The 56,281-nt window shown below is 71.6% G+C and carries 54 protein-coding genes and 1 pseudogene (1 of these 55 cut by a window edge); 22 read left to right on the top strand and 33 right to left on the bottom strand.

Annotated elements, in window-relative coordinates:
• Positions 1-88: 88 nt before the first annotated feature.
• Positions 89-769: a CDP-alcohol phosphatidyltransferase family protein gene (locus tag ACWEFB_RS32665; RefSeq protein WP_452291639.1), complete on the bottom strand. Its 681-nt coding sequence runs from the start codon at positions 767-769 to the stop codon at positions 89-91.
• 44 nt (positions 770-813) lie between these two features.
• Positions 814-1,731 carry a methylenetetrahydrofolate reductase [NAD(P)H] gene (metF, locus tag ACWEFB_RS32670; protein WP_452291641.1) on the bottom strand — a complete coding sequence of 306 codons (918 nt, stop codon included), beginning with the start codon at positions 1,729-1,731 and terminating at the stop codon, positions 814-816.
• Between the two features lie 284 nt (positions 1,732-2,015).
• Between metF and ACWEFB_RS32675 the strand changes: the two genes are divergently transcribed.
• Positions 2,016-3,098, top strand: a complete 1,083-nt coding sequence (locus ACWEFB_RS32675) for a polyprenyl synthetase family protein (RefSeq protein WP_452291643.1) — start codon at positions 2,016-2,018, stop codon at positions 3,096-3,098.
• Positions 3,099-3,259: 161 nt separating this feature from the next.
• Positions 3,260-4,834 (top strand): annotated as a pseudogene (mptB, locus tag ACWEFB_RS32680) (polyprenol phosphomannose-dependent alpha 1,6 mannosyltransferase MptB); the annotation flags it as partial.
• Between the two features lie 235 nt (positions 4,835-5,069).
• Here mptB and ACWEFB_RS32685 read toward each other — a convergent pair.
• The 3 genes from ACWEFB_RS32685 to ACWEFB_RS32695 are packed head-to-tail and all read right to left on the bottom strand — an operon-like array spanning position 5,070 to position 6,201.
• Positions 5,070-5,462 carry a lycopene cyclase domain-containing protein gene (locus ACWEFB_RS32685; RefSeq protein ID WP_452291645.1) on the bottom strand — a complete coding sequence of 131 codons (393 nt, stop codon included), beginning with the start codon at positions 5,460-5,462 and terminating at the stop codon, positions 5,070-5,072.
• Between the two features lie 34 nt (positions 5,463-5,496).
• Complete coding sequence (locus ACWEFB_RS32690; RefSeq protein ID WP_326556729.1) at positions 5,497-5,826, bottom strand: lycopene cyclase domain-containing protein; 330 nt, start codon at positions 5,824-5,826, stop codon at positions 5,497-5,499.
• Between the two features lie 15 nt (positions 5,827-5,841).
• Positions 5,842-6,201: an Rv2175c family DNA-binding protein gene (locus tag ACWEFB_RS32695; RefSeq protein WP_452291648.1), complete on the bottom strand. Its 360-nt coding sequence runs from the start codon at positions 6,199-6,201 to the stop codon at positions 5,842-5,844.
• A gap of 203 nt (positions 6,202-6,404) precedes the next feature.
• On the opposite strand from ACWEFB_RS32695, the gene pknB reads away from it, so the two are divergent.
• On the top strand, positions 6,405-8,378 hold the full coding sequence (gene pknB / locus ACWEFB_RS32700) for a Stk1 family PASTA domain-containing Ser/Thr kinase (protein ID WP_452291650.1): 1,974 nt from the start codon (positions 6,405-6,407) through the stop codon (positions 8,376-8,378).
• A 54-nt stretch (positions 8,379-8,432) separates the two neighbouring features.
• Positions 8,433-9,296 (top strand): deoxyribonuclease IV, encoded by an 864-nt coding sequence (locus tag ACWEFB_RS32705; protein ID WP_452291652.1) that lies wholly within the window; start codon positions 8,433-8,435, stop codon positions 9,294-9,296.
• A 198-nt stretch (positions 9,297-9,494) separates the two neighbouring features.
• Here the strand turns inward: ACWEFB_RS32705 and ACWEFB_RS32710 are convergent, their stop codons facing one another.
• The 5 genes from ACWEFB_RS32710 to tuf form a co-directional block, all read right to left on the bottom strand.
• Complete coding sequence (locus ACWEFB_RS32710) at positions 9,495-10,529, bottom strand: threonine aldolase family protein (protein WP_452291654.1); 1,035 nt, start codon at positions 10,527-10,529, stop codon at positions 9,495-9,497.
• A complete protein-coding gene (locus ACWEFB_RS32715; protein ID WP_452291656.1) occupies positions 10,522-11,928 on the bottom strand; it encodes a class II 3-deoxy-7-phosphoheptulonate synthase in 1,407 nt (468 codons plus the stop codon). The genes ACWEFB_RS32710 and ACWEFB_RS32715 overlap by 8 nt, the downstream gene beginning before the upstream one ends.
• A 117-nt stretch (positions 11,929-12,045) precedes the next feature.
• A complete protein-coding gene (locus tag ACWEFB_RS32720; RefSeq protein WP_452291658.1) occupies positions 12,046-12,540 on the bottom strand; it encodes a hypothetical protein in 495 nt (164 codons plus the stop codon).
• A 137-nt stretch (positions 12,541-12,677) separates the two neighbouring features.
• Positions 12,678-14,222, bottom strand: a complete 1,545-nt coding sequence (locus tag ACWEFB_RS32725) for a hypothetical protein (protein WP_452291660.1) — start codon at positions 14,220-14,222, stop codon at positions 12,678-12,680.
• Positions 14,223-14,378: 156 nt separating this feature from the next.
• Positions 14,379-15,566 (bottom strand): elongation factor Tu, encoded by a 1,188-nt coding sequence (gene tuf / locus ACWEFB_RS32730; protein ID WP_452291662.1) that lies wholly within the window; start codon positions 15,564-15,566, stop codon positions 14,379-14,381.
• A 470-nt stretch (positions 15,567-16,036) separates the two neighbouring features.
• On the opposite strand from tuf, the gene ACWEFB_RS32735 reads away from it, so the two are divergent.
• Positions 16,037-16,543 (top strand): RICIN domain-containing protein, encoded by a 507-nt coding sequence (locus ACWEFB_RS32735; RefSeq protein ID WP_452291664.1) that lies wholly within the window; start codon positions 16,037-16,039, stop codon positions 16,541-16,543.
• A 303-nt stretch (positions 16,544-16,846) separates the two neighbouring features.
• Here ACWEFB_RS32735 and ACWEFB_RS32740 read toward each other — a convergent pair whose 3' ends face one another.
• The 4 genes from ACWEFB_RS32740 to ACWEFB_RS32755 are packed head-to-tail and all read right to left on the bottom strand — an operon-like array spanning position 16,847 to position 17,823.
• Positions 16,847-17,122 carry a hypothetical protein gene (locus tag ACWEFB_RS32740; protein WP_452291666.1) on the bottom strand — a complete coding sequence of 92 codons (276 nt, stop codon included), beginning with the start codon at positions 17,120-17,122 and terminating at the stop codon, positions 16,847-16,849.
• A gap of 25 nt (positions 17,123-17,147) precedes the next feature.
• Complete coding sequence (locus ACWEFB_RS32745; RefSeq protein ID WP_452291668.1) at positions 17,148-17,354, bottom strand: hypothetical protein; 207 nt, start codon at positions 17,352-17,354, stop codon at positions 17,148-17,150.
• The gene (locus ACWEFB_RS32750) at positions 17,351-17,629 is read right to left on the bottom strand and encodes a hypothetical protein (protein ID WP_452291670.1); all 279 of its coding nucleotides are present in this window, start codon (positions 17,627-17,629) and stop codon (positions 17,351-17,353) included. The genes ACWEFB_RS32745 and ACWEFB_RS32750 overlap by 4 nt, the downstream gene beginning before the upstream one ends.
• Positions 17,626-17,823, bottom strand: coding sequence for a hypothetical protein (locus ACWEFB_RS32755; protein ID WP_452291672.1), 198 nt, complete (start codon positions 17,821-17,823; stop codon positions 17,626-17,628). The genes ACWEFB_RS32750 and ACWEFB_RS32755 overlap by 4 nt, the downstream gene beginning before the upstream one ends.
• A gap of 263 nt (positions 17,824-18,086) precedes the next feature.
• Here ACWEFB_RS32755 and ACWEFB_RS32760 point away from each other — a divergent pair, with 263 nt between their 5' ends.
• The gene (locus ACWEFB_RS32760; RefSeq protein ID WP_452291734.1) at positions 18,087-18,956 is read left to right on the top strand and encodes a helix-turn-helix domain-containing protein; all 870 of its coding nucleotides are present in this window, start codon (positions 18,087-18,089) and stop codon (positions 18,954-18,956) included.
• A complete protein-coding gene (locus tag ACWEFB_RS32765) occupies positions 18,949-19,146 on the top strand; it encodes a DUF397 domain-containing protein (RefSeq protein WP_452291674.1) in 198 nt (65 codons plus the stop codon). The genes ACWEFB_RS32760 and ACWEFB_RS32765 overlap by 8 nt, the downstream gene beginning before the upstream one ends.
• A gap of 349 nt (positions 19,147-19,495) precedes the next feature.
• Here the strand turns inward: ACWEFB_RS32765 and ACWEFB_RS32770 are convergent, their stop codons facing one another.
• Positions 19,496-21,145, bottom strand: a complete 1,650-nt coding sequence (locus ACWEFB_RS32770; protein ID WP_452291676.1) for a glycosyl hydrolase family 18 protein — start codon at positions 21,143-21,145, stop codon at positions 19,496-19,498.
• A 142-nt stretch (positions 21,146-21,287) separates the two neighbouring features.
• On the opposite strand from ACWEFB_RS32770, the gene ACWEFB_RS32775 reads away from it, so the two are divergent.
• The 3 genes from ACWEFB_RS32775 (at position 21,288) to ACWEFB_RS32785 (ending at position 23,283) form a co-directional block, all read left to right on the top strand.
• Positions 21,288-21,776, top strand: coding sequence for a glutathione peroxidase (locus ACWEFB_RS32775; protein ID WP_452291678.1), 489 nt, complete (start codon positions 21,288-21,290; stop codon positions 21,774-21,776).
• Positions 21,777-21,973: 197 nt separating this feature from the next.
• The gene (locus ACWEFB_RS32780; protein WP_452291680.1) at positions 21,974-22,789 is read left to right on the top strand and encodes an alpha/beta fold hydrolase; all 816 of its coding nucleotides are present in this window, start codon (positions 21,974-21,976) and stop codon (positions 22,787-22,789) included.
• A 44-nt stretch (positions 22,790-22,833) separates the two neighbouring features.
• Positions 22,834-23,283, top strand: a complete 450-nt coding sequence (locus ACWEFB_RS32785; RefSeq protein ID WP_452291682.1) for a hypothetical protein — start codon at positions 22,834-22,836, stop codon at positions 23,281-23,283.
• Here the strand turns inward: ACWEFB_RS32785 and ACWEFB_RS32790 are convergent.
• Complete coding sequence (locus ACWEFB_RS32790) at positions 23,270-24,103, bottom strand: alpha/beta fold hydrolase (protein ID WP_452291684.1); 834 nt, start codon at positions 24,101-24,103, stop codon at positions 23,270-23,272. The genes ACWEFB_RS32785 and ACWEFB_RS32790 overlap by 14 nt on opposite strands.
• 189 nt (positions 24,104-24,292) lie before the next feature.
• Between ACWEFB_RS32790 and ACWEFB_RS32795 the strand changes: the two genes are divergently transcribed.
• Both ACWEFB_RS32795 and ACWEFB_RS32800 read left to right on the top strand, forming a co-directional pair.
• On the top strand, positions 24,293-25,222 hold the full coding sequence (locus ACWEFB_RS32795; RefSeq protein ID WP_452291686.1) for a DUF4397 domain-containing protein: 930 nt from the start codon (positions 24,293-24,295) through the stop codon (positions 25,220-25,222).
• A 98-nt stretch (positions 25,223-25,320) separates the two neighbouring features.
• Positions 25,321-26,124: a class F sortase gene (locus ACWEFB_RS32800; RefSeq protein WP_452291688.1), complete on the top strand. Its 804-nt coding sequence runs from the start codon at positions 25,321-25,323 to the stop codon at positions 26,122-26,124.
• 29 nt (positions 26,125-26,153) lie between these two features.
• On the opposite strand, the gene ACWEFB_RS32805 is transcribed toward ACWEFB_RS32800, so the two are convergent.
• The 4 genes from ACWEFB_RS32805 to ACWEFB_RS32820 all read right to left on the bottom strand — a co-directional run bounded on the left by ACWEFB_RS32805 (position 26,154) and on the right by ACWEFB_RS32820 (position 29,214).
• On the bottom strand, positions 26,154-26,504 hold the full coding sequence (locus ACWEFB_RS32805) for a DUF2203 domain-containing protein (protein ID WP_326556700.1): 351 nt from the start codon (positions 26,502-26,504) through the stop codon (positions 26,154-26,156).
• Positions 26,505-26,555: 51 nt separating this feature from the next.
• The gene (gene proC / locus ACWEFB_RS32810) at positions 26,556-27,374 is read right to left on the bottom strand and encodes a pyrroline-5-carboxylate reductase (RefSeq protein WP_452291690.1); all 819 of its coding nucleotides are present in this window, start codon (positions 27,372-27,374) and stop codon (positions 26,556-26,558) included.
• 104 nt (positions 27,375-27,478) lie between these two features.
• Positions 27,479-28,507 carry a 6-phosphofructokinase gene (locus ACWEFB_RS32815; RefSeq protein WP_326556698.1) on the bottom strand — a complete coding sequence of 343 codons (1,029 nt, stop codon included), beginning with the start codon at positions 28,505-28,507 and terminating at the stop codon, positions 27,479-27,481.
• 212 nt (positions 28,508-28,719) lie between these two features.
• Complete coding sequence (locus ACWEFB_RS32820) at positions 28,720-29,214, bottom strand: polyadenylate-specific 3'-exoribonuclease AS (RefSeq protein ID WP_326563211.1); 495 nt, start codon at positions 29,212-29,214, stop codon at positions 28,720-28,722.
• Between the two features lie 419 nt (positions 29,215-29,633).
• Here ACWEFB_RS32820 and ACWEFB_RS32825 point away from each other — a divergent pair, with 419 nt between their 5' ends.
• On the top strand, positions 29,634-30,326 hold the full coding sequence (locus ACWEFB_RS32825) for a Crp/Fnr family transcriptional regulator (protein WP_326556697.1): 693 nt from the start codon (positions 29,634-29,636) through the stop codon (positions 30,324-30,326).
• A gap of 104 nt (positions 30,327-30,430) precedes the next feature.
• On the opposite strand, the gene ACWEFB_RS32830 is transcribed toward ACWEFB_RS32825, so the two are convergent.
• Positions 30,431-30,625, bottom strand: coding sequence for a hypothetical protein (locus tag ACWEFB_RS32830; RefSeq protein ID WP_326556696.1), 195 nt, complete (start codon positions 30,623-30,625; stop codon positions 30,431-30,433).
• A gap of 340 nt (positions 30,626-30,965) precedes the next feature.
• On the opposite strand from ACWEFB_RS32830, the gene ACWEFB_RS32835 reads away from it, so the two are divergent.
• The 3 genes from ACWEFB_RS32835 (at position 30,966) to ACWEFB_RS32845 (ending at position 37,396) form a co-directional block, all read left to right on the top strand.
• Positions 30,966-34,628, top strand: coding sequence for an adenylate/guanylate cyclase domain-containing protein (locus ACWEFB_RS32835; protein ID WP_452291737.1), 3,663 nt, complete (start codon positions 30,966-30,968; stop codon positions 34,626-34,628).
• 334 nt (positions 34,629-34,962) lie between these two features.
• Positions 34,963-35,808 carry a DUF308 domain-containing protein gene (locus ACWEFB_RS32840; RefSeq protein ID WP_452291693.1) on the top strand — a complete coding sequence of 282 codons (846 nt, stop codon included), beginning with the start codon at positions 34,963-34,965 and terminating at the stop codon, positions 35,806-35,808.
• 172 nt (positions 35,809-35,980) lie between these two features.
• Complete coding sequence (locus ACWEFB_RS32845; protein WP_452291695.1) at positions 35,981-37,396, top strand: alpha,alpha-trehalose-phosphate synthase (UDP-forming); 1,416 nt, start codon at positions 35,981-35,983, stop codon at positions 37,394-37,396.
• Positions 37,397-37,624: 228 nt separating this feature from the next.
• Here the strand turns inward: ACWEFB_RS32845 and ACWEFB_RS32850 are convergent, their stop codons facing one another.
• The 6 genes from ACWEFB_RS32850 to ACWEFB_RS32875 all read right to left on the bottom strand — a co-directional run bounded on the left by ACWEFB_RS32850 (position 37,625) and on the right by ACWEFB_RS32875 (position 43,222).
• The gene (locus tag ACWEFB_RS32850; RefSeq protein ID WP_452291697.1) at positions 37,625-38,443 is read right to left on the bottom strand and encodes an alpha/beta hydrolase; all 819 of its coding nucleotides are present in this window, start codon (positions 38,441-38,443) and stop codon (positions 37,625-37,627) included.
• Positions 38,440-39,834 (bottom strand): flavin-containing monooxygenase, encoded by a 1,395-nt coding sequence (locus ACWEFB_RS32855; protein ID WP_452291699.1) that lies wholly within the window; start codon positions 39,832-39,834, stop codon positions 38,440-38,442. Before ACWEFB_RS32855 ends, ACWEFB_RS32850 begins: the two co-directional genes overlap by 4 nt.
• A 155-nt stretch (positions 39,835-39,989) precedes the next feature.
• Positions 39,990-40,742, bottom strand: a complete 753-nt coding sequence (locus ACWEFB_RS32860) for an endonuclease/exonuclease/phosphatase family protein (protein WP_452291701.1) — start codon at positions 40,740-40,742, stop codon at positions 39,990-39,992.
• Positions 40,743-40,787: 45 nt separating this feature from the next.
• Positions 40,788-41,735: an ROK family glucokinase gene (locus ACWEFB_RS32865; RefSeq protein ID WP_452291703.1), complete on the bottom strand. Its 948-nt coding sequence runs from the start codon at positions 41,733-41,735 to the stop codon at positions 40,788-40,790.
• Positions 41,736-41,849: 114 nt separating this feature from the next.
• A complete protein-coding gene (locus tag ACWEFB_RS32870) occupies positions 41,850-42,725 on the bottom strand; it encodes a hypothetical protein (protein ID WP_452291705.1) in 876 nt (291 codons plus the stop codon).
• Positions 42,726-42,766: 41 nt separating this feature from the next.
• The gene (locus tag ACWEFB_RS32875) at positions 42,767-43,222 is read right to left on the bottom strand and encodes an SRPBCC family protein (RefSeq protein WP_452291707.1); all 456 of its coding nucleotides are present in this window, start codon (positions 43,220-43,222) and stop codon (positions 42,767-42,769) included.
• Positions 43,223-43,395: 173 nt separating this feature from the next.
• Here ACWEFB_RS32875 and ACWEFB_RS32880 point away from each other — a divergent pair, with 173 nt between their 5' ends.
• From ACWEFB_RS32880 to ACWEFB_RS32890, 3 genes are read left to right on the top strand one after another with little or no spacing between them, the layout of a single operon-like run.
• Positions 43,396-45,225 (top strand): AMP-dependent synthetase/ligase, encoded by a 1,830-nt coding sequence (locus ACWEFB_RS32880; RefSeq protein WP_452291709.1) that lies wholly within the window; start codon positions 43,396-43,398, stop codon positions 45,223-45,225.
• Between the two features lie 14 nt (positions 45,226-45,239).
• A complete protein-coding gene (locus ACWEFB_RS32885) occupies positions 45,240-46,931 on the top strand; it encodes a sensor histidine kinase (RefSeq protein WP_452291711.1) in 1,692 nt (563 codons plus the stop codon).
• A 7-nt stretch (positions 46,932-46,938) separates the two neighbouring features.
• Positions 46,939-47,607, top strand: a complete 669-nt coding sequence (locus ACWEFB_RS32890) for a response regulator transcription factor (RefSeq protein ID WP_121155899.1) — start codon at positions 46,939-46,941, stop codon at positions 47,605-47,607.
• A gap of 78 nt (positions 47,608-47,685) precedes the next feature.
• Here the strand turns inward: ACWEFB_RS32890 and ACWEFB_RS32895 are convergent, their stop codons facing one another.
• Together ACWEFB_RS32895 and ACWEFB_RS32900 are read right to left on the bottom strand one after the other, a co-directional pair.
• Complete coding sequence (locus ACWEFB_RS32895) at positions 47,686-48,126, bottom strand: DUF4395 domain-containing protein (protein WP_452291713.1); 441 nt, start codon at positions 48,124-48,126, stop codon at positions 47,686-47,688.
• Positions 48,127-48,288: 162 nt separating this feature from the next.
• Positions 48,289-48,882, bottom strand: coding sequence for a TlpA family protein disulfide reductase (locus tag ACWEFB_RS32900; RefSeq protein WP_452291715.1), 594 nt, complete (start codon positions 48,880-48,882; stop codon positions 48,289-48,291).
• Positions 48,883-49,146: 264 nt separating this feature from the next.
• Between ACWEFB_RS32900 and ACWEFB_RS32905 the strand changes: the two genes are divergently transcribed.
• Together ACWEFB_RS32905 and ACWEFB_RS32910 are read left to right on the top strand one after the other, a co-directional pair.
• Positions 49,147-49,956, top strand: a complete 810-nt coding sequence (locus ACWEFB_RS32905) for an SAM-dependent methyltransferase (RefSeq protein WP_452291717.1) — start codon at positions 49,147-49,149, stop codon at positions 49,954-49,956.
• 43 nt (positions 49,957-49,999) lie between these two features.
• Entirely contained in the window at positions 50,000-51,733 is a 1,734-nt protein-coding gene (locus tag ACWEFB_RS32910; RefSeq protein ID WP_452291739.1) for a putative bifunctional diguanylate cyclase/phosphodiesterase, read from the top strand.
• A 64-nt stretch (positions 51,734-51,797) separates the two neighbouring features.
• Here ACWEFB_RS32910 and ACWEFB_RS32915 read toward each other — a convergent pair whose 3' ends face one another.
• The 4 genes from ACWEFB_RS32915 to ACWEFB_RS32930 all read right to left on the bottom strand — a co-directional run bounded on the left by ACWEFB_RS32915 (position 51,798) and on the right by ACWEFB_RS32930 (position 56,109).
• A complete protein-coding gene (locus ACWEFB_RS32915) occupies positions 51,798-52,931 on the bottom strand; it encodes a glycosyltransferase family 4 protein (RefSeq protein ID WP_452291719.1) in 1,134 nt (377 codons plus the stop codon).
• A complete protein-coding gene (locus tag ACWEFB_RS32920; protein ID WP_452291721.1) occupies positions 52,928-54,187 on the bottom strand; it encodes a M48 family metalloprotease in 1,260 nt (419 codons plus the stop codon). The genes ACWEFB_RS32915 and ACWEFB_RS32920 overlap by 4 nt, the downstream gene beginning before the upstream one ends.
• A 55-nt stretch (positions 54,188-54,242) precedes the next feature.
• Positions 54,243-54,473, bottom strand: a complete 231-nt coding sequence (locus tag ACWEFB_RS32925; protein ID WP_326556679.1) for a hypothetical protein — start codon at positions 54,471-54,473, stop codon at positions 54,243-54,245.
• A gap of 235 nt (positions 54,474-54,708) precedes the next feature.
• Positions 54,709-56,109, bottom strand: coding sequence for an NYN domain-containing protein (locus ACWEFB_RS32930; RefSeq protein ID WP_452291723.1), 1,401 nt, complete (start codon positions 56,107-56,109; stop codon positions 54,709-54,711).
• A gap of 126 nt (positions 56,110-56,235) precedes the next feature.
• Between ACWEFB_RS32930 and ACWEFB_RS32935 the strand changes: the two genes are divergently transcribed.
• Positions 56,236-56,281: the start of a DEDD exonuclease domain-containing protein gene (locus ACWEFB_RS32935; protein ID WP_452291725.1), read on the top strand. Its footprint extends 1,790 nt past the window's final position; 46 of the gene's 1,836 nt are visible here — the first part of the coding sequence; its start codon is at positions 56,236-56,238; its stop codon lies beyond the right edge, outside the window.

Raw genomic sequence — 56,281 nt, forward strand, 5'->3', positions numbered from 1 at the left:
GGCGTGACCCGCGAAGGGATCAAGCTTGACGGCCTTCGCGGGGCACGCCGCCCCCAACCCCCACCACCACGCACCGCAACAAAAGAAATCAGAGCAACGCCCGACGAACCGCACCCAAGAGCTGAACAAGCCCATACCCAGCAAGCAAAACCCAAACAGCGGCAACCACGGTGACAGCCCCCGCCGCCACATCGAACGAAAAGATCCGCACCGCCCCCGCCACCAGCAACCCGACCAACGCCACCAACACCCGACTCGGCCGCTCCCCCACCGTCACCGCCCCGATCTCCCGCATCCCCGCCGACACCGACCGGGCCCGCACGTACTCGTGCAGCCAGGACAGCGCCCCGGCCGCCACCACCAGCGGCCCCGGCGCGCCGAGCAGCCAGAACGCGATCAGCCAGGCGGCCTCACCGACCCGGTCGGCGACCGAGTCGTAGACGTAGCCGAGTCGGGTGGTGCGCCCGGTGACCACGGCCAGCGCCCCGTCGACGCTGTCGGCCACCGCGGCGAGCAGGACCAGACCGGCGGCGATGAAGGGTCCGCCCGGTTCCCGGAGTACGACCACCGGGACCAGGACACAGAACAGGGTGCCGACCACGGTCACCGCCGTCGGCGACACCCGGAAGCGACCCAGCAGGTGCCCGATCTGGTACGCGAACCGCAGCCACCCCTGTACGGTCGGCGCCGCCTTACGCGGGTCGAAGTCGCCGTGCAGCCGCGCCCAGGTGGCCGCGTACTCGTCCCATTCCAGCCGGGTGCCCGCCACGGGTCAATTGTCGGCGCAGGGGCGGGGTCGCGCGGCCGGGTTGCTCACACCTCGACGCCGACCTGGAGGTTCTGCCAGATCTCGCGGGTCGCGGTGGAGCGGTTGAAGGTGATGAAGTGGATGCCGGGGGCGCCCTCGGCGAGCAGTCGCTGGCACATCTCGCTGGTCTGCGCGATGCCGAGTTCGCGGACCGCGTCCGGGTCGTCGGCGACCTTGGCGAAGCGGGCGGCGAGCGCGGGCGGGAACGGGGCGCCGGACAACTGCTCGGACCGCTCGATCGTAGTGATCTTGGTTACCGGCATGACACCCGGCAGGATCGGGGTGTCGCATCCGGCCGCCGCGACCCGGTCCCGCAGCCGGAGGTAGTCCTCGGCGTCGAAGAACATCTGGGTGATGGCGAAGTCCGCCCCGGCCCGGCACTTGCGGATGAAGTATTCGGTGTCGGTCGCCACGTCGGGCGAGCGCGGGTGCTTGTACGGGAAGGCCGCCACCCCGACGCTGAAGTCACCGGACTCCCGCACCAGCCGGACCAGGTCCTCGGCGTACAGGACGCCTTCGGGGTGCCGGACCCACTCGCCGGTGGGGTCACCCGGCGGGTCGCCCCGGACCACCAGGAGGTTCCGTACGCCCACCCCGGCGAGCCGGCCGACGATGTGGCGCAGCTCGGCGACGGAGTGGTTGACCGCGGTGAGGTGCGCCATCGGCAGCAGCGTGGTGTCGGTGGCGATCCGTTCGGTGACCGCGACCGTGGTGTCCCGGGTCGATCCGCCGGCACCGTAGGTGATCGAGACGAAGGACGGCTGGAGCGACTCCAGCTCCCGGATGGCCTGCCAGAGCAGCCGCTCACCCTCGGGGGTCTTCGCCGGCCCGAACTCGAACGAGAACGACGGCCGGGGCCCACGAACGAGGTCCCCGATCGCAGGTTGCGGATTGGGGAGAACAGAGGGGAGACCGAGCGCCACCCTACGACCTTACCGGCCTCCTGGGTCGAATATCCGCACCTTCCCATTTACCGGCCGGTCGATCCGGCCCACCGGCCGACGGCTGCCCCCCGAGGTGGGCGCGGGGGTGAGAAAGCACACGCGGCCGGCGTACCCGGATCGATGCCGCAGCGACCACGGCCGGGGCCGGCCCAGCCAGCCGGCCGGGAAACGGCCGTGGCCGGGTCCGGCGGCCCGGAACCCGGGTACGGGTGGGCGACCGGGGCGCGGAGGCGGGTTGTTCCGGGAACGGCTAGCGTCAGGGCGTGACCGATGCTGCTCCCGTCCCGCCCGTGGACCGCGCAGGCCTGCGGGACCGGACCGACAGGGCGTTGGCCGACTTCCTCGCCGGGCAGCGCGCCTGGCTGGCCGCCGCCGACGATGCCCTGCTCCCGGTGGCCGAGGCGCTGGAGGCGTTCGTCCTGCGCGGCGGCAAGCGGCTGCGCCCGGCGTTCGCCTACTGGGGTTACCGGGGCGCCGGGGGCGCCGACTCCGACCAGGTGGTGGCCGCCCTGGCCGCACTGGAGTTCGTCCAGGCCAGCGCGCTGATCCACGACGACCTGATGGACCGCTCCGACACCCGACGGGGCGAGCCTGCGGTGCACCGCCGGTTCGCCGCGCACCACCGGGGCGCCGGTTGGGTCGGCAACGCCGACGGTTTCGGCGACTCCGCCGCCATCCTGCTCGGTGATCTCTGCCTGGTCTGGTCCGACCAGTTGCTGCACGGCGCCGGGCTGGACCCGCACCAGGTGCAGCGGGCCCGGCCGGTCTTCGACGAGATGCGTACCGAGGTGACCATCGGGCAGTACCTGGACGTGCTCGCCCAGGCGTCCGGGGACACCTCGGTCGAGCGGGCCGGCAAGATCGCCCGGTACAAGTCGGCGAAGTACACCGTCGAACGGCCGCTGCTGCTCGGTGCCGCGCTCGCCGACGCGTCCGCGCCGCTGCGGGACGCGTACTCCGGGTACGGGTTGCCGCTGGGCGAGGCGTTCCAGTTGCGCGACGACGTACTCGGGGTGTTCGGGGACCCGCGCCAGACCGGCAAGCCGGCCGGGGACGACCTGCGCGAGGGCAAGCGGACCTTCCTGGTGGCGGCGGCCATGGAGACGACCGACGCGACCGGTCGGGCGTTGCTGACCAAGCGGCTCGGCGATCCGGGGCTCGACCCCGACGGGATCGACCAGCTCCGCGAGGTGATCGCCGGCAGCGGGGCGCTGGCCCGGACCGAGGCGCGGATCACCACGCTGACCGACACCGCGCTGGCCGCGCTGGACTGGGCCGAGGTGACGGCCGAGGCCCGCGAGGTCCTGGTCGAGCTGGCCATCGTCGCCACCCGCCGCTCCCTCTGACCGAGGGCCGGGCAGCGGTCGCCGCCGGGTGGGCACCGACCGGACATCCGGGGCCAACCGGGAAGCCATCCGCTCGATAGATCGACGTCAACGGGCGGTGGGACCGTCGGGCCGTGCCCGGCCCGAACCACCCGACCTCGGACCATCCGGTACGCCCACGGGTGGCCGGTCTCGCCGCGACCACGCTGATGACCGCCGGTGCGTACGCCGCCGGTGCGCTGCCCGGTGCACCGGACGGACGGGCGGGTCCCGGTGACGTCCTCTCCGTGTCGTGGCCGTACTGGCTGGGTCTGAGCGGCTGGCTCGCCGGCCTGGTCCTGCTCACCGTCACCTGGTGGCGGCTGGGCGGGACCCTGCACCGGCCGGGTCACCCGATATCGAACCGGTGGCTGCTGGTGACCGGGGCACTCTGGGCCACCCCGCTCCTGTTCGCCCCGCCGATGGGCAGCCGGGACGTGTACGCGTACGCCTGCCAGGGTGCGCTCTGGCTCGACGGGGTGGACCCGTACGCCGTGGGGGTGGCCGACGGCGGCTGTACGTGGACCGACTCGGTGCCGTCGCTGTGGTGGCACACCACCACCCCGTACGGACCGCTGGCGATCGCACTGGCCGGTGGGGTGATCGCGCTCGCCCGCCTGGCGGTTCCGGGACCGGACGACCAACTCCTCGTGGCGGTGTTCCTGTTCCGGGGCCTCGCCCTGCTCGGCGCGCTCCTGCTCGCCCGGTACCTGCCCCGGCTGGCGCGGGCCGTCGGCGCCTCACCCTCGGCGGCCACCTGGCTGGCCCTGCTCTCCCCGCTGACCGCGGTGCACCTGGTGGGCGGGGCGCACAACGATGCGCTGATGGTGGGGCTGGTGGTGACCGCGCTGGCCCTGGCCGTCGGGGCGTCGACGGGCGGCGTACCGGGACCGGGACCGGTCCGGTCGGGACGTCCGCCGCTGGGTCCCTGGCCGGGGCTGCTTCTCGCGGGGCTGGCGGTCGGGCTGGCCGCATCGGTCAAGATCACCGCCCTGGTGGCGCTGCCGTTCGTCGCCCTGCTCGCCACCGTCCGCCTCCCCCGCGCGACCGGGCCTGGCACCGTCCGGCTTCCCCGCGCGACCGCACCCGCCACCGTCCGGCTTCCCCGCGCGACCGCACCCGCCACCGTCCGGCTGTCCCGTGACGTGGCGCTCGGCGTCACCCTGCTCGCGGTGTCGGTGACGTTCGCCGCCACCACCGTGGCCACCGGGCTGGACCTGGGTTGGCTGGCCGCCCTGCCGGACACCGGCCGGCTGGTGCAGTGGACCTCGCTGCCGTCCGGGCTCGGCATGGCCGCCGGCTACCTGCTGCGGGCGCTCGGCCACCCGGAGGCGTACGACCCGGCGGTGGCGGTGGCCCGTGCTCTCGGCCTCACCGTCCTGCTGGCGGTGGCGGTCGCCCTGGTGCTCCGCGCCTGGCGGGCCACCGAGGCGATCCGCCCGGTATGCCGCACCGACGGGCGGGAACCGGTCGACGCCCTGCGGTCCGTCACGACCGCGTGCGGCCTGGCGTTCGGGGCGGTGACCCTGCTCTCCCCCGTCTTCTACCCCTGGTACGCCCTGACCGCCGTCACCGTGCTCGCCGCGACCGTCGGGCAACGGTGGTGGCGGGTCCCGCTGGCCGTGGTGGTGCTGGCAACGGGTTTCCTGGTCCTGCCGGACGGGCTGGGCCTCGCGGTACGGACAAAACTGCCCGGCGCCCTGCTCGACGTTGTCCTCGTCGCGGCGCTGACCGGGTACGCCGTCCGCAACACCCGCCGGATCCGGTCGAGTCGGTCGACGAGCACGGGTGCCATTGGGGTACGCCGGCCTGCTCGGATTCCCCGAAGTCGCTCGGGTTCCCCGCCTGTACGGACGGCCGGCGACGGCGCTCTCAGCCCGGTCAGTCCGGTCGGCTCGCTCAGTGCGGTCAGCCCGGTCAGTCCGGTCAGTCCGGTGAGCCCGGTCGGTCCGGTCAGTCCGGTCGGGTCCGGTCCGAACTGGCCGTGGCGGCGGGGCGGCGGCGGGGCGGCCACCGCAGCCGGCCACCGGTCCCGGCGGTCGGGGTCCGCTGCACGCCCCGGCGCCCCAGCCACACCCAGACCGAGAGGGTGAGCAGGACCAGGGCGAAGCCGAACAGGAGGTCCTCCACGGGGGCGTAGACGAGCCGCAGGCCGATGATCGCGTCCGGGTCGTACCGGACGATCCGGCGCCCGGTCAGGATGCCGTTCGAGATCAACTGGAAGAAGATGATGATCGGGTAGGTCGCCCAGAACACCCGGCGCCGGACCAGCCGGGTACGCAGCACGTACAGGTCGACCAGCACGGCACCGACCACTCCGAGCAGCGCCGCGACGGTGTAGGTCACCGGCCGACCCGAACCACTCGTCGTTCCCCGGCCGTCATTCCTCGTCCCCCGCCGGCCAGCCCCGCACCGCACGGACCGCCTCGAACCCGAGTACGGCACAGACCGGCACGACCAGGAAGAAGAGCACCTCGTCCAGGGGCAGCCCGCCGGGGAACAGGACCCCGGTGATCTGCGCCGGGTCGAAGGTCCAGTGTCCGGCGGCGATCGCGGCGAGGTCCCAGAGTACGAAGATCGCCGCCACCGGGACGATGGTGAGCAGGAGGCGCCGCCAGCGGCGGAGCACGTTCACCCGGAGGATCGGTTCCAGCCAGAGTGCCCCGACGAGGCACCCGGCTAGTACCGCAAGGTAGGCGAAATGCCCCATGGCCGGCGTTACCGGCTAGAAGCCCAGCGCCTGGGCCCGGCGCTTGACCTCACGGGCCAGGTCACCGCCGAGCGCGGCGGCCGGCGTACCGGGCAGGGTGTCGTCGGGCTCGTAGAGCCACCGTACGGCCGCCTCGTCGTCGTAACCCGCGTCGCGCAGCAGGTTCAGCACACCCGGCAGGTGCTTGCGTACGGTGTCGTTCGCCACCAGCTCGGCGGGCACCCGCCGGACCCCGTCCCGGCGTACCGCGATCAGTTCGCGGTCGCGGATCATCTGGTGCACCTTGCTGATCGTCACGTCCAGCCGGACGGCGACATCCGGCAGGTTCAGCCAGCCCGCGGCGTCCGCCGGGCCGGCAAGTGGGGAATCGGTCACCCGATCACAGTGCCACGACCGGTCCCGGTGTTCCACCGGGACCCCCACCGGGGTAGTTTCCGAACCGACCAGGGTACTTTCCACGCGGTACGTGACCGACCGGACACCGAGGGCTATCCCGCCTCTCGGTCAAGATTTCCGTTCGGCACCGCCTGTGGCATCCTGTTCTGCCGTCACCCTCTGGAGACATAGACTGCCTGCCGATGGACATTCAGGTCGCCGACACGTTGCTGGGCTCGCTGATCGACGGGCGCTACCGCATCCGCGGTCGCGTGGCCCGTGGAGGCATGGCGACCGTGTACACCGCCACGGACGAACGCCTCGAGCGCACCGTCGCCCTCAAGATCATTCACCCCAGCCAGGCCCAGCAGGCACAGGGCCGGTTGGCCGGCTTCCTGGCCCGGTTCACCGAAGAGGCGAAGACCATCGCCCGGTTGACCCACCCCAACGTGGTGGCCGTCTACGACCAGGGCACCCACGCCGGCCTGCCGTACCTGGTGATGGAGTACGTCCGGGGTCGTACCCTGCGCGAGATCCTGGCTGAACGCCGCCGGCTCAACCCCGGCGAGGCCCTGGCCATCCTCGAACAGATGCTCGCGGCGATCGCCGCCGCCCACCGGGCCGGTCTGGTGCACCGCGACGTCAAGCCGGAGAACGTCCTGGTCGCCGAGGCGCCCAGCGGTGGCGCCGGCAACCTGGTGGACAGCGTGGTCAAGGTCGCCGACTTCGGTCTCGCCCGCGCGGTCGAGGCGAGCGCCGACGACGACTCCGGCAGCCAGTTGATGGCAACCGTGGCGTACGTCGCCCCGGAACTGGTCACCGAGGGCCGGGCCGACCCGCGTACGGATGTCTACTCCGCCGGCATCGTGCTGTTCGAGATGCTCACCGGCCGGGTCCCGTACGACGGGGACCGCCCGGTCGATGTCGCCTGGCAGCACGTCGACCGGGACGTACCGGCTCCCTCGACCCTGGTCCCCGGCCTGCCGGCGGTCCTCGACGACCTGGTCATCCGGGCCACCCGCCGCGATCCCGGTGCCCGGCCGACCGACGCCGGTGCGTTGCAGGCCGAGGTGCAGGTGGTACGCGACGACCTCGGCAACGCCAACGCGAACACCGCCCTGCTGCGTCAGGTGTCCCAGCCGACCATGGTGGTCGCCTCGGTACGCCCGGCCGACCGGCCCTCCTGGGCCCGGCTGCCCGACCAGCCGGAGCCGCCCCGCAGCGCGCGCCCGCACCGCCGTCGCGCCGCCGAGCCGACCGGTCCGCTGGCCCGGTTGCAGACACTGCGCGAACAGGTGATGGCCGACAAGCGGGGCAGGGTGGCGGTCGCCGCCGCCGTTGTCGTGCTCGGTCTGGTCGCCGCGATCGGCGGCTGGTGGTTCGGCGCCGGCCGCTACACCGACGCCCCGCAACTGGTGAACATCACCAAGGCCGAGGCGGAGGCGCTGGCGACGAGAGACGGGTTCACCCTCGCCTACGCCGCGCCCCGCTACGACGAGGCCGCCGCCAAGGACCAGGTCCTGGCGCAGGACCCGGCGTCGGCCGCCCGGATGGTCAAGGGCAGCACGATCACCCTCACCCTCTCCCTCGGGCCTGAGCGTTACCAGGTGCCGGACGTGGTGGGCAAGACCTTCGACCTGGCCCAGGCCGACCTAGAGCGGGCGAAGCTCCAGGTGACCAAGGGACCGGACCGCTACGACGAGAACCTGCCGGCCGGCGTGGTGACCGCGATCGATCCCGCCGTCGGTGCCGAAGTCAAGCCCGGCGACAAGGTCACCGTGACGGTCAGCAAGGGCCGGGCGCCGCTGTCCGTACCGAACCTGGTCGGCAAGAACATCAACGACGCCCGGGCCGAACTCCAGCGCCTCGAACTGGTTCCGGTGGAGCAGTACGAGGACTCGGACAAGCCCAAGGACCAGGTGACCGGCCAGACCCCGCCGAACGGCACCGGGGTCGAGAAGGGCGCCGAGATCAAGCTCAAGGTGAGCAAGGGTCCACCGGCGGTGCTCGTACCCCGGGTTGTCGGCCTGCCGTGTCCCGAGGCGCAGGCGCGCCTACAGGGTGCGCAGCTCACCCCGGTGGTACAACTCAATCCGAACGGGACGGTCGGCCTCCAGAACCCGCCCGAGAACACCCAGGTACCGCCCGGCAGCCAGGTCCAGATCACCTGCTTCTGAGTGGCCGGACCACCGGCACCGAGGTAGCCGGACCGAGAGCAACAGGTGACACGAATGACAACCGCACCCAGTCGACCGATCGGCTCGCACACCCCGACCTCGGGTGGGCTGGCCAAGGCCGCCCTGCCCTATCTCGACGCGGCCGAGTCCGAAGTGGCGCAGGTCTACGTCGGCAACTCCCGGGGGTGGGCCCTGCCACCGGGCGACCCGGCCCAGGACGCCGCCTTCCGGGAGGGCTGCGAGCAACGCGGCGTACCGGTCTACATCCACGCGTCCCTGCTGGTGAACCTCGGCTCACCGACGCAGGCGACGGTGGAGAAGTCGATCGCCACGCTGGCCCACGCCCTGCACCGGGGCGCCGCCATCGGTGCCGCCGGGGTGGTCTTCCACTCCGGCAGCGCGGTCGATGCCGACTACTACGACACCGCCATGACCCAGGTACGCGAGTCGCTGCTGCCGCTGCTCGACGCAGCCGCCGCCAGCGGCGGACCGAAGCTGCTGATGGAGCCGACCGCGGGCGGCGGACGATCACTCGCCTCCCGAACCGAGCAGGTAGGCCCCTACCTCGACATTGTCGAGCGGCACCCGTGGCTCGGCATCTGCTTCGACACCTGCCACGCCTGGGCGGCCGGGCACGACCTGGCCCGACCCGGCGGCATGACCGAGACCCTGGACGAACTCGTCGCCACGATCGGTGACCGGCTCTGGCTGATCCACGCCAACGACTCCCGGGACGCCTGCGGATCGATCCGGGACCGCCACGAGACCATCGGCAAGGGCAGCATCGGCGAGGCGGCCTTCGCCGAACTGATGACCCACCCCGCAACCGCCGGTATCCCCGTGGTCGCCGAAACCCCCACCGAGGGCCACGTGGGCCACGCCCACGACATAGCCACCCTCAAACGCCTCCGCCCCTGACCCACACCAGCAGCAGGCACGGAACAGCACCAGTTCACCCAGAAAGACCAACCCAACCCCCGACGGACCGGGCACCCGACCACGCACCCCGCCCGGTACGGACGCAGGGATTGGGGGCGGCGTGCCCCACGTCGGGATCAAGCCTGACCGCCCAGAGTGGGGCACGCCGCCCCCAATCCCGGACCGCGCACCGACAGATCAGCGCCGAAAAATCCCCGTAAGCACGTCGACAGCCCGCTCCACCCCGGCATCATCGAGATCAAGATGCGTGACCAACCGAGCGATCCGAGGCCCGAGGACCGAGACCAGCACCCCCTCGGCCCGCGCCGCCGCCCCGAACCCCGGTGCGTCGAGCGCGAACTTGGTCAGGTCAAGCGGCACGATGTTGGTCCGGACCGGGCCGGCCAGCACCCCGAACGGCGCCAGCGCCTCGGCCAGCCGGGCCGCCCGTACGTGGTCCTCGGCGAGCCGGTCGATGTGCTGGGCGAGGGCGTGCCTGCCGGCTGCGGCGAGGATGCCCGCCTGCCGCATGCCGCCACCCATCCGCTTGCGGATCAGCCGGGCCCGTTCGATCTTCTCCGCACTGCCCAGAACCACCGAGCCGGCCGGTGCGCCGAGCCCCTTGGACAGGCAGACCGACATGGTGTCGAACAGCTCGCCGTAGCTGGCCAGCGGGACCCCGTCGGCGACGTGTGCGTGCCAGATCCTGGCCCCGTCGCAGTGCATCCCGATGCCGGCCTCGTCGGCGATCCCGCGAAGTTGGCGCAGGGTGGCCAGCGGGATGACCCCGCCGCCGCCCCGGTTGTGGGTCTGCTCGACCGCGATCGCCCGGGTCGCCACGGCCCAGTAGCCGTCCGGACGGATCATGGCGGCGACCTGGTCGGGGTCGATGTCGGCGCCGACGGCGGGCCAGGTCCGCGAGGAGATGCCACCGTACGCGGCAGCCGAGCCCATCTCGTACGTGACGATGTGTGCGTCGGCGTCGCAGAGCAGTTCACCGGCCGGCGGGACCAGCACCTGGAGGGCGATCTGGTTGGCCATCGTCCCGCTCGGGGCGAAGAGTGCGGCCTCGTGCCCGAACAGGGCGGCGACCTCGGCTTCGAGCGCGTTGACGTTCGGGTCCTCGCCGTACACGTCGTCGCCGACCTCGGCCTCGGCCATCGCCGACCGCATCGCGGCGGTCGGGCGGGTGACCGTGTCGGAGCGCAGGTCGACCGGGCGCGGGTCAGCCACGGAGCATCTCCGCCACCAGGAAGGCCAGTTCCAGCGACTGCTGGGTGTTCAGTCGCGGGTCACAGGCGGTCTCGTACCGGTCGGGCAGGTCGACGTCCTCGATCGCCTGGGCGCCGCCGAGGCACTCGGTGACGTCCTCGCCGGTCAGCTCGACGTGCATGCCGCCGGGGTGGGTCTCCAGGCCGCGGTGCACCTCGAAGTAGCCGAGGACCTCGTCGACGATCCGGTCGAAGTGGCGGGTCTTGTAGCCGTTCGACGACTCGTGGGTGTTGCCGTGCATCGGGTCGCACTGCCAGACCACCTTGGCGCCGGCGGCGGTGACCTTCTCCACGATCGGCGGGAGGGCCTCGCGGACCTTGTGGTTGCCCATCCGGCTGACCAGGGTGAGCCGGCCCGGGATGTTCTCCGGGTTGAGCTTCTCGCACAGCTCGATCGCCTGGTCGGGGGTGGTGCCGGGGCCGATCTTGACACCGATCGGGTTGGCGATCCGGGAGATGTAGTCGATGTGCGCGCCGTCGATCTGCCGGGTCCGCTCGCCGATCCAGAGGAAGTGGCCGGACAGGCCGTACGCCCTGCCGTCGGAGACCCGGGTCAGCGCCCGGTCGTACTCCAGGGCGAGCGCCTCGTGGGAGCAGTAGAGGGTGACCGTGCGCAGCGCCTCGTTGTCGTCCATGCCACAGGCACGCATGAACGCCAGGGCCCGGTCGATCTCGCGGGCGATGGCGTCGTAGCGCTCACCGGCCGGTGAGTTGCGTACGAAGCCCTTGTTCCAGTCGTGCACCGCGTGCAGGTCGGCGAGGCCACCGGCGAGGTACGCCCGGAGCATGTTCATCGCCGACGAGGAGTTGGCGTACGCCCGGATCATTCGCTGGGGGTCGGCGATCCGCGCCTCCGGCACCGGCTCCAGGGAGTTGATCATGTCCCCGCGGTACGCCGGCAGTCCCCGCGCGTCGGTCGGCAGCGACCGGGGCTTGGTGTACTGCCCGGCGACCCGGGCCACCTTGACCACCGGCAGCGACGCCCCGTACGTCAGCACGACCGCCATCTGCAGCAGGGTGCGCGCGTTGGCGAGCAGGTGGCTCTCGGTGTTGTCGGTGAACGTCTCGGCGCAGTCGCCGCCCTGGAGCAGGAAGGCCTTGCCCTCGGCGACCTGGGCCAGCTGCACCCGCAGGTGATCGACCTCATACGGCGCGACCACGGACGGCACGGTGGAGAGGACCTCGGTGACCTCGTCGACGGCCTTCTGGTCGGGCCACGGCGGGGTCTGGGCCCGCGGCAGGTCCCGCCACCGGTCCAGCCCGAGGGCCACATCCTCGGCGGAATCATCGGTCGGACGGCTGGTCTGCGGGCCTAGGTTACCCACCGTGGGGTAGCTCAGCTGATGCCACTCATGGCGCATGAGGAAAAGCGTACGGCGACGGTCGGGGTGGGCCGCCATTGAGGGTGGCCCTGTCCGACCCGTGGGAGGTGTATTGGCCGCCTCCGCGCCCGGTGTCCGGGTATCCTGTCCAGCCGCTCAGGGGTCCGCGCCACCGGCGCTGGGCGACGGGTCGGGGGTGTCGGCGCCACCGACGGTCTCGTTCGCGATGCACCAACCGGCCTCGGCCTTCGTCACCGTGAACACGAGCTTGGCCGGGGTGGCCGCCCCGTTCCCGGCGAGGACCGAGACCGAGGTGCTGACCTCGAGTTGGCCGGCGTTGGGGCGTACGTCGGTGATGGTCGCCTCGGTGACCTTGAAGTGGTCGGCGAAGTCGCCGTTCGGGCCGGTCGCGGCCTGGTCGAAGGCGGCCTGCATCGGTACGCAGAGCTGGACCCGCCCGGCGGCGACGTCCTTGGCCATCATCGCGTCGAGATAGCCCTGCACCACCGCGCGGGACTTCTCCGGGCCGTCGTCGGGGATCTTGTTCGGCCCGCCGTCGTCACCGCCGCCGAGACCGCAGGCGGTCAGACCGAGCGGCAGCATCGCCAACACCACGGCGAGAACCGCCGCGCGCCCCCGTGGAACCTCCATCGCGTTCCCCCTCCTCGACGTCCTCACCGACGGTGGACCCGTTCACCGACGGCGTTTCCAGCCGACAGTGCCGAGCGACCGACCGCGCCAAGCGGCGAGTCTGACACATCGACCATCCGGCGACCACACACGCAAGATCATGGAGCGGTGATCGGTGTGTAGATGTGGTAGCCGGTGACGGTCTGTGGGGTGAATCCGGGCCGGTGGGCGAGTTCCGTGTCCAGCGCGGATCCGACCGGAGCGACGACCGCCTGTGCCTCGGGGCGCCAGTAGCGGGGGTACCGGTTGAATCCCCGGTCCAACCGGTCGTCGACCACCCCGCAGGTGATCCGCTCACCGGTGAGGTACGTAATCCAGTTGCAGGTCCAGTACTCGCTGTGCACGTAGGTCAGCCCCGCCCCGTCTAGCGCCGCGACGAGCCCCGCCTGACCGGTCCGCATGCTCCGGTACTGCGGCACCGCGTCGGTGAGGCTGACCGTCGCGGCGAGCATCGTGGCGACCAGCGCGGCGATCGGTACCGCCGCCGGGATCGCCCAGCCGGTGCCGGACCTGACCACCCGCCACAGCGGCCAGAGGGCCACGGGCAGCGAGAGGGCCAGGGTCGACAGGTACCGGGCGCTCTCGATCGACGAGTCGGCGGCGGCCGGACTGCGTACGTAGGTGAGGATGCTCACCAGTCCGGCGGCGGCGAGGACCAGCCGGAGTTGCTGGCGGGCCCGTTGGTCACCCGCCGCAGAGGCCGCGCCGCCGGGTTCCGGCTCGACGGCGGGACGGCGTAGCGCGCGTACGGACAGGACCAGTGCCGTGGTCAGCAGGGCGACGACGACCGGCCCCCACCACAGCGACCAGCCGTCGCACCGGCTCGGCGCGCACAGCCCCATCCCCATCGGCAGCCCCAGCCAGGCGCCGCCGACGATCCGGTCCCAGAGGGAGGGGTCCGTACCGGCGCCGTTGAGGCTCAGGAACACGGCGATCGAGTTGTGGCGCGGTCCGGCGAGGACGTTGTCGACCAGCAGGGGCAGCGCGCCGAGCAGGAACCCGCCCGCCGTCACGATGGCCGCCCGGCGGGTGAGGACCCGGCCGGCGACCAGCACGATCAGCGCACCCAGCAGGTACGGCGCCGGCAGCCAGTGGTTCCACACGATCAGCCCGGCCAGGAGTCCCCAACCGGCGAAGATACGTCGGCGTGGCCGGTCGCCGGTGAGCAGGGCGTACGTGAGCAGGAGCAGCCCGGCCACCATCGGTCCGGTCTCCGGATAACCGCCCCCGGCGATCAACTGGTTCTTCACCACCCGGTCCGCGCCGAAGGCGAGCAGGGCCGTCGTTCCGACCGCGAGTCCGGCCGAGAACAGCCGCCGTACGAGCAGGAACATCAGGACCAGGAACAGCGCGTACAGCAGCAGGGTGGGCACCCGCAGCGCGGTCACCGACGGGCCGAACAGTCCCACCAACGGCGCGGCCAGGTACGCCTCGATGGTGCCCATGTAGTGCTGGCCGTAGAAGAACACCGGCAGCCCGCGCCCCTGGCTGACGTGCAACGCGGCCAGCCCCATGGTCGCCTCGTCGCTGTTCGTGGGCGGTGATTCGACCAGCGTCAGCCAGATCCGCCAGGCGAGCCCGAGCCCGCCCAGGATCGCCGCCATCAGGGTGTACCGATCGGGGCGGAGGGCTGTCGGCTGCACGCCCGGCAGTCTGGTCCATCGCGACCGTCGGGCGTCTGGCACCCCCGCGTCCGTCGGGCCGCGCGGCGTCGGGGTCCGGTGCCGTCGTACGTTCGACAGCACCGGACCCGTTCGCCGTATCCACCGGCACCCGTTCGCCGCGTCTACCGCCCCGGCTCAGTCGAGCAGGGCGGTCACCGTGCCGGCGGCGACCGTACGGCCGCCCTCCCGGACCGCGAACCCGAGCCCGACGTCCATCGCGATCGGCTGGCCGAGCCGTACCGTCAGCTCCACCGTGTCGCCCGGCGCGACCTGCGCCAGCTCCCCCAGGTCCACCGCACCGACCACGTCGGTGGTACGGAAGTAGAACTGCGGCCGGTAGTTGGCGTGGAACGGCGTGTGCCGGCCACCCTCGGCGGTGGTCAGCGCGTGCAGTTGCGCCGTGAAGGCACGGTGCGGCGTGACACTGCCCGGCGCGGCCAGCACCTGACCACGCTGCACCTGGTCGCGCTTGACCCCGCGCAGCAGTACGGCCGCGTTGTCCCCGGCCTCGGCGGTGACCAACGTACGGCCGAAGGTCTCCAGCCCGGTCGCCACGGTGGCCAGGGTCGGCCCGAGCCCGACCACCTCCACCTGGTCCCCGGCGCGCAACGTGCCGCGCTCGATCGCACCGGTGACCACGGTCCCCCGACCGGAGATGGTGAGTACGTTCTCGATCGGCATCAGGAACGGCTCCCCCAACTCCCTCGGCGGCACCGGGACGTAACGGTCGACCTCGTCGAGCAGCTCACCGATGGAGGCGACCCAGTGCGGGTCACCGGCCAGGGCGCGCAGCGCCGAGACCCGTACCACCGGGACCTCGTCGCCGGGGAAGCCGTACTCGGTCAGCAGTTCCCGCACCTCCAGCTCGACCAGGTCGAGCAGCTCGGGGTCGGTCACCGCGTCGGCCTTGTTCATGGCCACCACCAGGTACGGCACCCCGACCCGCCGGGCCAGCAGCACGTGCTCGCGGGTCTGCGGCATCGCACCGTCCAGCGCCGAGACGACCAGGATCGCCGCGTCCACCTGCGCCGCCCCCGTGATCATGTTCTTCACGTAGTCGGCGTGACCGGGCATGTCGACGTGGGCGTAGTGCCGGGTGGTGGTCTCGTACTCGACGTGGGCGATGGTGATGGTGATGCCCCGGGCGACCTCCTCCGGTGCCCGGTCGATGCCGTCGAACGAGACGAACCGGTTGACCGCCGGGTCCCGGTCGGCGAGCACCTTCGTGATGGCGGCGGTCAACGTCGTCTTGCCGTGGTCGACGTGCCCCATCGTGCCGATGTTGAGGTGCGGCTTGGTACGGACGAACTGGGTCTTGGCCATGATGGCTTCTCCGCGAAGGGTGGAGCTGGAATGGCGGACGGAGGTACGCGGGCGGATGCCAATCCGCGAACAGGAAGAACCGCGCCAGAACCGCGCGTCGCGGCGTCACCGGTGGGGCGACGCCGGGGAGACCGGGCCACCCTCCTCCGTGGGTTCCGCTGGTGCGGGAGGAGGGTCAGCTTCGCGTATCAGCCGGCCGCGGGCAGGCGTCGGCGGCAGCCGGCAGGTGTAGACCTGCGGGCCGCACGACGGCTGCGGTGGCGAACATGGCGATCACGTTAGGCCGGAACGCCAGGTACCACCACCGATATTCCGCCGGGCCTCCGGGTGGGGTCCAGCACCCGGTGGCCGCCGGGTGAACGTCGACCGAACTAGATCTTGCATGCGTTCCGTCGGGCTATCACCGCACATATGGTCGAAGACGGGGAACGCATCACATTCCTTATCGGACAGTCCGCAATGGGGGAAAAATGTCTCGACTCGTGAGCCGTGGTCTGACCGCCCTGGCAATGGCCGGAGCAGCCGTCGCGACCTCGCTGGTTGCCGCCGCACCGGCACAGGCGGCGTCCTACTACAACCTGGTCAACTACAAGAGCGGCCTGTGCATGTCGATCGCCGGCGGCGGCAGTACGGCCAACGGCGCTCACGTGATCCAGTGGGGCTGCAACGACGGCTGGGAACAGGTGTGGCGCCAGTCCGGCAACCGCCTGATCAACGGCAAGAGCGGCAAGTGCCTCTCCCTCGACAACGGGGGCAGCACCGCGAACGGCACCCACGCCATCCAGTGGACCTGCAACGACGGCCCCGAACAGGACTGGTATCCGAGCGGCGGCTACCTGGTGAACGGCAAGAGCGGCAAGGTGGCATCGCTCGACAACGGCGGCAGCACCGCGCAGGGCACCCACGTCATTCAGTGGCCGAGCAACGGCGGCTCCGAGCAGGGCTGGGCGTTCTACCTGAAGTACGAAGAGGTCTGATCCCGCCGCCGCCCAGCAAAGCAGCGGCGGGCTCCACCACCAAGATCACGCGTAGCCACACTTCCGTCGGAGGTGTGGCTACGCCTCGTGCGCGAGCGCTCATCATCGCCCGTCAACCGCACCTTGGTTGGGTACGGCGAGAGGGATGGTCCGGGCGCCGGAGCCGAAACAGGTCTTCTCCGTGCTCAGCTCAGGATGGATGGGCGCCACCTGACCCGTGACCAGGTCGGGGAATTCGAGCGGGCAGTGGCAGCACCTGCTGGGCGCGTCCGGCACCGGACGGTGAGTGGCTCCGGTCATCGGTCACACCGCCCGCAGCCGGCGGCGGATCGGGGGCTCGTCGATCCAGCCGAGAAACCGGACCTCGATCTGCTCGGCGGTCAGCTCCACCAGAACGGGAGCCGCCCTGTCCCGGAAGTGCGCCATGAAGGCCAGCATGCGGTCCGGGTCGTCCCGGTAGAGCGTCCACATCCGGCGCCGGAAGACCAGGCACGGCCACTCCCCGTTGTCATCGCGGCAGCGCCAGTCGTCACCGGGGCGGTGCGGGGCGCGCAGATCGTCCTCGTCGTCGTCGGTCACCAGGCACTCCGTTCTCTTCGGGAAGTCAGGTCAGTTGGACGATCCGGTGCCGGGAGCCGTCGGGCAGGATGACCACGAACTCACCACCGGGGGCGATCGTCTCCAGCCGCCGCGCCAGCAGCAGCGACCGGTTGAGGGCATCGGTCCGGCTGAGGGTCACACCGGCCAGAAAGTCGAGCGCGTCGGCGGCGGCCGGAGTGAGGTTGAAGGTCACCTTGGTAAGGGCGCTCATCCGGTACGCCGTACCTGCACCCAGCCAAGAAAACGCTCGTAGAGGACGCGGGAGTCGGGCGGCTCGCTCAGTTGCGGATCGATCGAGTGGAGATCTTCCAGCGCCTCGACGAATTGGGCGGCCAGGAAGAGGGTCAGGTTGATCGTTTTATCGCGAAAACCGGCCGTCAGGTCGAGCCGCGCGTCCGCGCAGGGCCACGGCTGAGCATCCGTACGGCAGATCCACAGCGGTTTCAGGGGCAGATGTACGGGACTTTCCCCCGCTCGCCCGGTCATGCCGGACCACGTCGATCCCGTACCCGGTAGCCGGTCCGCTGGCCGAGCGTCATGATGCGCGGCCGGTATTCGGCGGTCGCCTCCGTGGCCCAGCGCGGGGGTACGGGTGGCGGCTGCGTCACCTCCGACTGCGGCGAAGCGGCGACCGCCGTTCGCCGTCGGAGCAGGTCCCGCCAGCGTCGGATGAGTGACATCGCATCTCCTCATTGTTGGCTGCGGGTCCGTCCCGTGGGGGCGGGACGGACCCGCGCAGTTCCACCCGTCCTTGTCGACGCTTCGCATCGAAGGGATGCGGATCCGAGCAGAACCGCTTGCGGTCCACTCTGTACGGCAGCTTCCGGAGATTGCAATGGTCGATCTTGCGACAATTCAAAATAAGTAGTCGCTGTATCGACATCCGACGTTCAGTCGTCGCATAATCGTTTCGCGGATGCAGGAAATTGAGACAGGGGGACGAATGACGGATACGGGATCGTCCGTACCGCGTAGACAGTTGGGGCGGTACCTGAAGCAGGCTCGCGAACAAGCGGGGATCACTCTTGAGGCCGCAGCAAGAGATCAAGAATGGTCCCGCGCGACGATGTACCGGATCGAGGGCGGATACGCTGCCGTACGTCGGGCTGATGTCGTCTCGATGTGCACGGCCTACGGCGTGTCGGCCAAGATGACGGAGGCGTTGATCGCGCTCGCGGCCGAAACCAAGGCCAGAGGCTGGTGGCACGCGCACGGCGATGCCATCCCAGCATGGTTGGAGCTGTACGTCGGTTTGGAGGCAGTCGCCTCTCGTTTGCGTCAGTACCAGCCAGCGACCATCCCTGGCCTCCTACAGACCAGGGAGTACGCCGAAACGCTGTTGCGCTCCAACCCAGAGATGCCGGACCCGGAGATCGACCGGCTCGTCGCGGTCCGGATGGAACGACAAAAGATCCTCCGGAGGAAATCGCCTCCGCCGCCAAAACTGGATGTGGTGCTGGAAGAGGCCGCCTTGCGGAGGCGGGCGCCGGGGATGAAGCTCCAACTCGCCCACCTACATGAGCAGGCGACGAACGGAACAGCGACCATCCGCGTTGTCCCGGCGGCTGCCCCGCTCAACTACGCGCTGACCGGGGTCACGTTCGTCATCATGGACTTTGCGCCGGTCGGGGTTCGAAGTCCGGAGCCAACCACGGTCTACAGTGAGTCGCTGACGGGCGCCCTCTACCTCGACAAACCACCGGAAGTCGCCACGTACGATCGGGTATGGGAAGCGTTGGAGGATCTGTCGCTCACCCCCTCCCTGTCAGCTGACCTCATAGCCATGATCGCGAAGGAGACCAGCGATGACTGACCTAACCGGAGCGATCTGGCGCAAGTCCAGCCGCAGCAACGGTGCAGGTGGCGAGTGTGTAGAGGTCGCCGACAACGTTTCCGGTCACGTACTCGTTCGGGACACCAAGGACCGTGACGGTGGCACGCTGGCCTTCGGGCCGGCGGCGTGGAGCGCCTTCGTCGGCTTCGCCAAGACCGCAGCCCACTGACGACAGACCGATAGGAAGAAAGCCCCCAGCGTTGACGCTGGGGGCTTTCTTTGTTCTGCTGGCCCAGCGCCGGTCCCCTGCCGACCCGTGGGCGCGGGCCGGCCGGGGACCGGTCACCGAAAGATCGGTGGTGCTGTGGCGAATTTCTGCCCTCATAGGGGCAGCGGACCGCCACAGCCCGACCGGCGGGACACGCGCCGACCCCGCTGGACACCTCCGACAGGGCGGAACACGCACCCACCGGGCCGGACACGAGGGAGGTCCCCGGCCGACCCGTGGGCGCGGGTCGGGCGGGGACCGTCCTACTGCTGGTGGTACCTGTTACGTGGGTGTTGCGTCAGCCGTCGACTCAGCCGAGGCCGTTCTTGACCGCGGTGATCAGTTCACCGTTGGTGGTGTCGCCGGAGAGTTCCCAGAAGAAGGAGCCGCCGAGACCCTGGTTGTTCGCGTACGACATCTTGCCGTTGATGGTGCTGGGGGTGTCGTAGCTCCACCAGTTGCTGCCGCACTTGGCGTACGCGGTGCCGGCGATCGTGCCGGTGACCGGGCAGGTGTTCTTGAGGACCTTGTAGTCCTCGATGCCGGCCTCGTAGGTGCCCGGTGCCGCCCCGGTGGCGCTGCCGCCCGGTGCCGCCTGGGTCACCCCGGTCCAACCGCGACCGTAGAAGCCGACACCCAGCAGCAGCTTGCTGGCCGGGATGCCCTTGCTCTTTAGCTTCTGGATCGCGGCGTCGGAGTTGAAGCCCGCCTGCGGAATACCGGTGTACGACGTCAGCGGCGAGTGCGGGGCGGTCGGGCCCTGCGCGGCGAACGCGCCGAAGTAGTCGTAGGTCATCGGCATCAACCAGTTGAGGTTGTTGATCGCACCGGCGTAGTCGGTGGCGTCGATCTTGCCGCCGTTGCTGCCGTCCGCGGTGATCGCCGCGGTGACCAGGGCGGAAGAACCGAACCGGGTACGCAGCGCCTGGATCACGTTCTTGAACGCGTTCGGACCGCTGGCGTCACAGGTCAGGCCACAGGCGTTCGGGTACTCCCAGTCGACGTCGATGCCGTCGAACACGTCCGCCCAGCGCGGGTCCTCGACCAGGTTGTAGCAGGAGTTCGCGAAGGCGGTCGGGTTCGCGGCGGCCTGGGTGAAGCCGCCGGACCAGGTCCAGCCACCGAAGGACCAGATCACCTTGATGTTCGGGTACGCCGCCTTGAGCTTGCGCAGCTGGTTGAAGCTGCCCCGCAGCGGCTGATCCCACGTGTCGGCTACGCCGTCCACACTCTCCGCCGCCGTGTACGCCTTCTCGTAGTCGGCGTAGCTGTCACCGATCGTGCACTGGCCGTTCGTGGTGTTGCCGAAGGCGTACATGATGTGGGTCAGCTTGGACGCGGACCCGCTGGTGACGATGTTCTTGACGTGGTAGTTGCGGGCGTAGACGCCCCACTGGGCGAAGTAGCCGACGACCTTCTTGCCGCCCGGCGGCGGGTTGGTCGGCGGCGTGGTGGTGGGCGGGTTGGTCGGCGGCCGGGTGGTCGGCGGCGCGGTGGTGGGCGGGGTCGTCGGCGGGGTGGTCGGGGGCCGGGTGGTCGGCGGGGTGGTCGGGGTGGTCCCGCCGCCGCACGAGGCGCCGTTGATGGTGCAGTTCAGCGGTGCCTTGTACGCGCCGGTGCCGTTGTAGCCCCAGGAGAACGAGGCGCCCGGCGCGAGCGCACCGGCCCAGCTCTTCTTGACCGCGACGTAGTGGTTGTTGGTCCGGGTCACGTCGGCGTCCCAGAAGCTGCCGATGGTGGTGCCGGACGGCAGGTCGAACTCCAGCCGCCAGGTGGCGAGCGAGGCGTCGGTGCCGTTGGTGATCGTGACGCGGGCCTCGTGACCGGTTCCCCAGTCGGAGGCGGCCGCGAACGTGGTGGTGACGTTTCCGGCGCCGAAGGCCGCGGTCACCGGGACGGCGGCGACCGCCACCGCTACCACGGCGCCGGCCCAGAACGCCCGACGGAGGGAACTTCTCATGCGGCGTCTCCCTGAAAACAGTTAGGAAACTTTCCAAATAGCAAGTGAGACGCTACTCACGGGTTCACCACTCCGTCAAGATGTCCATGTTTCGATTTCCGGATGTCGGCGGATGACCAGGTCAACGGGTAACCTCACGCACATGACGATCTTCGACATCAACCTGGCGGCGCTCGGCGGCGGTCCGGCCCGGTTGGATCAGTACCGCGGCAAGGCCGTCCTGGTGGTCAATGTCGCCTCCAAGTGCGGCAGCACCCCGCAGTACGCCGGCCTCCAGGCGCTCCAGGACAGCTACGGCGAGCGCGGGTTGGTGGTGCTCGGCGTACCGAGCAACCAGTTCGCCGGCCAGGAACCCGGCACCGCCGAGGAGATCGCCGAGTTCTGCTCGACCAATTACGGGGTGACGTTCCCGCTGACGGAGAAGATCGAGGTGAACGGCCCCGGCCGGCACCCGCTCTACGCCGAGCTGGTCGACTCCCCCGACGCGGACGGCTACACCGGCGACATCCGCTGGAACTTCGAGAAGTTCCTGGTCGCCCCGGACGGCACGGTCGCCGCCCGGTTCCCCACCAAAACCGACCCCCAGTCGGCCGAGGTGACCCAAGCCATCGAACACCTCCTCCCGAACTAACCCACCCCGGATCCGTCGACGATCTTGCAGTTGTGGTGCCCGAATCAGGGGATTCCTCCGGATTTGCGTACCACCACAAGTGCAAGATCGTCGCCGTGTCCGGGGCTCGGGCGGGCGAGCCGGCCTGGTCCGGTCGACGATTTCGCTGGTCGGAGAATCGGGGCGGGCGGGGCGGGCGGGCGTGATTTGATCACCGCATGAGCCTGGTGGGGGAAAGCTACGGAACCGGTCTGCCGATGCTGTGCCTGCCCGGTTTCAGCCTGGCCGGGTCGGCGATGGTGGCCGCACTGGAACCGGCCGTGGCCGCCAGTGCCGGGCTGCGCCGGATCTACCTCGACCTGCCGGGCACCGGCCGGTCCCCGGGTGGGCCGGAGAACTCCGACGGTGTGCTTGACGCGGTCGCCGACTTCGTCGACGCGGAGATCGGCACCGCCCCGTTCCTGGTCGCGGGCTGGTCCTACGGCGGCTACCTCGCCGCCGGGCTGGCCCGGCGCCGGCCGGACCAGGTCGCCGGGCTGCTGCTGATCTGCCACGGCACCAGGATCCTGCCGACCGACCGGGACGTCCCGGTGGCTCCGGTGGTGAGTGAGGAGGCCGACTGGCTGGTCGACGTGCCCCCGGATCTGCGCGCCCACCTGTCGGTGGCGGTGGGCAACCGGACCAGGGAAGCGGCCGAACGGGTGGCGATGGTCCTGGCCGCGTCGGGGCCGGGCGACGAGGAGTACCTGGAGCGGCTGCGCAACACCGGTTACCAGCTCTCCGACGAGACCTCCACGCGGGTCTTCCTCGGACCGACCAGCCTGATCGCCGCCCGCCAGGACTACATCGCCGGGTACGCCGACCAGTTCCGTGCCCTGGCCAGCTACCCGGCGGCGAGTTACGCCCTGCTCACCGACGCCGGGCACTACCTGCCGTTCGAGCAGCCGGAGGCGTTCCGCGGGCTGACCCTGGACTGGCTCGCCCGGTGCACGGCGGTGCTCGGTGGGCCACCGCTCGACCACCCCGCCGGCTGACACGGGGCAGAAATCGTGGGGTACGCGGTACACAATCAGCACCCATGAACGACTTCGATTTCCTCATCGGCTCGTGGAACATAGTCAACCGCCAACTCACGAAGATCTTCTCCGACAGCGACGACTGGAACACGTACCCGTCCAGCAGCACCTGCCAGCCCGTCCTCGGCGGGGTGGGCAACGTGGAGGAGATCGTCTTTCCGGAGACCGGTACGCGGGGAATGACACTGCGGCTGTTCGACACCGAACGCAAGCAGTGGTCGCTGTACTGGGCGAACAGCCGTACCGGACTGCTCTACCCGCCGGTGGTCGGCACCTTCACCGACGGCCGGGGTGACTTCTACGGCGACGACACCCACGAAGGTACGCCGATCAAGGCCCATTTCATCTGGTCCGGCATCACCCCGACCTCGGCCCGTTGGGAGCAGGAGTTCTCCGCCGACGGAGGTCGCACCTGGGAGACGAACTGGGTCATGGAGTTCACCCGGGCCTAGGCACCGGCGCCGCCGGGTGGGGCAGCCGGGTCAGGAAGTCGCGCAGGATCCGGTGCCACTCGCGCTGACGTTCCAGGTGCAGGTCGTGACCGGCGTCCGGCAGCTCGACCAGTTCGCTGCCGGGCAGCCGGTCCAGCATCCGCCGGGCCTGGTCCGCCCCGACCACGCCCCGACCGGCCCGGACCAGCAGGGTGGGGCAGCGGACCGCCGACCAGTCGGCCCAGAACGGCGTGACCGACGCCTCGCGTACCGACTCGACCATCAGCTCCGGCACGAACCGGGGCCGCCAGCCGTCGACCTCCTCGGTCAGCCCGTCCGCCCAGGCCCGACCCCGGTCACCGCCACCGAAGAAACGCACCGCGTCCGCGTACGACGGGAACGGGACCGGCCAGTTGGCCAGCCACTCGCCGATCCTCCTCGGGTCCGCCCGGTCACCGCCCGGCCAGGCGTCGACCACCACCAGGGCCCGGACCAGGCGCGGGTAGCGGGCCGCGGTGAGCATCGCGGTGTGCCCGCCGAGGGAGTGTCCGACCAGCACCACCGGGGCTGCCCGCAGCGCGCTGACCACGGCGGCGACGTCGGCGACGTACGCCGAACGGGTCACCTGCGCGGGCCGGCGTTCGCTGCGGCCGTGTCCGCGCTGGTCCAGGGCGAGCACCCGGTGGGCGCCGTCGAGGGCGGCGGCGCTCGCGTCCCACTCCCCCGCGTGACCGGCCAGCCCGTGCAGGAACAGCACCGGCGGTTCCGGGCCGGACCGGTCGAGGCAGGCCAGTCGTACGCCGTCCCGGCTCACCGTGCGCCACTCGCCGACCGCAACCATGGGCACCCCCTCGCGGGTGGGACCCGCCCACCCCGCCGCCCGAATTCTCGGCCCGCAACGCGCCGACCAGGCAATATCTTCGAGTAACGATTTGATTACTTGACGTGCTGCACTTGCCCGAGAGTCCGATGAACGAGACTCTTTGGTGCGGAACCGCTCGATCGGCGCTCGCCGTACCAGGGAGGCAGTATGCGTTCGTCCCGACCGCACGCCCGTACGCTCCGACGGATCCTGGCGATCGCCTCGGCGACCCTGCTCGGAGCGGGTCTGAGCACGGTCGCGGCCCAGCCGGCCGGCGCCGCCGGGGTCGGTTACGTCCGGCTCGCCCACCTGTCCCCGGACACCCCGGCCGTCGACGTCTACCTGGGCACGGCCACCGGCTCGGACGAGCCACGGGTCTTCCCCGCGGTCGGGTACGGGGTCGTCTCGGGTTACCTGACCCTGCCGGTCGGCCGGTACGCGGTCGCGATGCGCCAGGCCGGTGCCCCCGCGACCGCCCAACCGGTGCTCACCACCGAGGTGGCGGTGACCGCCGGGGACGCGTACACGGTCGCCGGGGTGGGTCGCTACGCCGACCTGGGGCTGCGGGTCCTCGACGACGACATCAGCGCGCCGGCCAGGGGGCGGGCGAAGGTACGCGTGGTGCAGGCCTCCGTACGGGCACCCGTGATCGACGTCGCCGCGGCGGACGGGCCCACCATCGCCGACGCCGTACAGTTCGCCACCACCACCCCGTACTCCCAGGTCGAGCCGGGCTCGTGGAAGCTGCGACTGAACAGCGCCGGCGGGACCCCGACCACGGCCGACGTACGGCTCGCCGCCGGGACGGTCTACTCGCTCCTGGTGCTCGACGCCGAGCAGGGCGGGCTCACCACCGAGTTGCGGGTCGACGCCCGGGGCGGCGAGGTGGTGCCGGCCGGCGGGGTGGACACCGGCGCGGGCGGCGCCCGGGAAGGGGTTGGCGCCCAGGACCGGGTCGGGCTCGAAGCGTCGGAGGCGAGCGAGGACCCCGGCCGGACCTACCCGCTGATCGCCGCCGTCGCGGCCGGTGCCCTGCTGGTCGTGCTCGCGGCGGCAACCGTGCTGCTGCTCCGGCGCCGCGCGCGGCGTACCTGGTGAACACCGCGCCGCCCACGCGTGCCGCCGGGATCAGGCGGCACCGTGGGCGGTGGCCCCACTTCGGGGTACGGACGACAACCGGGAACCGGGTGCCCGCGGTGAGCGGGGCACTCGGCGACTCGGACGGGCCGGGACCGGCCGGCGTGGGCGGTGCCCTCGGCGACCCGGACGGGCCGGGACCGGCCGGCGTGGGTGGGGCATTCGGCGACCCGCACGGGCCGGGACCGGCCGGCGGCCTGCCCCGGCGGACCGGGCTGGCGCTGCTCGGACTCGGTGTCCTGGTGCTCGCCCTGATCACCGGCACCGGGCTGGGCCTGGCCGGTGCCGGGCCCGCGACCACGGCCGTGGTGTGGCGGGCGGGCTGCGCCACCGGCTGCCCGCCTACCGATGCGTTACCGCCCTTCGGCCCGCAACCGCCCATCGGCGCCCGACCGGCGCAACCGGAACCGTCCACCCCACCCGCCGGCCCACCGAGCCGGGTACGGATCCCCCGCATCGGCGTGGACTCGTCCCTGGAGGTGCTCGGCCTGGACCGGTCCGGGCAACTGGCCGCGCCGGCGGACTTCGCCCGGGCCGGCTGGTTCGGCGCCGGTACGGCACCGGGCGACACCGGCCCGGCGGTGATCGCCGGACACGTCGACTCGACCACCGGCCCCGCGGTCTTCTACCGCCTGTACGAGCTGCGCGCTGGCGACCGGATCGAGGTGCTCGACGGTGAACGCTCGATCCCGTTCGTGGTGGTGGCCACCAGCCGGTACAAGAAGGACGAGTTCCCCACCGCCGAGGTGTACGGCCCGACCCCCGGCCCGGAGCTGCGCCTGATCACCTGCGCCGGCACCTTCGACCGCGACACCCGCCACTACCGCGACAACCTGGTCGTCTACGCCGTCGCCGCCCCGTGAGGCCGAGGGCTCGCCGAACCGGGACCCGGTCAGAGCCGGCGACGACCCTGGAAGCCGCAGTCGGCGCGGTGGTACCAGCGGATGTCGTCGTCACCCTCCAGCCAGCACCAGAGCACCTGCCGGCCCTCCCGCTCCCCGACGAAGTCGAGCAGCACCGGGGCGAAGCCCTTGACCTGGATCTCGTGCTCGTTGAGCTCCTCCAGGATGCCGTGCAGCCGGGCCTCCAGGGCCTTGACCTCCGGTACGCCACCGAGCGGACTGAGCCCGCCGCCGTCCAGATCGGCCCGTAGCTCCGCCAGGTCGGCGCGCAGCAGGATCAGCTCGTCGATCCGGGGGCGCAGGGTGGCGATCAGGTATCTGGCCTGGGCGAGGGTGAACACACCGGACAGTATGGGCCACCGACCGTCGAACCGGGGCGACCCCGAGCCCGGCTAGTCGCTCTGCGCGGCGATCTCCCGGGCCCGGTCCCGGGCCGCCTCCAGCGCGGCGAGCAGAGCGGCGCGTACGCCGTGCTTCTCCAACTCCCGGATCGCGGAGATGGTGGTGCCGGCCGGTGAGGTGACCGCCTCCCGAAGCTTCACCGGATGTTCACCGGAGTCCCGGAGCATGACCGCCGAGCCGATCGCGGTCTGCACGATCAGTTCGTGGGCGACCTGCCGGGGCAGCCCGAGCAGGATGCCGGCGTCGATCATCGCCTCGACCAGGAGGTAGAAGTAGGCCGGTCCGGAGCCGGAGAGCGCGGTGACGGCGTCCTGCTGCGACTCGGGCACCCGGATGGTCGAGCCCAGCGGGGTGAACATCTCCTCGGCCAGGCTCAGGTGCGCCCCGGTCGCGTACGGACCGGCGGAGATCGCCGTCATCGCCTGGTCGACCAGGGCCGGGGTGTTCGTCATGACCCGGACCACCGGGGTCCCCTCCGGGAGCCGCCGCCCGAAGAAGCTCGTCGGCAGGCCCGCGCAGAGCGAGATCACCAGCTTGTCGGCCGGCACCTTGGGGCCGATCTCGTCCAGGAGCGTGCCCGCGTCCTGCGGCTTCACCGAGATGGCGAGCACGTCGGCCTCGGCGACGGCGGTCAGGTTGTCCACCACCCGGATCCCGTACCGGGTGGCGAGTTCCTCGGCCCGGGTCTGCCGCCGGGTGGTGGCCAGCAGCCGGCCCGCCGGCCAACCGGCCCGGAGCAACCCGGAGAGCATCAGCTCACCGATCTTCCCGGTGCCGATCACGGCCACCGTGTGCGCACCCGGTGCCATCTGGTTCCCCCCTCGTCGGTTCCGGTCGCACCGAACCGGGGTGGTCTCCGCTGGCTGGAACCAGCTTCGCGGAGTCCACCCCGGCCCGGGTGGTACGTGGCCGATCAGCTTCCGAAGAAGACCTCGGCCTCTTCGTAGCGCTCGATCGGCACGGTCTTCAGCTCGCGGGTCGCCTCGGCCAGCGGCACCCGGACGATGTCGGTGCCCTGCATGGCGACCATCTTGCCCCAGTCGCCCTCGTTCACGGCGTCGATCGCGTGCAGGCCGAGCCGGGTGGCGAGCACCCGGTCGAACGCGGTCGGGGTGCCACCGCGCTGGATGTGCCCGAGCACGACCGTACGGGCCTCCTTGCCGGTCTTGGCCTCGATCTCGCCGGCCAGCCACTGCCCGATGCCGCCGAGCCGGACGTGCCCGAAGGAGTCCAGCTCCTGGTTGTGCAGCACCATCTGCCCGTCCAGCGGCTGTGCGCCCTCGGCGACGACCACGATCGGGGCGTACTGCTTCTGGAACCGCTTCTCGACGTAGGTGGCCACCTGCTCCACGTCGAACTGCCGCTCCGGCAGGAGGATCACGTTGGCGCCACCGGCCAGGCCGGCGTGCAGCGCGATCCAGCCGGCGTGCCGGCCCATGACCTCGACCACCAGGGTGCGGTGGTGGCTCTCGGCGGTGGTGTGCAGCCGGTCGATCGCCTCCATCGCGATGTTGACCGCGGTGTCGAAGCCGAACGTGTAGTCGGTCGCGTTGAGGTCGTTGTCGATCGTCTTCGGTACGCCGACCACGTGGACGCCGAGTTCGGTCAGCTTGGTCGCGACGCCGAGGGTGTCCTCGCCGCCGATCGCGACCAGTGCGTCGACGCCCTGCGCGGCAAGGTTGTCCTTGATCCGCTCGACCCCGTTTTCGATCTTGAACGGGTTGGTCCGGGACGAGCCGAGGATGGTCCCGCCGCGCGGCAGGATCCCCCGCACCTCGTCGATGCCGAGCTGCTTGGTCAGCCCCTCCAGCGGACCGCGCCAGCCGTCGCGGAAGCCCACGAACTCGTGACCGTAGGTAGCGACACCCTTACGCACGACCGCTCGGATCACCGCATTCAGACCCGGACAGTCACCGCCGCCGGTGAGCACGCCGATACGCATGATCTGCTCATCCTCCAGGAGCTTCAGGTAAGCCCAATTCAGCCCCAGGAGCGAAGTCACGTCAGACCATCGGCGTCGTTGCCGGCCCGGGGCGGGCCGTCAATGCGCACTGTAGTCGTCGCGCCGGAGGCAAGCCAGCACGCCTCACGGGCGGGGAGGGACCCCGGTCGACCTTCGGGCGGAGCCGTCGGCCCGGCCGGCATCGACCGGGTTCAGCCGCCCATGGCCCGCCACCGGGCCAGGTTGTGCTGGGCGTCGACCAGCGCGTCATGCCGCTCGGCCGCCGCGTCCGGCAACGGCGGGCGCCCCAGGTCGTCCCAGCGCTGCCGCAGGTCCTTGGTGAACCGGGGGATCTCCCGGGGCAGGGCCGGCATCGCCCCCCAGAGCTGCGCGAGCGCCACGTGGTCGTACGCGGCGTACCAGGCCCACAGCTCCAGCTTCTCGTCCGGACGGCCGCGTACGGGCTCGGTCAGGAACTCGTAGAGCTCGTCGCGGATCCGCTCCCGGGAGCGCCAGACCCGGTCACCGGGGGACGGCAGCTTGTCCAGCACGTTGCGGCGGACCCAGGGCACGGCTCGGGAGTCGTCGAACTGCGTGGAGACGGCGTAGAACTCCCGGCCGTACTCGTCGACGACGCCGATCGACACGAGGTCGACGATCCGGCCGTCCTCGATGAATTCGCAGTCGTAGAAATAGCGGTAAACCATCCCCGCCATCCTCGCTCACCCACTCGACGGGTCCGGCGCCGGGGGCGTACCCGTCACCCGCGCGGGTCACCGGTCGTGCCGCCGGCCGGTCGCCCGGCTGCCACCGGGCCCGTCCCCCGCCGCTCACGCGACCGGCCGGACGACGGGCGCAGCACGCTCGCCGTCCGGCCGGTCGCGGCACCCCGCGACCCCAATCCGCCACGCCCCCGTACAGCCCCCACCCAGCGGCGGATCTGAGCACAAGAATGCCGGTCGCCAGGACGCAGGACTGTCACAGAAGCGATTCGAGGGGTGTACAGCACGCGACAGGACCGTCATGATCTGATGTGTACCGCTACCGGACGGGTCATCCGGTGTCAGATCATGTTGCTCTCGGGGGCGAGAGCCTCGACCGAAAGCAGACTGTGAGGGGTTGAGCCTTGGAGGTTCGCCTGCCGGAGCCGGGTGACGCGCTCACGGGTGTGCAGATGTTCGCCGGCCTCGAACCGGAGGTACGGCAGCGGGTGATCGCTGCCGCGGTCCCGCGCACCTATCGCAAGGGCCAACTGCTGTTCGTCGAGAACGACCCCGGCGAGTCACTGATCGTGCTGCGTCGCGGCGCGGTGGTCGTCTTCCGTACGGCACCGACCGGCGAGCGTGCCGTGCTGTCGGTGATCCGGCCGCCCGACGTACTCGGCGAGGTGTCCCTCCTGGACGCCTCCACCCGCTCCCTGTCGGCCGAGGCGATCGAGGACTGCACCGCACTCGCCCTGTCCCGGGGCGCCTTCATGGAGCTGGTCCACTCCAACCCGCGCATCCTCGACGCGGTGATGCGGTCGTTGGGCGGCCTGATCCGCCGGCTCACCGAACAGAACGCCGACCACGTCTTCCTCGACCTGCCCGGCCGGGTGGCCAAGACCCTGGTCCGGCTGGCCGGCGAGAGCCAGGCGCCGATGATCACGATCGAGCTGAACCAGAGTCAGCTCGCGGAGATGGCCGGCGGCTCGCGGCAGAGCGTCAACCAGGCGATCGGCTCCTTCGCCAGCCGGGGTTGGCTGCGTACGGAGGGGCGCCGGATCGTGGTAACCGATGTGGCCGCGTTGCGCCGCCGAGCGGGCATGTCCGACCGCTGATCGGCGTACACATTCCGGCCGAACGGAACGTGGGGCCCGCCGGTCGCTCTCGGCGACCCGCGGAACCCCACGGTTCCCGCTGCTGTGCTGCGGCAGCCCGGAAATCAGGGCTTGGTGCTGGTCGGTCCGACCCAGTCGGTGTCGGCGCCGCCGCCACCGGAGCCGCCGCCCGCCTCGCCCACGATTCCCTCGGCCTGGAGCCGGGCCAGCGTCGCGGCGTCCACATCGACCATCGCGCCCGCGGAGTGGTTGACACCCGCGTCGTCGGTCCACCCCTGTGCCAGCTGGACGTACACCATCGACGAATCTCCCTAACATCGCTCGATCACTTGGCTGCCCGACTGTAGCCGGCAGGCGCTCGGGTCAGCCGGCCGAACGAGTGTCTGCTAGCCAACAGCCCGGTTACCGACACTGGCGCGGACCGGCGATACTCGGCGTTGGCGACCAACACGGCCAGCACCCCGCAACACGGCCAGCAAGCCGCAACCCGGCCAGCACACCGCAAGCCGGGCAGCGACACGACCGGTTCGCCACCAGTGCTTCGGCTGGCGCTCCCATCTGGTTGCGGCAGCACGACCCATCCCGACCCGACTGCGGTAGGAGGACGTTATCTCCGCTCCGTGTGCCAAGTGTGGCCGGATCGCCGCAGCCGAAGACCGCTTCTGCGGCGGCTGCGGCAACGAACTCGTGCCCGCCTGCCCGCACTGCGACCGGCCGCTGGCCACCAACGCGGCGTTCTGCACCTCCTGCGGCAAACCCCGTCCGGGCGGGGCGACCCGGCCGGCGACCACCGCACAGGAGGACCGGCGGCGGGTCAGTGTCCTCTTTGTCGACCTGATCGACTTCACCCCGTACGTGGAGCGGGCCGACCCGGAACTCGTCCGCGGCATGCAGACGAGCTTCTTCTCCGCCGCCCGCCGAGTCGTCGGTCAGTACGGCGGGGTGGTGGAGAAGTACATCGGGGACGCGGTGATGGCGTTGTTCGGTGCGCCGGTGGCGACCGAGACCGACGCGTTGCGGTGTGTCCGGGCCGGGCTGGAGTTGCAGCGGGTACTGGCCCGGTTCGCCCCCGCCGACGCCGGTGGACTGCGGTTCCGGGTCGGGGTGTCGACCGGTGAGGCCCTCGTGGACGTGGCCGCCGCCCGCGACGGCGGTCAGGCGATCGTCGCCGGTGACGTGGTCAACACCGCCTCCCGGATGCAGTCGGTCGCACCCCCCGGCGGGGTGCTCGTCTGCGGCAACACGTACCTGCTGACCAAGGACGCGATCCGGTACGACGAGCAGCCGCCGGTGACGCTGCGTGGGCGGTCGTCGCCAACCGAGGTGTGGTTGGCCCTGGCGCCGGTACGCCGACAGCACCCGGACCGGGAACTCGACTCGACCCCGCTGATCGACCGGGAACACGAGCTGGGCCTGCTGGTCAACGCCCTGCACCGATCGGTCCGGGAACAGATCCCGCAGGTGGTCACGGTCTTCGGTCGGGCCGGCATCGGCAAGAGCCGGCTGGTCCGGGAGCTGTTCCGGCACGCTGACCGGCTGATCGACGAACCGGTCACCTGGCGTACCGGGCGCTGCCCACCGTTCGGGGAGAACGTCACCTTCGCCGCGCTCGCCGACATCGTGAAGTCCGAGGCGGGGATCCTGGACACCGACCCGGCGTCGGTCGCCGCCCAACGACTCGAGTCGGCGGTCAGCGAACTGGTCGCCACCAACGGCGAGACCGCCCGGGTGGTGGACGCGCTGCGCCCCCTGGTCGGGTTGCCGGGGCCGGCGCTGCCGGTGGAGGAGACCGAGTCGGCCTGGCGGCGGTTGCTGGTGGCGCTGGCCGCCCGGCGGCCGACGGTACTGGTCTTCGAGGACCTGCACTGGGCGGACGAGGCGATGCTGCGCTTCGTGGAACTGCTCGGCGCGTCGGCCCGCGACGTACCACTGGTGCTGCTCTGCACCGCACGGCCGGAACTGGTCGACCGGGAACCGAGCTGGGCGGCGAGCATCACCTCGTCGCTGACCATCAACCTGCCGCCGCTGCGCAACACCGGCATCGCCTCGCTCTACGCGCACATGTTCGGCCAGGCCGCGTTCTCCGCCGACATGCTCAGCCCGCTGGTCGAGGTCGCCGACGGCAACCCGCTCTACGCGTACGAGTACGTCCGGATGCTGATCGAGCAGGGTGCGCTGCGGCAGTCGGGGCGGGGGTGGTCGCTGGAGAAGCAGCACGACCTGCCGATGCCGGACAGCGTGCACGCGGTCATCGCGAACCGGGTCGACCTGCTCGACGTCACCGACCGTACGGTGCTGCTGGCCGCGTCGGTGGTCGGGATGCAGTTCTGGCCGGGTGCGGTCGCCTCGGCGCTCGGCCAGCCGGTCGAGTCGGTGGAGCGGGCCCTGCGCCGGCTGGAGCAGCGGGACTTCGTCCACGAGCAGGCCGGGTCCATCATGGCCGGTCAGCCGGAGTTCCGGTTCCGCCACGTGCTGGTACGCGACGTCTGTTACCAGCGGTTGCCGCGTACCGAGCGGGTGGCCCGGCACGAACGTACGGCGGACTGGCTGGACGCGCTGTCGCGCAGCCGGGACACCGACCTGGCCGAGGTCCTCGCCCACCACCGCTGGGCGGCGCACGAGATCGCCGGCACCCTCGGGGTGGACACCGAGCGGTACGCCCCGGCCGCACGGGACGCGCTGCACCGGGCGGCCCGCCGGGCGTACGCGTTGCACGCCCTCGACGCCGCGGCCAGCCACGCGGCGAAGGCGCTCCTGCTCGCCGGCCTCGACGACAAGCTGGACCGGCTGCAACTGGAACTGCTCAGCACCGAGATCTCGTTCTTCCGGGACGGGCGGGCGTTCCTGTCCGGTGGCGGGACCGAACAGTTGACCGCGCTCGCCGACCGGCTGTACGCGATCAACGACCAGGGTTCGGCCGCCCGCGCCTGGACCCTGCTCGGGCACGCGGCCTGGCTGCGTGCCGACCGGGCGGCGGCGCTGGCCTGCCTGGACCGGGCGGTGGAACTGTTCGACGCGCTGCCCGACAGCGAGCAGAAGGCCGAGGCGTACGCCGAACTCGGCCGGCTGCACATGCTCAACATGGAACGCGACCCGGCGCTCGCCGCCGCCGGTGCCGCGGCCGACATCGCCGAACGGCTCGGTCTGGTCGAGGCGCAGACCAACGCCCGGATCACCATGGCGTCGACCCGGTACTACGCCGGTGACCGGACCGGTCTGGACGAGTTGCACGCCGCCGTGCAGTTCTGCCGGACGCACAAGCTCCAGGCCCTGACCCGGGCCATGCAGAACCTCGCGTACGCGATGCTCGAGGAGGGCGACTGGGTCCAGTCCAACGCCATGCTCACCGCAGCCGCGGCCGAGCAGGGCGACGAGCAGACGCTGACCACCGGCTACTCCGGCGAGGCGATGCGGGCGTACTTCAACGGCGAGTTCGGCAAGCTCCTCGCCGCCGCGGACGCGTTCGTCGACACCGACGAGGGCCGCTGGGACATGCAGGTCCGGGGGCTGCGCGCCTGCCTGCGGGTGCTGCGCGGCGAACCGGTGCCGAGCGGCCGGGACAGCCTGGCGAACCGGGCCGCCCAGGCCGCCCTGCCATCGGGTACGGCCACCGCGGCGGGCGGGGCGGCGGCGGGCGGGGCGGCGCAGCCGAGCGGGCCGCAGGCCGTACCGGCTCAGCCGGTGTCGGTACCGGCCGGGGGTCAGCCGGTGCCGCTGGCGGACGACATCGCCGAGGCGCTGGAGACGGCCCGTCGCAGCGGGTTCCACCGGCTGCACTGGACCGTGCTGGGGCCGGCCGCCCTCTGCCGAGCCCTCCAGGGGCGCAGTGCGGACGTGGTCGAGTTGATCGACGAGTTGGCCGACACCTGGGCCCCCGTACCCGCCCTGGCCAGCGGTGAGTGGATCACCGCAGCCGCGTACGCCGCCGCGCTGACCGGGCGGGACCAGGCGGTACGCGTACGCGGGATGTTGGACCGGGTCACGCACCGTACGCCGTGGGCGGAGGCCGCGCTGCGTACGGTGACCGCCGCGGTGGCCGCCGCGGACGGTGACCATCACCGCGCGGCCCAGCTCTACGCGGCTGCCGCGGAGATCTACGCGCAGATCCCGGACGTGACCGACCGGATGCTGGCGCTGGCGCTGGCCGGAGGTGAGCTGAGCCGTTCGGGCGAGCGGGCGACCGCGCAGGTCACGCTCGCCGAGGTACGCGCGTTCGCGCTGCGCAACCAGGCGCCCGGTCTGCTCCGGCTGGGCGGCAACCCGGGTGGCGCGGGCGGGTGGTCCCCGGTCCTCGCCTCCTGAGAAGGGCCGCTCGCACCCCCACCGGTGAGGTTTTCGGCCTTTGCGACGAAGGTCACTTTTCACTCGATCATGAACGGGGGGGGGATCCGATCCGACCCGGCTCCCGATCAGTCGGCACAGCACGAGCGTCGGTCCCGACCGGATTCAGCGCGTACGCCGCCCCGCCCCACGGGGGGATCTGTCGGGAATGAGCCTACGAAGCGAGTACGGCGCGCCACAACGCACTCCCGGAACCCGCGCCTGCCGTGTCACGATTCAAGGCACGGCACGCGCGATCGCGCGCGACGGGGGTCTTGGTCGGGCGCGCGCACGCGCCGGTGAGGGAGGGTATCCAGTGTCACCGGGTGGTGCCCGCCGAGGGCGGCGGGACAACGGGCTCGACGCGACCGAATACGCCGTCGCTGGCGACGTGGACCCACGGGTGGGCGAACACCTGCTGGACGTCCTCGCCGCCGGCGGCATCGCCGCCTACCTCCAGCCCTCCGCCGACCTCAACCCGGTGACCCGGACCACCACGGTGCCGGCGCGACCGACCGACCGGCTCTACGTCGACCGGACCCACCTCGCGACCGCCCGGGACTACCTGACCCAACTCGCCGACGAGGGCACGCCGAGCCCGACGCCGTCCCGCCCCGATCCGGACGTGGACGCCGAGTGGGCCCGGATCGTCGCCGGCTACCACGCGGACGTGACCGAGGGCGCCCGGCCGTGGCCGGCGGCCGAGGACGTGAGCGTGGACGAGCCGGTCGACAAGACCGGCTCGGCCACCGGCACCACCACCCGGACCGGCCAGGAGAGCGCCGGACCGGCCACCGAGGTACGGCCGCTCCAGTCCGCCACCGACATCTCCGGGATCTCCCTCGACCCCCGGTCCGACCAGGGCTCCCTGCTCGACGGGCTGGACACCTTCGGCGCGGACCTGCCCGACGGCACCGAGGACCGGTACATCCCCCCGCCCCCGCCGCCACTGCCGCACGTCTCCAAGTACGCCGTGGCCGGGGTGCTCGCGGTTGTCCTGGGCTTCATCCTCTTCGTCTTCCCGAGCCTGCTGCCGATCGACCGGGGCCTGGTCACGCTGATCGGCTTCACCGGGATCCTGAGCGGGTTCGTCACCCTGATCTGGCGCCTGCGCTCGGGCGACGAGGAGGACGACGACCCCGACGACGGTGCGGTGGTCTGAACCCGTAACAGGCAAATAGTGAGATTGATCGCACACAGCGTGCGCGCGTAACACTCGTGTAACTTGATGTCAGTAGGAATACCCCTGTACGTCACCTCTCCTCACTCCCCCTCACGACTGCCCGATCGCGCATCATTCGCGGTGGTCGCCTCGCTCGGAACGAGGTGCCCGAATGCGACAGAGTCCGCTTGTGGTGGTGGCCAACCGGCTACCGGTTGACGACGGTGTGGCGCTCGACGGCGCCTGTGAGTGGCGTCGTAGTCCCGGTGGTCTGGTCGGTGCCCTACATCCCATCCTGAAGAAGACCCCGGCGGTCTGGGTCGGCTGGGCCGGCGGCAGTGGCCCCGCCCCCGCCGTATCCGACATCGACGGCGTACGGATGCACGCGGTACCACTCAGCGACGAGGACATGCGGGACCACTACGAGGGTTTCGCCAACGCCACCCTGTGGCCGCTCTACCACGACGCGGTCGAGCAGCCCGTCTACCACCGCCGCTGGTGGGAGGCCTACCAACGGGTCAACCAGCGGTTCGCCGAAGCCGCCGCGGAAGCCGCCGAACCGGGCGCCGTGGTCTGGGTGCAGGACTACCACCTGCAACTCGTACCGGGCCTGCTCCGGGCACTCCGCCCGGACCTGCGGATCGGCTTCTTCCTGCACGTCCCGTTCCCGCCACCCGAGCTGTTCATGCAACTGCCCCGTCGGGCCGAACTGCTGCTCGGCATGCTCGGCGCCGACCTGGTCGGCTTCCAGCGGGCCCAGGCGGCGCACAACTTCGCCCAGCTCGCGTCCAAGGTGCTCAAGCTGCCCGCCACCGACCGCCGGATCGCGGTGGACGACCGGGTGGTCCGGATCGGCGCCTTCCCGGTCTCCATCGACATGGCCGAGATGGAGGCACTGTCCCGCCGCCCGGACGTGGTCCAGCGGGCCCGCCGGCTCCGGGGTGACCTGGGCGACCCGCAGCACGTGATCCTCAGCATCGACCGGATGGACTACACCAAGGGCATCGAGCAGCGACTCAAGGCGTACAGCGAGCTGATCGCCAACGGCCACATCAAGGTCCGGGACACGGTCATGGTCCAGGTGGCGGTGCCGAGCCGGGAACGGGTCGAGCAGTACCAGGTCCTGCGCGAGCGGGTGGAACGCGAGGTCGGCCGGATCAACGGGGAGTTCGGGCGGGTCGGCGAGCCGGCGATCCACTACCTGACCCAGCCGTTCGACCGTACGGAGCTGGCGGCGCTCTACCGGATCGCGGACATCATGGCGGTGACCCCGCTGCGGGACGGAATGAACCTGGTCGCGAAGGAGTATGTGGCGGCCCGGGTCGACAACGGTGGCGCGCTGCTGCTGAGCGAGTTCGCCGGGGCGGCGGCGGAGTTCACCCAGGCGTATCTGGTGAACCCGCACGATCTGGAGGGGTTGAAACTGACCCTGATGCACGCGTTGCAGGCGACACCGGCGGATGTCAGCGACCGGATGCGGTCGATGCGCGACCATCTGCGGACGTATGACATTCGGGCTTGGGCTCGGGCTTATCTCACGTCTTTGGATCAGACCGGGGCGTTGGCTGATCGGTTGGCTCCTGCTTGATCTGTGGGGGGTTTCGGGGGGCTGCGTGCCCCGCTCCGAGCGGTCAAGCTTGATCTCTCCGCGGGGCACGCAGCCCCCCGAAACCTGACCTGGTCGTTCTGCGTCCGCAGGCGGCGGGTTGGCAGTGAGTGACTCGGGTGGGGTGGCTCAGTGGCTCGGGTGAGTTGGCTCAGTGGCTCGGGTGGGGTTGGCTCGAGTGGCTCGGGCGTTGGGGGTGGGTGGCTTGGGTCAGGGGGTGGGGAGGTCTTTGTCCAGCCAGTCGAGGAGGGCGTCCACGGGTTCGCGCCAGCGGGCGTCGAGCATCAGGTCGTGGCCCATGCCGGGAAAGAGCAGCGGGGCGGCGTCGTAGCGGCGGGCCGCGCGGGTGAGGGCGGCGGCGGAGACGATCCGGTCGTCGGGGCTGCCGAGGACGAGCAGCGGCGGGTTGCCGACGGGTGGCTCGGGGTCGCGGTGCAGCAGCAGTTGCCACTGGGCGCGTGCGGTGGCCCGGCCGAGTCGGGTGGTGTAGTCGGCGGCGGTCGCGGCGGGCAGTTCGCGGCTGAACAGTTGGCGGCGGTTGAGCCGCAGCCGGCCACCGAAGATCGCCGGCAGGGTGCCGGCGGGGTTGCGCCGCAGGGCGCCCCCGAACGTGCCCCAGCCGCCGAGCACCGGCGCGACCAGCACCCCGGCCCTGGCCGGATAGCGGGCCAGCGCGTGCGTCACCACGAGCGCGCCGGCGCCGTGCCCCACCAGCACCGTCTGCCGGGGCAGGCTCGCCGCCACCTGGACAACATCATGGACGTACGCCCGAAGCGTCGCCTTCGGCGCCGCGCCGCTGCCGCCGTGCCCGCGCAGGCTCACCGCGTGCGCCGCGAACCCGCGCGTCGCGCAGTGCTCCAACCAGTGCTCGGCGAAGGCCCACGCGCCGTGACCGAAGCCGGGTACGAACAGCAGCGGCGGCTTGCCCTCGTCGGCCTCGGGGGTGGCGCTGCGCACCTCGCGGCGTACGGGTGGGACCGGGTTGGACCAGTCGCGCGTCCGGATGATCCGGGTGCCGGCCGCGCTCATTTGCTGACCTCCAGGTCGTCGAGGACGGTTTGCAGCTCGCTCAGGTAGTCCCGGTGGCCGATCTCGAACCAGTGCCGGGTGCTGTCCTTGACCTTCGCCGAACTCCACCGGCGGGCGGCACCGGCCTCGACCCGCGCGGCGAACGCGTTGGCCCGGTCCGGTTCGGTCTCCTGTACGCGCAGGCGTCGGGCGATCGCCACCGTCTGCCAGTGCACGAGCGGGAAGATGCCGGAGTCGGACTGGAGCAGGCCGGCCACGGCCAGGGTGGGGTGGCGGCGCGGGAACGCGTTGAGGTAGAGCGTGGGGCGGCCGGAGTTGTCGTCGCCGAGGAGCTTCGGGTCGAGGAACTCGAACTTCGGCAGGTAGCCGGTGGCGAGCACGACCAGGTCCGGTTCGATCTGCTGCCCGTCGGTCAGTTCGACGCTGTGCCCACGGAACCGGGCCACGTCCGGTACGGGGGTGATGTCGCCGTGACCGACGTAGTAGACGAGTTGGCTGTTCGCGATCGGGTGCGTCTCGTAGATCTTGTGATCGGGTGCGCGCATACCGAACCGGGTCAGGTCACCGACGGTGAGCCGCAGCGTACGGGCGGAGAACCACTGGCGCAGTCCCAGGGGGAGTTTGGCCAGTCCGGCGTTGACCTGGTCGGTCGGGCGGCCCAGCACGTACTTGGGGACGTACCAGTAGCCGCGTCGGGTGGAGTGCCAGCACTTGGCGGCCTGCTGGGCGGCCTCGACCGCGATGTCACAACCGGTGTTCCCGGCCCCGATCACCAGCACCCGCTTGCCCCGCAACTGGGTCGTGTCCTTGTACGCCGACGCGTGGATGACCTGCCCCCGGAACTCGTCGAGTCCCTCGTACGCGGGGATCTTCGGGGCCCAGTTGTGCCCGTTGGCGATCACGACGGCGGCGTAGCGGGAGGTCCGTTCGGCGCCGTAGCCGCCGGTGCTGCGGGTGGTGACGTCCCAGCGGTTGCCGTCGGCCGGTTCGACCCGGATCACCTCGGTGCCGAACCAGACGTCTTCGCGCAGGTCGAAGTGGTCGGCGTACCGCTCCAGGTAACCGAGGAGCTGGCTGTGGTGGGGGTAGTCCGGCCAGGAGTCCGGCATCGGGAAGTCGGGGAACTGCGTGAACGGCTTCGACGAGATCAGGTGCGTACTGGCGTAGACCGGGCTGCGGTCGTGCCGCCAGTTCCAGGCCCCGCCGACGCTGGTTTCCCGTTCGTAGCAGTCGACGCCGAAGCCGTACTCCTTCAGGTTCTTGATCGCGGCCAGGCCGCTGGCACCGGCGCCGATGACGCAGACGGTGCCGCCCCGGTCGTAGACCGGGCGCCCATCCGACCGCAGGGTCGCGCCCGTTTCGGAGCTGTCTTGGCCAGTGGAGGTGGACACCGGGAATCTCCTTTTGTCCGGCACGAATGCCGAGTGCTGCCGAATCCTCTCGGCTCGCGTGACCCTTTGTCCAGCCCGATGCCCAACGTTTGGTCATTCCTCCGGATCGACGTACGGCGGTTGGCTTTCCGATCCGGTGGTGCGGGGCGCGGTGCTCAGGCTTTGGTGGCGGCGGGTACGTGGGCCGGGAGCAGGAGGTCGGCCAGGACCGGGAAGTGGTCGCTGGCCCGGCGGGTCTGCGGGGTGTCCACCACGTCGTAACCGGTGACCACGATCCGTGGGTCGACGAAGAGCGCGTCGATCCGGTCGCGCGGGTCGGCACACGGGAACGTACGCGCGTCCGCCCGGCCGGCGGCGACCGCGGCGTCGGTCAGCCCGTCGGCGATGGTCCGCCAGGCGGCACCGCCGGAGTTCTCGTTGAGGTCGGCGCCGAGCACCACCGGGAGGTGCAGTTCGGACAGTTCCCGTTTGAGCAGCGCGGCCTGTCCGGGACGTTCGGTCGGGTCGGTGCCCAGGTGCGACCCGGCGACCACGAACGGGGCGATGGTGGCGGAGCCGACCGCGCATTCGGCGAAGACGGCGCCGCGCATGTGCCGGCCCGGGGTGAGCGGAAACTGGCGGTGCCAGGTCCGGTGTACCCGTACCCGCAGGCTGGTCAGGACGATGTTGCCGAGGGACGGGAGCCCGCCGCCGCCGACCACCAAGCCGAGCGCGTCGGCCAGAACACCGGTCTTGTGCCGCCAGCGAAACCGGCGGGGTCCCTCCTGGACGATCACGACGTCCGGCTCGGCCTCCCGGACGGTCGCGGCCAGCGCCGCCACGTCGTCGCGCTGGCCGTGCACGTTGTACGACAGCACCCGCAGGCGTACGCCCGCGACGCCTCCGCCGGACGGTTCTGCCTGCGTCACGGGTACCCCTTCGCTCGTCCTGGTCCGGGTGTCGGGTCGAGTCGGCTACCGGCGCCGGGCCAGGTCGGCCGCGCCGACCATGCCGGCGGTGTTGCCCAGCTCGGCCGGACGGATCTCCGCCACCGCCAGTCGGGAGCGCTGCGCCAGCGTTTCGGTGAATGCCTGTTGGGTGGGGCCGAGCAGCAGGTCGCCGGCCTCGACCACGCCGCCGCCGACGACCAGCACTTCCGGGTCGAGGATCTGCACCATGTCGGCGAGTCCCAACCCGAGCCAGTGGCCGATCTGGGCGAACGCCTCGCAGGAGATCGGGTCGCCCTCCTGGGCGGCGCTGGTCACCATCGGTCCGGTGATCGACTCGACCTCGCCACCGGCCATCTCGAGCAGCCGGGTGGCGCGGGCCGGGGCCTGACGTGCTCCGGCGCGGGCGAACCGGACCAGGGCCCGGCCGCTGGCGTACTGCTCGATGCAGCCGAGCCGGCCGCAGCCGCAGAGGTGCCCGTTCGGTACGGACAGGGTGTGCCCCAGTTCGGCGGCGATGCCGTGCGCGCCGCGTACCAGTTCGCCGCCGAGGACGATGCCGCCGCCGACGCCGGTGCCGATGGTCAGCATCACCATCGAGTCGGTCGCGTGCCGGGCGGCGCCGTGCCGGAACTCGGCCCAGGCGGCGACGTTCCCGTCGTTCTCCACGATCACCGGCAGGTTCACGGCCGCGCTGACGTAGTCGCGGATGGGCTCGTCGCGCCAGGCGATGTTGGGTGCGAAGAGCACGATCGAGCGGCTGGCGTCGATCCAGCCGGCCGCGCCGATGCCCACCGCCTCGATGTCCCGACCGGTGGCCAGTTCCGCGACGACCTCGACGATGACGTCGCGGGTCTTGGCGACGTCATCGGCGGGGGTGTCCCGCCGGGTCCGTACCAGGACATTGCCGTCGGCGTCGACCACGCCCGCGGCCACCTTGGTACCACCGACGTCGACTCCGATGGTCAGCGTCACCGCCGCCGCTCCCCTCTGTGCTCTGTTCTGCCGGCACCACACCGGTCTGTGCCCTGCCCTGCCGGCGTCACACCGGCCGATCGCGTCCCGCTGCGTCGCTGCAGCCCGGTCCGCTCAGCCCCCGTCGCCGGTGTCGCCGTCGGCGAGCGCCGGCTCTCCCGGTATCCGGGCGGCGGGTACCACCGGCGCCGGGCCGGTGGCTTCGGCGCCGGGCCCGACTCCGGTGGAGCTGGGCGGCGCCGGCCGCGCGGACGCGCCGGTGGTCCCGGCCGCGTCGGCGGGCGGGGTGGTCCGGTCGGTTCGGGTCTCGGTTGCCGCGCGGGTCGCGGCCGCCCAGACGTCCCGCTCCGGTGCCGGCCACGAATCATGCACGGTACGGGTGGCTCCGCGCCACACCTCGTCGTCCGCCCCCGGTCGGGCGGCCGGTGCGGCGGGGCGGGTGGGTGCCGCGCCGGCCGGTCGGTCCGGTGCCTCCGGCGGGGTGCCGGTCGCCGGTGCCGCAGCGTCCGGTGACCCTGCCGGGGTGCCGGTGGGCGGTGGCGGGGTGCCGGGGTGGGCCGACGGGGTGCCGGGGGCCGACGGGCTGGTGGTGGCCGTGGACAGGGCCCGCAGCAGGCTGGCCAGGCCGGCGGCGAAGTCGCCGGCACCGGTGGCGAGCCGCTCGGCGAACTCCGGGCTCGGGTCGCGCAGCGCGGTGATGGCCCGGCAGATCGGGCAGACGCAGCATTCGGGTGAGCCGGTGGCGAAGGCGCCGCCGGGCGTACCGGTGGTGGATCCGTGGCCGCCGTGGTGGCCGGTGGCGCCGGTCCGGGAGGTGCCGCCGCCGGTGGGGCGGTCGGCACCGCTGTGACCAAGCACACCGGTGATCAGGTCGCCGAGCGGGCCGAAGCCGCCGGCCCGGCCGGACGTACCCAGGCGCACCGCGGCCAGCGCGGTGGCGACCAGGCGCTCAGCCTCCGTACGCGCGGACGTTGGGTCGGTTGCCGCCATGCCCGCCTCCTCTCCCCGTGACGCTGCCGTGCGCGGTCGGTTCAGTTGGTCGCATCGAGCGACTCAACCCGCCGCTTGAGCTGCTTCAACGCCGTATCCATGATCATCTTTTCGGCCTTGCGGCGGAACATGCCCAGCATGCCGACCGACAGCTCGACCTCCAGCATGTAGGTCACCGTGGAGGTGCCGTCGCCGTTCTCCTCGATGTCGTACGACCCGTTCTGGGCCTGCTGCATCCGGGACGGCGCGGCCAGGTGCCACTGGATCCGGGAGATGTCCTCGGCGTACTCGTACACGAGGGTGTACTCGTCCGCCAGGACGCCAGCATCCAGGACAAACCGGACCTGGCTGGCGTAACCGTCCTCGTACTCCTCGACCACCTCGACACTGCGGACCGCGTCGGTCCACTCCGGGTAGCGCGCGAAGTCGCAGATCACCGCCGACACCCGGTCCGCGGGCGCGGCGATGACGATCGACTGGATGGAGCTGTCCGCCATGGGGGGCAGGCTACCCGGTTCACCGGCCGGCACGGCCCTCCGGCTCAACCCGGCCCCTCCCGTCCGACCGGCCTGCCTGGCGGGTCGACCCGGACGGGCGGGTAGGTTTCGTGTATCCGGCCCGGCCCGCGCGGCTCATCCCCGCCGTCGAGTACGAGCACGAAGGAGTGCAGGTGCGCGAGTTCTCCGTCCCACCCGTCGCGACCATCGGCGACACGGCGAACCTGACCGACACGGTCTGGGACAACGCCGAGGTGGCCCCGGACGCGATCCAGTTCGCCCGCCGTACCCGGGGCACGGCCGACACGCCGACGGCGGGTGGCCGGGACGGTTGGACCGAGATCACCACCCGGCAGTTCCGCGACGAGGTGGTCTCGGTCGCCCGCGGCCTGATCGCGGCCGGTATCGCCCCCGGTGACCGGATCGGCCTGATGAGCAAGACCCGGTACGAGTGGACCCTGCTCGACTACGCGATCTGGGCGGCCGGCGCGGTGACCGTGCCGATCTACGAGACCTCCAGCGCCGAACAGGTGGCCTGGATCCTCGCCGACTCCGGCGCGGTGGCCTGCGTGGTGGAGACCACCGCGCACGCCCTGCTGCTGACCGGCGTCCGGGACCAGGTGCCCGCCCTGAAGCAGGTCTGGCAGATCGAGACCGACGACCTGGACGCGCTGGTCGGCGAGGGCGGCCGGATCGACCCGGCCGAGGTCGAGACCCGTCGGCGCGGCGTCAGGGCCGACGATCTCGCCACGATCATCTACACCAGCGGTACCACCGGGCGCCCCAAGGGCTGCCTGCTGACCCACCGCAACCTGTACGCCGACGCCGCCAACGCGGTGGCGGTGCTCCCGCACCTGTTCAACGAGGGCGCCTCCACGCTGCTGTTCCTGCCGCTGGCGCACTCGTTCGCCCGGCTGATCCAGGTCGGTGTGATCTACGCCCGCGCCACCCTGGCGCACAGCTCCGACCCGAAGAACCTGGTCAACGAACTGCAGGCGTTCCGCCCGACGTTCGTCCTCTCGGTGCCCCGGGTGTTCGAGAAGGTCTACAACGGTGCTGCCCAGAAGGCCGCGGCCGAGGGCAAGAGTGCGATCTTCGCGCGGGCCGAGCGGGTGGCGATCGCGTACAGCGAGGCGTTGGACTCCCCCGGCGGACCGGGCCTGCCGCTGCGGATGCAGCACCGCGTCTTCGACCGGCTGGTCTACCGCAAGCTGCGGGCCGCGCTCGGCGGACGCTGCCGGGACGCGATCTCCGGCGGCGCCCCGCTCGGCGCCCGGCTCGGCCATTTCTTCCGCGGCGTCGGGGTCACCGTGCTCGAGGGGTACGGGCTGACCGAGACCTCCCCTGCGGTCGCCGCCAACCTGGTCACCGCCATCCGGATCGGTACGGTCGGCCGCCCGCTCCCCGGTGTCTCGGTCCGGATCGCCGACGACGGGGAAATCCTGGTCAAGGGCGAGATCGTGTTCCAGGGGTACTGGAACAACCCGGAGGCGACCGCCGAGGCGCTCGACGAGGACGGCTGGTTCCACAGCGGCGACCTGGGCAACCTCGACGGTGACGGCTTCGTCAGCATCACCGGCCGGAAGAAGGAGATCATCGTGACGGCCGGGGGCAAGAACGTCGCCCCGGCCGTGCTCGAGGACCGGGTCCGGGCACACCCGCTGATCAGCCAGTGCCTGGTGGTCGGCGACCGGCGCCCGTTCATCGCCGCGCTGGTCAGCATCGACGAGGACGCCTGGCCGAAGTGGCTCGCCGAGCACGGACACCCGACCGAGACCCCGGTGGCCGACCTGCGCGAGGACCCGGCGCTGACCGCCGACGTACAGTCGGCGATAGACGACGCGAACAAGGCCGTCTCCGCCGCCGAGTCGATCAAAAAGTTCCGGATCCTGCCGCGCGACCTGACCGAGGCGACGGGTGAACTGACCCCATCACTGAAGGTCAAGCGCGCGGTCGTACACCAGACATACGCCGCAGAAATCGCCGCTATCTACGGAGACTGACTACGATCCGTCAGGTGCCCGCCTCGACTCCCGCCCTCCCCCGTCCGCATCCGCTCGCGGCGGCGGCACGCGTCGTCATGCTCGCGCTGGTCGCGATCCTCACTCTGATCACCACCGGCGAGGTGGACCAGCTGCGCTGGATCGCCCTGCTGGCGGTCGCCGGCATCCCGGCCGTACTCGCCCCGCACCATCCGATCCTCGCCCCGCTCGGTCGGTTCGCCGAGGTGGTGATCGTCGGCTTCGCGGCGAGCCAGGTGGCGGCCGAGGCGTCGATCGGTGGGATGGGGGCGGCGGCGATCCTGCCGTACCTCGCCGTACCGCTGACCGTCGCGGCCCTGCAACGGCGCTCGACCGAGGGGGCCGCGTTGCTCGCGGTCACCGCGGCCAGCCTCGCCGTCGGTGGCTTCATCAGCGGCAACAGCACGAACGAGCCGCTCGGGCACCTCGGTCAGCTCGGCTACCTGGCGGTGTCCGCCCAGTGGCTGGTGCTGGCCGCGCTGGGTCTGTACGCCGCCGGCACCCTGCAACGGATCTGGCAGCTCCGGGGCGAGAGCCGGCCCCAGCCGTACGCCGAGGCGACCCGACTGCTCACCCAACTCCGGAGCGTGGCTCGCCAACTACCAGGAGCAACCCTGGATCCGGGCAGCATCTCCGAGCACCTGCTGGAGGAGTTGCGCGCGGTGGCCCGCGCCGACCGGGCGGCCGTCCTCTCGGCCAGCGGCGGCGGCCGACTGGTGGTGCTCGCCCAGGTCGGCGTGGACCGGGTCGACTGGGAGACCACCCTCGACGCCGACTCCGCCATCGCCGACGCCTGGGCCAGCCAGCAGCCGCAGACCGCCCCCCGCTCGCAGGCCCGGTCCCACCCCGGCGGGGAGGTCTCCGCCCTGGTGGTGCCGCTGGTCGCGGGCGTACGCACGGTCGGTCTGGTGATCATCGAGGCGGACGCGGCGACCGCGTACCCGGCCCCCGTGGTGGGCCGGGTGACCGCGCTGACCCGACCCGCCGCGCTCCGACTGGAGGCCGCGCTGCTCTTCGACGAGGTGCGCTCGCTGGCCACCAACGAGGAACGCCAGCGGCTGGCCCGGGAGATCCACGACGGGGTGGCCCAGGAACTCGTGATGGTCGGCTACGGCATCGACAACGCCATGGCCACCCTCCCCGAGGGCGCGGAGGAGACCGCCGGCGAACTCCGTACGCTGCGCGGCGAGGTCACCCGGGTGATCCAGGAACTGCGACTCAGCCTGTTCGAACTGCGCAGCGAGGTCGACCGGCACGGCGGACTGGCCGCCGCGATGGCCGAGTACGCCCGAACCGTCGGCGCTTCGGGCGGACTCCGTGTCCATTTGTCCCTCGATGAGTCCACCGCCCGGCTTCCCGCAGCCACCGAGGCCGAGTTGTTACGTATCGCGCAAGAGGCAATCACGAACGCGCGCAAGCACGCGGGCGCGTCCAATTTGTGGGTAACTTGCGCCGTGGACCCGCCGTACGCACAAATAGAAGTGTCGGATGATGGTCACGGCATAGCTGACCAGCGCCCGGACGGGCGGTATGGTCTTGCGATCATGGCCGAGAGAGCGGAACGTATCCGGGGCCGGTTGGAGATCCGTCCACGGCATCCCAGCGGCACGACGGTGGCAGTGGTGCTCGGAACCACGCCCCGACGAGATAACGTGCGCGATAGCGTCACCGCATCAGAAGGGGAGTAACCCGAGCATGACCACGAGCCCCACGCCGGCTGGCCGCACCAAGGTCCTTCTTGTCGACGATCACGACCTGATCCGCAAGGGCCTGCGCCACGCGTTCGAACGGGACCGTCAGTTCGAGGTCGTCGGTGAGGCCGCGACGGCGGCGGAGGGGGTCCGCCAGGCGGGTGCCCTCCAGCCCGACGTCGTGATCATGGACCTTCGCCTCCCCGACGGCAGCGGCCTGGAAGCCACCCGCGCCCTGCGCAAGTCCAGCGCCACCATGGGCATCGTCGTCCTCACCATGTACGCGGGCGACGACCAGTTGTTCGGGGCACTCGAGGCGGGGGCCAGCGCCTTCGTACCGAAGACCGCCCCGGCCGACGAGGTGGTCGCCGCCGCCCGGCACGCCGCGTCGTCGCCGAGCGCGTTCACCGCCGCCGACCTCGCCGAGGCGATGAAGCGCCGGCTGGCCCCGTCCGGTCCGCAACTCTCCCCCCGTGAGGGGCAGGTTCTCCGCCTGCTCGCCGACGGGATGAGCGTGGCCGGCATCGCCAAGCAGCTCTTCGTCAGCGAGTCGACGGCCAAGACCCACATCTCGAAGCTCTACGAGAAGCTCGGCGCGGCCAACCGGGCTCAGGCCCTGATGACCGCCCTGCGGCTGGGGCTGCTGGAAGCCCCCGACGCGCCGAAGTTCTGACCGCTTCGCGGTTCGGGCCGGCCACGGTGTGCGTACACCGGGCCGGCCCGTACCCGTGGCGAGGCCGGCTGACCGGGGTCAGGACGCGTCGACCGGCACCCGGGCCGGGATCGCCCGGCCGCTCAGCCGGCGGAACGCCAGGTAGGCCTCGCATCCCAGGCAGAGCCCGAACGCCGAGTTGAGAAACGCCGCCGCGAGCGCCAGGGCCGCCGCGACCACACCCAGACCGTCCGCGCCGCCGAGGTAACCGGCCGCCGCGACCAGCGTGAAGACCAACCCGACAACCTGGGCGAACCGCACCGGCGCGGCCGGTTCCAGCTCCGTCGGCGGGCTCAGCCGGCGCGCCACGAGGGCCCGGAACAGCAGCCCGTACGGGCCCCGGCGCGGAACCGCGGCGGTGATGGCGAAAACGGCGGCCTGGGCCAGCGCCAGCCAGCCGGAGCCGGTGAGCAGGACGATGATCAGGACCACGGTGGTGACGGCCGCGGCGAACCGGGGACCGCGAGGGTCGAGCAGCATGGTTTACCTCTGTCGGGTAAGAGGGCGACGCGTGTCGGGGGAAGAGGCGGCGCGCTGACGGCCACCGGGGAGCCGGGACGAACGGGGTCCGGGCTCAGCGACAGAGGCTGGTGCAGAGGCGGCCGTGGTCGACGATCCGGCGTCGGGTGAGCAAACGGGCGGTCACCGGCCGGCGCCTTCCCGGTCCCGCCCACCGGCGGTGTCACCGGAAGCGGCGAGCAGGGGCGCCAACGCGGCGATCACCTGCGCCTTGCCCGGCACACCGGTGGCCCGCTGGACGATCCGGCCGGCCGCGTCGACCACCAGCACCGTCGGCGTACGCCAGATGTTCAGTGCCCGGACCGCGGCGAGCTGGCTCTCCGCGTCGACCTCGACATGCCGTACGCCGTCGAGCAGCCCGGTGACCTCACCGAGCACCCGCCGGGTGGCCCGGCAGGGCGCGCAGAACGCCGACGAGAACTGCAACAGGGTCGCGGGCGTCCCCGGCTGTACGCCGAGCGCCGCCAACAGGGCGGGGTCCACCACCATCCCCGGCGCACCGGGATCGTCGGCCGGCCGGTCCTGCGGCTGCTCCGACCGATCCTGCACTGACACCGTTCGCCCCTCCGCTACCGCCGGTCGCCCCTCCGCCGGAGCCGGTCGGGCCGGCACCGGGCGCAGCCGACCGTCGCGGCGGCGGCGCCACAACCCGAAGGCGGTCGCGGCGACCAGTACGGCCACGACCACGAACGAGCCGGTCAGCGCGGAGTCCTGCACGATCCCCAGAGTGCCACGCGCCGCGACGGTTGACCACGGCGTCCCACTCCGGGTGGGCCACGTCCCACCAGCGTCGGCCCGGCCGGGCGGATGGGGCGGACCCCGTGTCCATGTCGGATCGGAGCCGTGCGATGGTGACTGCCGTCATTGATCCGGGTGACGATCCGGCGCGGTCTGGATAGCTGGACGGACGACGGGCAGAATAGCCGGGGAACCACCCGAGGGGCAGTATTTCGTGCGTTCTCAGCGTAGGGGCAGGTAGGCATGCAAAGGCCGGACTGGGCACCGCAGAGCATCGACATCGAACGACCCAGCGTGGCCCGCATGTACGACTACTATCTGGGCGGCTCGCACAATTTCGCGGCGGACCGGCGCGCGGCCCAGGCCATGATCGCGTCCGTTCCGGAGGCGCCCCTGATGGCCCAGGCGAACCGGGCCTTTCTCCGCCGGGCGGTGCACTACCTCATCGACGCCGGTATCCGGCAGTTCCTCGACATCGGCTCGGGCATCCCGACGGTCGGCAACGTGCACGAGATCGCCCAGCGGGCCGCCCCCGACACCCGGGTGGTCTACGTCGACGTCGACCCGGTCGCGGTGGCGCACAGCCGGGAGATCCTCAGCGGCAACGAGCAGGCGACCGCGCTCTGGGGCGACCTCCGTCAGCCCGCGGAGATCCTGAGCCATCCGGACGTACGCAAGCTGCTGAACTTCGACGAGCCGGTGGCCGTCATGGTGGTCGCGGTGCTGCACTTCATCCCGGACTCGGACGACCCCCGTGGCATCCTGTCCACCATCCGGCGCAGTCTCGCCCCCGGCAGTTACCTCGTGCTCTCCCAGGCCAGCGACGACGGTCGGACCGACGACGAGCGCGAGGACGCCGAGCGTGTCTACCAACGTACGGACAATCCGCTGACGGTTCGCAGCCGGCGGGAACTCACCGGACTCTTCGACGGTTTCGACCTCGTCGACCCCGGTGTGGTCTGGGTGCCGCAGTGGCGACCCGACGCGTTCGACAGCCTCGACGACGCCGAACGGGCAGTGTTCATGGGCGGCGTGGGACGGCACGGTGGATGACGATTTCGGCGACCGGTCGGTGCTGACCGCCGCCCGGCCGGGCCTGCCCACCTTCGCCCGGGCCTGGGCCAAGGCGGTCACCGGCACCAGCTACCTGCCGATGACCCAGACCCAGCTCGAAGAACTCCTGCAACGGTTGACCGGCGAGTTGGCCGACGCGTTGCAGTCGGAGCCGTTCGACCTGCGTACCGGGCACCGGGTCGGTGCCGCCCTGGTCGCGGCGCACGTGGCGTCGGCGGAGGGACTCGGCCGGACCATCGAGGTCATCCAACTGCGCCTGCTGCGCGATCTCGGTCTCTGTCAGGAGGACGCCCAGGACCGGATGGCCCGGCTGCTGGCCACGGTCGCCACCGGGTACAGCCGGGCGATGCACGACCGTACGCTCGACGAGCAGGAGTCGATCCGGCGCGCCGGCATGGTCGCCCGGGAGCAGGCGGAGCGGGCGCTGCGGGAGAGCGAGGCGCGGTTCCGCCACCAGGCCACCCACGATCCGCTGACCAACCTGCCCAATCGCGCCCTGTTCACCGAACGGCTCGGCGCGGCCGTACGCCGACCGGACGCGGGCGGCAAGCGGATCGGCGTCTGCTTCATCGACCTGGACCGGTTCAAGGTCGTCAACGACACCCTCGGGCATCCGGTCGGCGACCAGTTGCTGGTCTCGGTGGCGGAACGGCTGCGGGGGCAGGTCGGCGACCACCTCGTGGCGCGGCTCGGCGGCGACGAGTTCGTCATCCTGGTCGAGGACACCACCTGCACCGACGACGCCCTCAAGGTCGCGGACGCCGCCCTGGCCGCGATCGGTGAACCGTCCGTGGTCGACGGGCACGAGCTGACCATCTCGGCGAGCGTCGGCGTGGTCGAGCGCCCGGTCACCGGTACCACCCCGGACGACGTGATGCGGGCCGCCGACGTGACCCTGCACTGGGCGAAGGCGTCCGGCCGGGGACGCTGGGCGTTGTTCGACGCCGAACGCAACGAGCTTGAGCTGAACCGGCACGCCCTGTCGGCGGCGATGCCGGGGGCACTGGACCGGGGCGAGTTCTACCTGGACTACCAGCCGCTGGTGTCGCTGACCCGCGACGAGGTGCTGGGGGTGGAGGCGCTGGTCCGCTGGCGGCACCCGACGCGGGGCGTACTGAACCCGGACAGTTTCATCGGGCTGGCCGAGGAGACCGGGCTGATCGTCCGGCTCGGCGACTGGGTCCTGAACGAGGCCTGCCGGGAGGCCCGGCGCTGGTTGACGATCAGCCCGGACGCGCCGTTCGTCAGCGTCAACCTGGCGGTCCGTCAGGTGCACGTGGCCGGTCTGGCGGACGAGGTACGCGCACTGCTCGACCGGACCGGCCTGCCACCGCACAAGCTCCAGCTCGAAATCACCGAGAGCGCGTTGATGACCACCACCGGCGAGCCGGTGCAGGCGCTGCGGTCCCTCGCCGAACTGGGCGTCCGGATCGCCATCGACGACTTCGGCACCGGCTACTCCAACCTCGCCTACCTGCGCTCGCTGCCGGTCTGCGAGCTGAAGGTGGCCGGCTCGTTCGTGGCCGGGCTGCAGGCGGCCGACGACGACCCGGCGAGCCACACCGACGAACGCATCCTGGCCACCCTGGTCTCCCTCGCGCACGCCCTCAACCTCACCGTCACCGCCGAGGGTGTGGAGACCGCCGGGCAGGCCGCCCGGCTGCGCGAACTCGGCTGCGACGCCGCCCAGGGCTGGCACTTCGGCCGCCCCGAGCCGGCCATCCGGATCCACGACCGACTGGGCCAACAGAGCTAGCCGCTTCCGTGATCACGAAGAGTTCGGCTCGCTATGACCGGCCAAACTCTCCGCGACACCGGAACTAGCGGGCGTCGGGATGGAGGAGGTTGGTCAGCCGGTCGGCCTGCAACTCCCAGCGCCACTCCCGTTCCACCCAGGCACGGCCGGCGGCGCCCATCCGCCGGGCCGACGCCGGATCCACGAGCAGGGTCGCGACCCGGTCGGCGAGCTGTGCCACGTTCCGGCCGTCGACCAGGTAGCCGGTCTCGCCGTCGCGTACCGCGTCGGGGGCTCCGCCGGAATCCCCCACGACCACGGGCAGGCCGGTCGCGGAGGCTTCGAGGAAGACCATCCCGAGGCCCTCGACGTCCAGACCGTGGTTGCGGGTCCGGCACGGCATCGCGAACACGTCACCGGCCGCGTAGTGCGCCGGCAGGTCCTGCCACACCACGTTGCCGGTGAAGGTCACGTGCGCGGTCAGGTCGTGCTCGCGTACGAGTTTCTCCAACGTCGACCGGTACGGCCCGCCGCCGACGATCAGCAGGGCGGCGTCCCGCACCCGGCGCCTGATCTGCGGCAGTGCCCGGATCAGCACGTCCTGGCCCTTGCGCGGCACCAGCCGGGACACGCAGACGACCACCGGCCGGTCGGTGAGTCCGTAGCGGGCCCGCAGCCCGGTCGCGTCGATGTCGGGGTGGTGCAGGTCGACGTCGACACCGGGCGCGAGCCGGCGCAGCTCGGTGACGTCGTGCAGGACCCGGTCGAGCCGGACCCGGGTGTACTCCCCCAGGTAGGTCGTGACGTCCAGTCCCCGGCCGATCCGGCGCAGGGTGGCGCGGGCACCGGGGAGCGCGGCCCACCCGATCTCGTGGCCGTGGGTCAGGGCGACCGCCCGTTCGATCCCGGCCCGACGGCGCAGACCGGGTGCGAGCAGTCCGAGCGGGGCGGCGGCACCGAACCAGAGCGTGTCGCAGCCGTACTCGACGGCGAGTCGGGCCGCCCGCCGGGCGACCGAGGGGGTCGGCAGCAGCATCCCGGTCGACTCGCGGACCACCTCGAACGGCTGCTCGGCGTCGAACTTCTCCGCGCCGGGATGAGTGGAGGCGTAGACCACGATCGAGCCGGCCGGTTGGCGTACGGCGAGGTTGTGCACGAACGACTGGATCCCCCCCGCCCGGGGTGGGAAGTCGTTCGTGATCACGAGCGTCCGGCTCACCGGCCCTCGTTCCGGGCGTACGCGCGGGCGGCGGCCATCCGCTCCACCGTCGACGGGTGGGAGGCGGAGTAGAGGTACTCCCAGCGGGGCGGGTCGGGGTCGGACAGGTTGACCGTGGCGAGCCGCCGCTGCATCGCCTCGAAGGTGGCCGGGTCACCGGTCAGGTCGAGGGCGTGCGCGTCGGCCCGTGCCTCGACCCGCCGGGACAGCAGCGCCTGGGCCGGGGTGCTGACCAGGCCGACCACCGCGACGACGGCGAACACCAGGGCGAACGCGCGCGGCTGGGCGATCGAGTCGACCCCGGCCGCCCGGAGCAGCCCGCCCCAGAACCCGAGCAGGTAGAGCGCGGTCACCGCGGCGGCGGCACCGAGTGCGCCGGTGAGCGTACCGGCGAGGACGTCCTGGTCCTTGGCGTGGCCGAGTTCGTGCGCCACCACGCTGGTCACCTCGTCCGGGGTCGCCTCGCGCAGCAGGGTGTCGTAGACGACGATCCGGCGGGTCGGGCCGAACCCGGAGACGTACGCGTTGACCGCGCGGGTCCGGCGGGACGCATCGGCGACCAGGACGTCCCGTACCGGCACCCGGTCCCGTTCGGCCAACGCCATCAGCTCCGTACGCAGCGGCCCGGCCTCCATCGGGGTGAACCGGTTGAAGACCGGCTCGACCAGCACCGGCAGGACGAACGACAGCAGCACCACGAGTACCGCGGCACCGGCCGCGCCGAGCGCCCACCACCAGCGCGGGGCGAACCGGGTCACGGCGTAGAAGCCGAACAGCGCGACCGCGCCGATCACGGCACTGACCGCGTACGACTTGAGCAGGTCCAGACCCCAGCCGCCCCAGCTCTGGGTGGACAGCCCGTAGCGGTCCACGACGGCGTGGCGCCAGGCCGCGAACGGGAGGGTGACCAGGTCGGCGACGAGCACCACGGCCAGCCCGCCGAACACCGCCTGGGCGATCCAGTGGTCCCCGAACGGGCGGCTGACCAGGTCGACGAGTTTGCCGCCGAGCGGGGTCAGGCCGAGCACCAGGGCGATCAGCAGGCCGACGAGGAGTGCGCCGTACGAGCCGGGGCGCAACGCGGCGTGGAAGGCCCGGCTGCGGGCGACGTCGGCCGCCGGGAGTTCGCGCAGGGCGGCGAGTTGGTCGGCGCGGGGCGCCGGTGGGCGGTGCCACGGCACCAGCAGGGCGGAGCTGGCGATCAGCAGCACCACCAGCCCGACGAGCGTCACGACCGCCCACCCCCGAGGCGTCATCCGTGTCGCTCCTCCCGTTTGCCCGTGTGCGCCGGCTCATCCTAAGCCGGGGACCTCAGGCGACGTGGCGGCGCCGGGGGCGGCGGGGGCGGACCATCGGCAGTGCGGCGGGTGCTGGCCCGGACAGCACCGACACCTCGAACCCGGCCCGGGTGAACACCTCGATCGCCAGGTGCTCCTCCGCGTTCAGCCCAGCCTCGGCGGCCGGCTGGTCGATCAGGGCGCTGACCAGGCAATCGGAACAGGCCGGGCCACGCACCGTGCAACTGTCGCAGTCGATGAGCATCGCTCCTCCTCGCGGTACGGCCGAAGCCCTGTCGCGCCCCAACCACCGTCAGTCACATCGACGCTAAGTCAGGGGTACGACAAACCGCCCGACCGCCTCCTGCCACCCCAATCCGACCACTGCCCCTGATACAGAGAATGAGTGGCTATCCGGGGACGAATAACCACTCATTCTCTGTAATAGCGCGCTCCAGCCGGCGCGCAGCGCGGCGCGCAGCGGCGCGGCGCGGGTGGGGTCAGGAGCGGGAGAGGCGGCGGAGGAGGGAGTCTGCGCCGAGGGGGTAGGCGCCGTGGCGGCGTACCCCGTCGGCTACCTCGCGGTCGGAGGAGACCACGACCACCGGGCGGCCGGCGGGCTCGGCCCGTACCAGCCGGCGGATCAGGTCGTCCGCGGTTTCGCCCTTGCGGGAGAAGAGGACCCGTACGCCGCGCGGGGCGGGCGGCAGTCCGTGCATCCGTTCGGCGCCGTCGAAGACCACGGTCACCTCGGCCCCGGTCTGCGCCGCCAACCCGCCGAGCCCGGTGATCAGGCGCTTGCGCTGCTGCTCCAGCGACATCTCGCCGAAGCCCCGCTTGGTCACGTTGTAGCCGTCGGCCACCAGGTGCACCCGGGGCATGGCGAGCAGTTCGTCGAGCCGGGCCGGGTCGTCGGTGTCCAGCGCGCGGGCGGAGGTGGTCGACGCCGGACGGTCGGCGAACGCGTCCGCGACGTAGTCGGCCGGCATCCGGTCGGCCGGGTCGAGCGCCAGTTCCCGGCGCAGTCCGACGGCGGCCTGGCCGATCGTCTCCAGCAGCAGCCAGAGCCGGGCGTCGTCGACCGAGCGGGCCTCCTTGGCGGTCTGCCGGGTCGCCCCTACCACCGCCTCGGCCTCGGCCAACCGGGCCCGCAGGCGGCGCAGTTCGGCGTCGTGGTCGGCCCCCAGCCGGGCCGCCCGACCCTTCTCGGTGGCCAGCATCTCGGTCGCTTTGCGCTCCTTGGCCTGGGACTCCCGCAGCGACCGGGCCAGCACCCGGGACTCCTCGCGGAGCTGACCCAGTTCCTCGCGTACCCGGGCGACCTCGTCGCGGAGCTTGTCGGCCTCGACCCGGGCCACGGCACGGTCGTGCTCGGCCCGGCTGGCCCGCTGCTCGGCCTCGCGGACCAGTTCGGCGACGACCGCGCTGTCCGCCTCGGCCCGTACCGCGACCCCGGCCGCCTCGACCAGTTCCCGCCAACCGCGCGGGCGGACCAGGTAGGCGAGGGCGGCGACCTCCACCGGGTCGGCCGCCGCCGGGGCGGTCCCCGCGATCACCGCCGCGCCGAGTTCACCCGCGTCGGTCAGTACCCGTTTGGTGATCCGTTGCCGGAACAGGGGGTCGCTGGCGAGTTGGGTGGCGATCATCGGTGCGCCGAGCCGGGCCCGCCGGTTGGGCGCGAACTTGGCCACCCGGCGCAGCGGTACGGGCAGTTCCTCGTTCGGCAGTCCGGGGAGGGCGACGGCGGTCAGCGCGACGATCCGTTGCCGGACCGGTTCGGGCAGTACGGGCTCCGGTTCGAGTTCCAGGACCTCGTCCTGCTCACCATCCCCGTCGACGGCCGGCACGGCGTGCGCCCCCGGTTCGGGGAGGCGGTCGTCGGTCGGTTCGGTGAGGGGCATGTGCCAAGTCTCCCACCGTCGGCGTCGGGAGCGCCCGATGACTCAGATGATCTCTTCTGGTAGATCGGCTGTTACCAGCGGTACGGATGGTGCGTCCGTGTCGTACCCAAGCCCTAACCTGCCCGAATGGCACAACCCCATCCCCCGGTGCCCCGTTCCGGGCCACCCCGAC

The organism is Micromonospora sp. NPDC004704 (genome assembly GCF_053601675.1).

Bases quoted from the DNA above. Each gene is read 5' to 3' on its own strand.
- ACWEFB_RS32870 (WP_452291705.1), bottom strand. From the start codon at position 42,725: ATGGCGGCAACCGACCCAACGTCCGCGCGTACGGAGGCTGAGCGCCTG.
- ACWEFB_RS32690 (WP_326556729.1), bottom strand. From the start codon at position 5,826: ATGGGGCATTTCGCCTACCTTGCGGTACTAGCCGGGTGCCTCGTCGGG.
- ACWEFB_RS32850 (WP_452291697.1), bottom strand. From the start codon at position 38,443: ATGAGCGCGGCCGGCACCCGGATCATCCGGACGCGCGACTGGTCCAAC.
- ACWEFB_RS32770 (WP_452291676.1), bottom strand. From the start codon at position 21,145: ATGAGAAGTTCCCTCCGTCGGGCGTTCTGGGCCGGCGCCGTGGTAGCG.
- ACWEFB_RS32890 (WP_121155899.1), top strand. From the start codon at position 46,939: ATGACCACGAGCCCCACGCCGGCTGGCCGCACCAAGGTCCTTCTTGTC.
- ACWEFB_RS32705 (WP_452291652.1), top strand. From the start codon at position 8,433: ATGACAACCGCACCCAGTCGACCGATCGGCTCGCACACCCCGACCTCG.
- tuf (WP_452291662.1), bottom strand. From the start codon at position 15,566: ATGGCCAAGACCCAGTTCGTCCGTACCAAGCCGCACCTCAACATCGGC.
- ACWEFB_RS32795 (WP_452291686.1), top strand. From the start codon at position 24,293: ATGCGTTCGTCCCGACCGCACGCCCGTACGCTCCGACGGATCCTGGCG.
- ACWEFB_RS32790 (WP_452291684.1), bottom strand. From the start codon at position 24,103: ATGGTTGCGGTCGGCGAGTGGCGCACGGTGAGCCGGGACGGCGTACGA.
- ACWEFB_RS32750 (WP_452291670.1), bottom strand. From the start codon at position 17,629: ATGACCGGGCGAGCGGGGGAAAGTCCCGTACATCTGCCCCTGAAACCG.
- ACWEFB_RS32745 (WP_452291668.1), bottom strand. From the start codon at position 17,354: ATGAGCGCCCTTACCAAGGTGACCTTCAACCTCACTCCGGCCGCCGCC.
- ACWEFB_RS32815 (WP_326556698.1), bottom strand. From the start codon at position 28,507: ATGCGTATCGGCGTGCTCACCGGCGGCGGTGACTGTCCGGGTCTGAAT.
- ACWEFB_RS32845 (WP_452291695.1), top strand. From the start codon at position 35,981: ATGCGACAGAGTCCGCTTGTGGTGGTGGCCAACCGGCTACCGGTTGAC.
- ACWEFB_RS32905 (WP_452291717.1), top strand. From the start codon at position 49,147: ATGCAAAGGCCGGACTGGGCACCGCAGAGCATCGACATCGAACGACCC.
- pknB (WP_452291650.1), top strand. From the start codon at position 6,405: ATGGACATTCAGGTCGCCGACACGTTGCTGGGCTCGCTGATCGACGGG.
- ACWEFB_RS32760 (WP_452291734.1), top strand. From the start codon at position 18,087: ATGACGGATACGGGATCGTCCGTACCGCGTAGACAGTTGGGGCGGTAC.
- proC (WP_452291690.1), bottom strand. From the start codon at position 27,374: ATGGCACCGGGTGCGCACACGGTGGCCGTGATCGGCACCGGGAAGATC.
- ACWEFB_RS32830 (WP_326556696.1), bottom strand. From the start codon at position 30,625: ATGGTGTACGTCCAGCTGGCACAGGGGTGGACCGACGACGCGGGTGTC.
- ACWEFB_RS32775 (WP_452291678.1), top strand. From the start codon at position 21,288: ATGACGATCTTCGACATCAACCTGGCGGCGCTCGGCGGCGGTCCGGCC.
- ACWEFB_RS32785 (WP_452291682.1), top strand. From the start codon at position 22,834: ATGAACGACTTCGATTTCCTCATCGGCTCGTGGAACATAGTCAACCGC.
- ACWEFB_RS32820 (WP_326563211.1), bottom strand. From the start codon at position 29,214: ATGGTTTACCGCTATTTCTACGACTGCGAATTCATCGAGGACGGCCGG.
- ACWEFB_RS32765 (WP_452291674.1), top strand. From the start codon at position 18,949: ATGACTGACCTAACCGGAGCGATCTGGCGCAAGTCCAGCCGCAGCAAC.
- ACWEFB_RS32925 (WP_326556679.1), bottom strand. From the start codon at position 54,473: ATGCTCATCGACTGCGACAGTTGCACGGTGCGTGGCCCGGCCTGTTCC.
- ACWEFB_RS32895 (WP_452291713.1), bottom strand. From the start codon at position 48,126: ATGCTGCTCGACCCTCGCGGTCCCCGGTTCGCCGCGGCCGTCACCACC.
- ACWEFB_RS32780 (WP_452291680.1), top strand. From the start codon at position 21,974: ATGAGCCTGGTGGGGGAAAGCTACGGAACCGGTCTGCCGATGCTGTGC.
- ACWEFB_RS32715 (WP_452291656.1), bottom strand. From the start codon at position 11,928: ATGCGCCATGAGTGGCATCAGCTGAGCTACCCCACGGTGGGTAACCTA.
- ACWEFB_RS32875 (WP_452291707.1), bottom strand. From the start codon at position 43,222: ATGGCGGACAGCTCCATCCAGTCGATCGTCATCGCCGCGCCCGCGGAC.
- ACWEFB_RS32735 (WP_452291664.1), top strand. From the start codon at position 16,037: ATGTCTCGACTCGTGAGCCGTGGTCTGACCGCCCTGGCAATGGCCGGA.
- ACWEFB_RS32920 (WP_452291721.1), bottom strand. From the start codon at position 54,187: ATGACGCCTCGGGGGTGGGCGGTCGTGACGCTCGTCGGGCTGGTGGTG.
- ACWEFB_RS32755 (WP_452291672.1), bottom strand. From the start codon at position 17,823: ATGTCACTCATCCGACGCTGGCGGGACCTGCTCCGACGGCGAACGGCG.
- ACWEFB_RS32720 (WP_452291658.1), bottom strand. From the start codon at position 12,540: ATGGAGGTTCCACGGGGGCGCGCGGCGGTTCTCGCCGTGGTGTTGGCG.
- ACWEFB_RS32930 (WP_452291723.1), bottom strand. From the start codon at position 56,109: ATGCCCCTCACCGAACCGACCGACGACCGCCTCCCCGAACCGGGGGCG.